General features: G+C 62.8%; 52 protein-coding genes (2 of these 52 only partly in view). 20 read left to right on the forward strand and 32 right to left on the reverse strand.

The window, feature by feature from the left end; all coding sequences use genetic code 11:
- Positions 1–1919 carry the 3' portion of a glucose/quinate/shikimate family membrane-bound PQQ-dependent dehydrogenase gene (locus FX984_RS25425; protein WP_092356264.1) on the forward strand. Its footprint begins 499 nt before the window's first position, so the window shows 1919 of its 2418 coding nt (coding positions 500–2418); its start codon lies off the left edge, out of view; it ends in the stop codon at positions 1917–1919.
- Positions 1920–2015: 96 nt separating this feature from the next.
- Here FX984_RS25425 and FX984_RS25430 read toward each other — a convergent pair whose 3' ends face one another.
- From FX984_RS25430 to FX984_RS25490, 13 genes are all read right to left on the reverse strand, one after another.
- Positions 2016–2435, reverse strand: coding sequence for a group I truncated hemoglobin (locus tag FX984_RS25430; RefSeq protein WP_098480321.1), 420 nt, complete (start codon positions 2433–2435; stop codon positions 2016–2018).
- On the reverse strand, positions 2435–3301 hold the full coding sequence (locus tag FX984_RS25435) for a DUF3034 family protein (protein ID WP_169899452.1): 867 nt from the start codon (positions 3299–3301) through the stop codon (positions 2435–2437). Before FX984_RS25435 ends, FX984_RS25430 begins: the two co-directional genes overlap by 1 nt.
- A complete protein-coding gene (locus FX984_RS25440) occupies positions 3302–5650 on the reverse strand; it encodes a putative bifunctional diguanylate cyclase/phosphodiesterase (RefSeq protein ID WP_098480322.1) in 2349 nt (782 codons plus the stop codon). It lies immediately after the preceding gene.
- On the reverse strand, positions 5634–6311 hold the full coding sequence (locus FX984_RS25445; RefSeq protein ID WP_098480323.1) for a methylamine utilization protein: 678 nt from the start codon (positions 6309–6311) through the stop codon (positions 5634–5636). The genes FX984_RS25440 and FX984_RS25445 overlap by 17 nt, the downstream gene beginning before the upstream one ends.
- A gap of 197 nt (positions 6312–6508) precedes the next feature.
- A complete protein-coding gene (locus FX984_RS25450) occupies positions 6509–8845 on the reverse strand; it encodes a putative bifunctional diguanylate cyclase/phosphodiesterase (protein WP_098480324.1) in 2337 nt (778 codons plus the stop codon).
- Positions 8846–9058: 213 nt separating this feature from the next.
- Positions 9059–10231, reverse strand: a complete 1173-nt coding sequence (locus FX984_RS25455; RefSeq protein ID WP_065926582.1) for an ABC transporter substrate-binding protein — start codon at positions 10229–10231, stop codon at positions 9059–9061.
- Positions 10228–11202: a CobW family GTP-binding protein gene (locus tag FX984_RS25460; protein ID WP_092356258.1), complete on the reverse strand. Its 975-nt coding sequence runs from the start codon at positions 11200–11202 to the stop codon at positions 10228–10230. Before FX984_RS25460 ends, FX984_RS25455 begins: the two co-directional genes overlap by 4 nt.
- Complete coding sequence (locus FX984_RS25465) at positions 11199–11498, reverse strand: hypothetical protein (protein WP_146475977.1); 300 nt, start codon at positions 11496–11498, stop codon at positions 11199–11201. The genes FX984_RS25460 and FX984_RS25465 overlap by 4 nt, the downstream gene beginning before the upstream one ends.
- 13 nt (positions 11499–11511) lie before the next feature.
- Positions 11512–12261, reverse strand: coding sequence for an SDR family NAD(P)-dependent oxidoreductase (locus tag FX984_RS25470; protein ID WP_027604647.1), 750 nt, complete (start codon positions 12259–12261; stop codon positions 11512–11514).
- 77 nt (positions 12262–12338) lie between these two features.
- Positions 12339–13100 (reverse strand): SDR family NAD(P)-dependent oxidoreductase, encoded by a 762-nt coding sequence (locus FX984_RS25475; protein WP_027604648.1) that lies wholly within the window; start codon positions 13098–13100, stop codon positions 12339–12341.
- A 10-nt stretch (positions 13101–13110) separates the two neighbouring features.
- Entirely contained in the window at positions 13111–14451 is a 1341-nt protein-coding gene (locus tag FX984_RS25480) for an MFS transporter (protein WP_027604649.1), read from the reverse strand.
- A gap of 38 nt (positions 14452–14489) precedes the next feature.
- A complete protein-coding gene (locus tag FX984_RS25485) occupies positions 14490–15368 on the reverse strand; it encodes a polysaccharide deacetylase family protein (RefSeq protein ID WP_010212857.1) in 879 nt (292 codons plus the stop codon).
- Between the two features lie 11 nt (positions 15369–15379).
- On the reverse strand, positions 15380–16711 hold the full coding sequence (locus FX984_RS25490) for an amidase (RefSeq protein ID WP_146475978.1): 1332 nt from the start codon (positions 16709–16711) through the stop codon (positions 15380–15382).
- Positions 16712–17048: 337 nt separating this feature from the next.
- On the opposite strand from FX984_RS25490, the gene FX984_RS25495 reads away from it, so the two are divergent.
- The 6 genes from FX984_RS25495 to cmoB all read left to right on the forward strand — a co-directional run bounded on the left by FX984_RS25495 (position 17049) and on the right by cmoB (position 23547).
- Entirely contained in the window at positions 17049–18038 is a 990-nt protein-coding gene (locus tag FX984_RS25495; protein ID WP_027604651.1) for a GntR family transcriptional regulator, read from the forward strand.
- Positions 18039–18157: 119 nt separating this feature from the next.
- Positions 18158–20578, forward strand: a complete 2421-nt coding sequence (lon, locus tag FX984_RS25500; protein ID WP_027604652.1) for an endopeptidase La — start codon at positions 18158–18160, stop codon at positions 20576–20578.
- A 189-nt stretch (positions 20579–20767) separates the two neighbouring features.
- Positions 20768–21157 carry a protease inhibitor I42 family protein gene (locus tag FX984_RS25505; protein ID WP_027604653.1) on the forward strand — a complete coding sequence of 130 codons (390 nt, stop codon included), beginning with the start codon at positions 20768–20770 and terminating at the stop codon, positions 21155–21157.
- A gap of 1 nt (position 21158) precedes the next feature.
- Positions 21159–21815 carry a lysoplasmalogenase gene (locus tag FX984_RS25510; RefSeq protein ID WP_146475980.1) on the forward strand — a complete coding sequence of 219 codons (657 nt, stop codon included), beginning with the start codon at positions 21159–21161 and terminating at the stop codon, positions 21813–21815.
- Between the two features lie 35 nt (positions 21816–21850).
- Positions 21851–22594: a carboxy-S-adenosyl-L-methionine synthase CmoA gene (cmoA, locus tag FX984_RS25515; protein ID WP_027604655.1), complete on the forward strand. Its 744-nt coding sequence runs from the start codon at positions 21851–21853 to the stop codon at positions 22592–22594.
- On the forward strand, positions 22591–23547 hold the full coding sequence (gene cmoB, locus FX984_RS25520; protein WP_146475982.1) for a tRNA 5-methoxyuridine(34)/uridine 5-oxyacetic acid(34) synthase CmoB: 957 nt from the start codon (positions 22591–22593) through the stop codon (positions 23545–23547). The genes cmoA and cmoB overlap by 4 nt, the downstream gene beginning before the upstream one ends.
- 33 nt (positions 23548–23580) lie before the next feature.
- Here cmoB and tadA read toward each other — a convergent pair whose 3' ends face one another.
- The 10 genes from tadA to lptF form a co-directional block, all read right to left on the reverse strand.
- Positions 23581–24078, reverse strand: coding sequence for a tRNA adenosine(34) deaminase TadA (tadA, locus tag FX984_RS25525; RefSeq protein WP_027604657.1), 498 nt, complete (start codon positions 24076–24078; stop codon positions 23581–23583).
- Positions 24078–25460, reverse strand: coding sequence for a multicopper oxidase family protein (locus FX984_RS25530; RefSeq protein WP_027604658.1), 1383 nt, complete (start codon positions 25458–25460; stop codon positions 24078–24080). The genes tadA and FX984_RS25530 overlap by 1 nt, the downstream gene beginning before the upstream one ends.
- Positions 25461–25563: 103 nt before the next feature.
- Positions 25564–26307, reverse strand: coding sequence for a pyridoxine 5'-phosphate synthase (gene pdxJ, locus FX984_RS25535; RefSeq protein ID WP_027604659.1), 744 nt, complete (start codon positions 26305–26307; stop codon positions 25564–25566).
- A 51-nt stretch (positions 26308–26358) separates the two neighbouring features.
- Positions 26359–27048, reverse strand: coding sequence for a DNA repair protein RecO (gene recO, locus FX984_RS25540; RefSeq protein WP_092356244.1), 690 nt, complete (start codon positions 27046–27048; stop codon positions 26359–26361).
- Positions 27049–27190: 142 nt separating this feature from the next.
- Complete coding sequence (gene era / locus FX984_RS25545) at positions 27191–28093, reverse strand: GTPase Era (RefSeq protein WP_027604661.1); 903 nt, start codon at positions 28091–28093, stop codon at positions 27191–27193.
- Positions 28086–28775: a ribonuclease III gene (gene rnc, locus FX984_RS25550; protein WP_027604662.1), complete on the reverse strand. Its 690-nt coding sequence runs from the start codon at positions 28773–28775 to the stop codon at positions 28086–28088. The genes era and rnc overlap by 8 nt, the downstream gene beginning before the upstream one ends.
- 147 nt (positions 28776–28922) lie before the next feature.
- The gene (lepB, locus tag FX984_RS25555) at positions 28923–29777 is read right to left on the reverse strand and encodes a signal peptidase I (protein ID WP_027604663.1); all 855 of its coding nucleotides are present in this window, start codon (positions 29775–29777) and stop codon (positions 28923–28925) included.
- 5 nt (positions 29778–29782) lie between these two features.
- Positions 29783–31582 (reverse strand): translation elongation factor 4, encoded by a 1800-nt coding sequence (lepA, locus tag FX984_RS25560; protein ID WP_027604664.1) that lies wholly within the window; start codon positions 31580–31582, stop codon positions 29783–29785.
- 151 nt (positions 31583–31733) lie between these two features.
- Positions 31734–32813: an LPS export ABC transporter permease LptG gene (gene lptG, locus FX984_RS25565; protein WP_027604665.1), complete on the reverse strand. Its 1080-nt coding sequence runs from the start codon at positions 32811–32813 to the stop codon at positions 31734–31736.
- Positions 32806–33924 carry an LPS export ABC transporter permease LptF gene (lptF, locus tag FX984_RS25570; protein ID WP_027604666.1) on the reverse strand — a complete coding sequence of 373 codons (1119 nt, stop codon included), beginning with the start codon at positions 33922–33924 and terminating at the stop codon, positions 32806–32808. The genes lptG and lptF overlap by 8 nt, the downstream gene beginning before the upstream one ends.
- Positions 33925–34198: 274 nt before the next feature.
- Here lptF and FX984_RS25575 point away from each other — a divergent pair, with 274 nt between their 5' ends.
- From FX984_RS25575 to rlmF, 5 genes are all read left to right on the forward strand, one after another.
- Positions 34199–35689: a leucyl aminopeptidase gene (locus tag FX984_RS25575; RefSeq protein ID WP_027604667.1), complete on the forward strand. Its 1491-nt coding sequence runs from the start codon at positions 34199–34201 to the stop codon at positions 35687–35689.
- Between the two features lie 51 nt (positions 35690–35740).
- A complete protein-coding gene (locus tag FX984_RS25580; protein ID WP_092356241.1) occupies positions 35741–36169 on the forward strand; it encodes a DNA polymerase III subunit chi in 429 nt (142 codons plus the stop codon).
- A 7-nt stretch (positions 36170–36176) separates the two neighbouring features.
- On the forward strand, positions 36177–36569 hold the full coding sequence (locus FX984_RS25585; protein ID WP_065924183.1) for a DNA polymerase III subunit chi: 393 nt from the start codon (positions 36177–36179) through the stop codon (positions 36567–36569).
- A 149-nt stretch (positions 36570–36718) separates the two neighbouring features.
- Positions 36719–39565: a valine--tRNA ligase gene (locus FX984_RS25590; RefSeq protein ID WP_027604670.1), complete on the forward strand. Its 2847-nt coding sequence runs from the start codon at positions 36719–36721 to the stop codon at positions 39563–39565.
- A gap of 238 nt (positions 39566–39803) precedes the next feature.
- Positions 39804–40820, forward strand: coding sequence for a 23S rRNA (adenine(1618)-N(6))-methyltransferase RlmF (gene rlmF / locus FX984_RS25595; protein ID WP_146475984.1), 1017 nt, complete (start codon positions 39804–39806; stop codon positions 40818–40820).
- A gap of 68 nt (positions 40821–40888) precedes the next feature.
- On the opposite strand, the gene FX984_RS25600 is transcribed toward rlmF, so the two are convergent.
- A complete protein-coding gene (locus FX984_RS25600; RefSeq protein WP_003188840.1) occupies positions 40889–41170 on the reverse strand; it encodes an HU family DNA-binding protein in 282 nt (93 codons plus the stop codon).
- A 396-nt stretch (positions 41171–41566) separates the two neighbouring features.
- Between FX984_RS25600 and yejK the strand changes: the two genes are divergently transcribed.
- Both yejK and FX984_RS25610 read left to right on the forward strand, forming a co-directional pair.
- Complete coding sequence (yejK, locus tag FX984_RS25605) at positions 41567–42571, forward strand: nucleoid-associated protein YejK (protein WP_012722392.1); 1005 nt, start codon at positions 41567–41569, stop codon at positions 42569–42571.
- A complete protein-coding gene (locus tag FX984_RS25610) occupies positions 42571–42921 on the forward strand; it encodes a glutaredoxin family protein (RefSeq protein WP_027604672.1) in 351 nt (116 codons plus the stop codon). The genes yejK and FX984_RS25610 overlap by 1 nt, the downstream gene beginning before the upstream one ends.
- On the opposite strand, the gene FX984_RS25615 is transcribed toward FX984_RS25610, so the two are convergent.
- From FX984_RS25615 to FX984_RS25635, 5 genes are read right to left on the reverse strand one after another with little or no spacing between them, the layout of a single operon-like run.
- On the reverse strand, positions 42922–43899 hold the full coding sequence (locus tag FX984_RS25615) for a FecR family protein (protein ID WP_092356238.1): 978 nt from the start codon (positions 43897–43899) through the stop codon (positions 42922–42924).
- On the reverse strand, positions 43896–44474 hold the full coding sequence (locus FX984_RS25620; protein ID WP_027604674.1) for an RNA polymerase sigma factor: 579 nt from the start codon (positions 44472–44474) through the stop codon (positions 43896–43898). The genes FX984_RS25615 and FX984_RS25620 overlap by 4 nt, the downstream gene beginning before the upstream one ends.
- Positions 44475–44483: 9 nt before the next feature.
- On the reverse strand, positions 44484–44810 hold the full coding sequence (locus FX984_RS25625; RefSeq protein WP_146475986.1) for a DUF3325 domain-containing protein: 327 nt from the start codon (positions 44808–44810) through the stop codon (positions 44484–44486).
- Positions 44811–46385: a PepSY-associated TM helix domain-containing protein gene (locus tag FX984_RS25630; protein WP_027604676.1), complete on the reverse strand. Its 1575-nt coding sequence runs from the start codon at positions 46383–46385 to the stop codon at positions 44811–44813.
- Entirely contained in the window at positions 46382–46684 is a 303-nt protein-coding gene (locus FX984_RS25635; RefSeq protein ID WP_027604677.1) for a DUF3649 domain-containing protein, read from the reverse strand. The genes FX984_RS25630 and FX984_RS25635 overlap by 4 nt, the downstream gene beginning before the upstream one ends.
- 184 nt (positions 46685–46868) lie before the next feature.
- Here FX984_RS25635 and FX984_RS25640 point away from each other — a divergent pair, with 184 nt between their 5' ends.
- The 3 genes from FX984_RS25640 (at position 46869) to fecA (ending at position 50725) form a co-directional block, all read left to right on the forward strand.
- Complete coding sequence (locus FX984_RS25640) at positions 46869–47357, forward strand: sigma-70 family RNA polymerase sigma factor (protein WP_098480933.1); 489 nt, start codon at positions 46869–46871, stop codon at positions 47355–47357.
- On the forward strand, positions 47354–48295 hold the full coding sequence (locus FX984_RS25645; protein ID WP_146475988.1) for a FecR domain-containing protein: 942 nt from the start codon (positions 47354–47356) through the stop codon (positions 48293–48295). The genes FX984_RS25640 and FX984_RS25645 overlap by 4 nt, the downstream gene beginning before the upstream one ends.
- A gap of 90 nt (positions 48296–48385) precedes the next feature.
- The gene (gene fecA / locus FX984_RS25650) at positions 48386–50725 is read left to right on the forward strand and encodes a TonB-dependent Fe(3+) dicitrate receptor FecA (protein ID WP_146475990.1); all 2340 of its coding nucleotides are present in this window, start codon (positions 48386–48388) and stop codon (positions 50723–50725) included.
- Here the strand turns inward: fecA and FX984_RS25655 are convergent.
- Positions 50722–51594: a LysR family transcriptional regulator gene (locus FX984_RS25655; RefSeq protein WP_146475992.1), complete on the reverse strand. Its 873-nt coding sequence runs from the start codon at positions 51592–51594 to the stop codon at positions 50722–50724. The genes fecA and FX984_RS25655 overlap by 4 nt on opposite strands.
- A 105-nt stretch (positions 51595–51699) precedes the next feature.
- Between FX984_RS25655 and FX984_RS25660 the strand changes: the two genes are divergently transcribed.
- A complete protein-coding gene (locus FX984_RS25660; protein WP_146475994.1) occupies positions 51700–53211 on the forward strand; it encodes an MFS transporter in 1512 nt (503 codons plus the stop codon).
- A gap of 51 nt (positions 53212–53262) precedes the next feature.
- Here FX984_RS25660 and FX984_RS25665 read toward each other — a convergent pair whose 3' ends face one another.
- Both FX984_RS25665 and FX984_RS25670 read right to left on the reverse strand, forming a co-directional pair.
- The gene (locus tag FX984_RS25665; RefSeq protein ID WP_027604683.1) at positions 53263–53673 is read right to left on the reverse strand and encodes an HPF/RaiA family ribosome-associated protein; all 411 of its coding nucleotides are present in this window, start codon (positions 53671–53673) and stop codon (positions 53263–53265) included.
- Between the two features lie 213 nt (positions 53674–53886).
- Positions 53887–54834 carry a LysR substrate-binding domain-containing protein gene (locus FX984_RS25670; RefSeq protein ID WP_146475996.1) on the reverse strand — a complete coding sequence of 316 codons (948 nt, stop codon included), beginning with the start codon at positions 54832–54834 and terminating at the stop codon, positions 53887–53889.
- Between the two features lie 137 nt (positions 54835–54971).
- Between FX984_RS25670 and FX984_RS25675 the strand changes: the two genes are divergently transcribed.
- Together FX984_RS25675 and FX984_RS25680 are read left to right on the forward strand one after the other, a co-directional pair.
- Positions 54972–56348 (forward strand): L-serine ammonia-lyase, encoded by a 1377-nt coding sequence (locus FX984_RS25675; RefSeq protein ID WP_146475998.1) that lies wholly within the window; start codon positions 54972–54974, stop codon positions 56346–56348.
- Positions 56349–56409: 61 nt separating this feature from the next.
- Positions 56410–57671, forward strand: the 5' portion of a protein-coding gene (locus tag FX984_RS25680) for a serine/threonine transporter (RefSeq protein ID WP_027604686.1). 25 nt of this gene lie beyond the right edge of the window; 1262 of the gene's 1287 nt are visible here — the first part of the coding sequence; the start codon lies at positions 56410–56412; the stop codon falls past the right edge of the window.

Genomic DNA, 57671 nt, shown 5'->3' on the forward strand with positions numbered 1-57671 from the left:
CACCGTCCCAGGCCGATGGCGACTGGAACTCCTACGGCCGCTCGGCCTACGGTGATCGTTACTCGCCGTTGGCGCAGATCACTCCGGAAAACGCGCACAAGCTGGTACCGGCGTGGACCTATCGCACCGGCGACATCCCCGGCCCGAACGATCCAGGCGAAACCACCGCGGAAAACACCCCGCTGAAAGTCAACGGCATGCTCTACGTGTGCACGCCGCACAGCCAGGTGATTGCGCTGGACCCGGACACCGGCAAGGAAATCTGGCGCTTCGATCCGAAGATCAGCAGCCAGGGTGCCGAGAACTTCAAGGGTTGGGCGCACATGACCTGCCGTGGCGTGTCGTATCACGATGACGCCGCCTACGCTTCCGAGCAGAGCCCGACCGGCAGCGCCAGCCCGGCCGCCGCGCCGAATGCCTGCCCGAAACGCATCTTCGTGCCGACCGCCGACACCCGCCTGATCGCCCTGAACGCCGACACCGGCAAGATGTGCGAAGACTTCGGTGACAAAGGCCAGGTCGACCTGCGTGCCAACATCGGCAGCTTCGCCCCAGGCGGTTACTACTCCACTTCGCCACCGGCCGTGACCAAAAACCTGGTGGTGATCGGTGGCCACGTCACCGATAACGTCTCCACCGACGAGCCCAGCGGCGTGATCCGCGCGTTCGACGTGCACACCGGCAAGCTGGTGTGGAACTGGGACAGCGGCAACCCGGACGACACCACCCCGTTGGCCGAAGGCAAGACCTACACCCGCAACTCGCCGAACATGTGGTCCATGTTCGCCGTGGATGAAAAACTCGGCATGCTCTACCTGCCGATGGGCAACCAGATGCCCGACCAGTACGGCGGCGACCGTACCGACGATTCCGAGAAATACGCTGCGGGCCTGACTGCCCTGGACATCGACAGCGGCCACGTGAAGTGGACCTTCCAGTTCACTCACCATGACCTGTGGGACATGGACGTCGGCGGCCAGCCGTCGCTGATCGACATCAAGACCGAAGCCGGCGTGAAGCAGGCGGTGATGGCGTCGACCAAGCAAGGCAGCATCTACGTGCTGGACCGCGCCACCGGCCAGCCGGTGGTGCCGATCCACGAAGTGGCCGTGCCCCAGGGCGCTGTCGCGGGCGACCGTACTTCCCCGACCCAGCCGAAGTCCGAGCTGAACTTCATGCCACCGCCCCTCAAGGAGCGTGACATGTGGGGCGTGACGCCGTTCGACCAGATGCTGTGCCGCATCGATTTCAAATCCATGCGCTACGACGGCCCGTTCACCCCGCCCTCGCTGCAAGGTTCGATCGTTTACCCAGGTAACTTCGGCGTGTTCGACTGGGGCGGCATTTCCGTCGACCCGGTACGCCAGATCGCTTTCGTGAACCCGAGCTACATGGCGTTCAAATCCAAGCTGATCCCGGCGGCCGATATCGCCAAGCAAGGCCCGCGCGTCAGCGAAACCCAGGGCGTGCAGCCGAACAAAGGCGCGCCGTACGGCGTGATCCTCGAAGCACTGCTGTCGCCCCTGGGCCTGCCGTGCCAGGCACCGGCGTGGGGTTACGTGGCCGCGGTCGACCTGACCACCCACCAGACTATCTGGATGCACAAGAACGGTACCGTGCGTGACAGCTCGCCGGTCCCGGTTCCCCTGACCATGGGCGTACCGAGCCTGGGCGGCACCTTCACCACCGCCGGTGGCGTGTCGTTCCTCAGCGGTACCCTCGACCAGTACCTGCGGGCCTACGACGTGAAAAACGGCAAGCAGTTGTGGGAAGGCCGCCTGCCCGCCGGCGCGCAAACCACCCCGATGACCTACACCGGCAAGGACGGCAAGCAGTACGTGCTGGTCATGGCGGGTGGTCATGGTTCCCTGGGGACCAAGCAGGGTGACTACGTGATGGCGTTCAAACTGCCGGATTAAGCTGTATCGGCGGCAAAACCAAGGCGGCTCCCCTCACAGGTAGCCGCCTTTTTCATGGGGGGAGCAGGATTCACTGTGGGAGGGGGCTGGCCGGGATCAGTGTTCGATCACTTCGCCACGCATTGCCGCCAGGCGCGCGATCAAGCGATTCTGCACCGGTACTGCGATCCCTTCGCTGTCCATCGCCTTGATCAAATCCTCCACCAATGCGTTGAAGTCACTGCGGCTGAGGTTCTGGCCCTTGTGGCTCTCGGCCATGCTGTCGCCGGTGTAGGTGCACGGCCCACCCGCTTCCACGCAGAACTGTTCGATCAACTTGTTACGCAGGCGCTGGATATCGATGCGCCGGAAGCGCTCGACAATGCGTTCATCGCGGGCAATGTTGAGCAGCATGCCTTCGACGATGCGGGTAATGCCGGGCATGGCGCCAAGGTCGCGATACAGGCTGTCGTCCCTGGGCGGTTGCTGGGCACAGGCGCTGAGCAACAACGCCAGGCATACGGGTAACAGGCGCATCAGAAACTCCCCTGCACAGACAAGTAGGTGCCGTTCTGGTTATCCAGCGTGGCGATCTCCCCGAGGCGCGCGTAGGCCAACACGAAGGACACGTGCTTGTTGGGGAAGTAGCCAATGAACAGGTCCGCCCAGTCGCTTTCACCGGCAAACGAAAGATTGTCGGGCTTCTCGCGATACTCCACGCCCACCGCCCAGCGCGGGTTGAGCAGCAGCGCCACGGAGCCTTCCTTGAGCAGGCTGCGGCTGTCACGACGATCACCGCCAAAACCGAGCAGGCCGGTTTCATTGGCTCGGCTGTAGCGCAGGCTGGCGTTGACCAGCACGTTGTAGCCAAACGCCGCGCCCATGAACAGGCGGCTGGCAGCCAGGTAGCCTTCGACATCACTGTCACGCCTGGCACCGACCAGGCTGGGAATATCAAAATGGGTCTGGTGCTTGTATTCCAGGCCCAGCGCGACCTGGGGCAAGCGGTCGTAGATCACATCGCCGAACAGCCGCACCTTGAGCCCGAGCACGTCCTGGCCGAGCGTGTCCTCGGGCAGGTTGAGCCTGTGCACCAGCGTGCCGAGGTCGAAGCGCTGGCGGGCGAAAGACAGCTCGACCCGGTTGTCATAGGCCAGCGCCAGCCCCGCCACATCAAGGCGATAGTCCGGCAGGTCGACCGTTGTCGCGAACGCCGTGGCGCCCCATTCGTGCTGCTCGCCATAGCCGGCCAGCACCGCCCACGGCGTGATACCGCCGCCCGCCGTGCCCTCGATACTGCTGGCACCGCCCGTAGCGATCAGGCGACCGTTATCGGCCAGGGTCGTTTGCACGGTCAGGGCGGCCAGGCAGCCGATCAAGAGAGAACGTCGCACGTCAGCCATTCAATGCACCAGGGAAGTCTGCACGCCGAGGGGCAACGCCACCCAGGCTTCGAAAGCGTCGGCACTCAAGGGCCGACTGATCAGGTAACCCTGGGCCGTATCGCACTGCCAGCGCTCCAGCAGGCGCAGGCTGTGGACGTACTCGACGCCCTCGGCGACGACCTTGAGGCCCAGGTTATGGCTCATCTCGATGGTGGAGCGCACGATCACCGCGTCTTCACTGGTTTCATCGAGGTTACGCACGAAGGATTGGTCGATCTTCAACTCCTGTACCGGCAGGCGCTTGAGGTGCGCCAGCGACGAGTAACCCGTGCCGAAGTCATCCACCGACAGGCTGATGCCGCAGTCGCGCAGCAGGTGCAGGACCTTGAGGGCTTTTTCCGGCTCGCGCATCACCGCGCTCTCGGTGATCTCGAACACCAGTTGTTCTGCGGGCAAGCCATAACGCCGCAGCAACGCCGAGACCTGGTGCGCCAGTTCATCGCCAAGCAAGTCGTCCGCCGAGATATTCAGCGACAGCTGCAGATACAGCCCACGCCGGTTCCACTCGCACAACTGGCGAATGCCCTCCTCGATCACCCATTGGGTCAGCAAGCGGATACTGCCGGAGCGCTCGGCCAGGGGAATGAATTCTGCCGGCGAGACCATCCCGAACTGCGGATGCTGCCAGCGCAACAACGCTTCGGCCTGGCGCACATGGCCTTGGCGAATGTCCAGCTTAGGCTGGTAATGCAGCAGCAGTTGGCCTTGGCCGGGCGCGTGGCGCAGGTCGCGGATCAAGGTAATTTGCCGACGGTGCGCCAAGTCGCGACCGTGTTCATAGACATGCAGACGGCCGGGCATTTGCGTGGCGTCTTTCATGGCGATCGCCGCGCGCTCAAGCAAGGTGTGGGCACTGTCGCCATCGGCCGGGAAGGCGGCGATGCCCAGGCGGCAGTCCAGCGCCAGGTCATGGCCGTTGATACGCTGGGGCCGCAGCAACAGTTGTTGCAGCTTGTCGGCCAGGCCTACCGCCTCCTCACTGCCCGCCCCTTCGAGCAGCAGCAGGAATTCATCGGCGATCAGGTGCGCCAGGGTATCGCCGGCGCGCAAGGTGGCTTGCAGGCGATTGCTCACGTTGAGCAGCAATTGGTCCACGGCCTCCGGCCCGGCGGTTTCGCTGGCGGCGCGCAGGTTATCGATGCCCAGGTAGATCAACGCCATCGGTCGTTGCAGGGCAATCGCACTGCCCAGGCGCTCCATGGCCAGCGCACGGTTCGGCAGGCCAGTGAGGCGATCGTGCAGGGCGTTATGTGCCAGCTGTCGCTCGCGCTCGGCGATGCCGCTTTGCATGGCGTTGACCGCGTAAGCCAGACGGCCCAGCTCATCGCTGCGCTTGAGCACCACCGGCGTCTGGTAGTCGCCCTGGCCGATGCGTTCGGCCGCCAGCGCCAGCGCCTGGACCGGCCGCGACACGGTGCGGGCCAGCAGCAAGGCACCGAGCAACGAGGCCATCAGCGCCACCAGCGCAATGCCGAGGATCTTTTCATCCAACGGAATAAAGGCCTGCATCGCCGCATCCAGCGGGCTCTGCAGCAGGGCCAGGACCTTGCCGTTCTCATCGCTGGCCAACACCAGTGATTGGCTGAGGAAACGGCGCTCGACGTGGTCGGTGGTGGACACGCCACGGCGCGGCGAGTCGCCCTGCATCAGTTCGATAACGCTGCCATGCAGTGCTTGGGGCTGGGTGCTGACCAATTCGCCGGGGTGGCCATGATCGATCGCCAGGAACGACACTTCCAGGTTACTCAACGAGCGCAACTCTTCGGCAAATGCGCCGTCCATGCTGAAGCCCGTCACCACCCGCGCAATCGGCAGAGGCGCCAGCACCGAGGCTTCCACCAGCAGGTGCGGCTTGCCTTGCAACGGCACCATCAGCGTGGCCTGGCGATTGCGCCGGGCTTCGCGCAGTGCCTGGTCGTAGCGGAACGTCGAGCCTTCGGGCACTTCGTCGAGGGTGCTGGCCAGGACTTTGCCGTCCATGCCGAGCAGGATCATGTCGCTGGCGTTGATGCGCTTGCCATGGTTCAGCAGCACCGAGCGCATCGTCGCCGAATCGCCACTGGCCACTGCGTCGCGAAAACCGAAATCGGCGGCGAGCAGCTGCACACCATCGGCCAGGCGCCGGCCACGTACATCCAGCAAGCGTTCAAACACCCGCGAACCGACGTCCAACTGGGCCATGGCCTGGCCGCGCACCGCCGAACTGGTCACGGCCTTGACGCTGAAATACACCGCGCCGATGACCACCAGTGACAGCAGGATCAGCACGCAGGCGACCCGCGCCTGGAAGCTATTGCGCAGTTTCACGGGCAGCTCGATTGAAGGCATCGCCAAAGGCGGTAGGCGTCGGCGGAAGGTCTTCCGAAACCGGCTCCAGGCTCAGGACCACACGGTGGCTCAGGCCCGCAGCGGGCACGTGCAGGGTGCCGCCATCCACGGGCTGCATATCCGCCAGTTGCGGATGCCACAGGGTGGCGTGGTAATCACCGGGCGGCAGTTGTTCCAGGCGCACCCGGCCCTGGGCATCGCTGACGCCGAAGCGGGGGTCGTCGGTGACGTAGATGTAGCCGAGCATCCAGTCATGGATATTACAGCCCAGCACTACCACGCCGGGCTTGTCGAACAACAGCGGCTCGGTGGGCGTGCCTTCGTAGAGGCGCAGTTCGAAACGCTTGGCGGCGGAAAAGGAATAGACCTGGTGGCGAATATTGTCGCTGTTGGGAAAGCGCACCTGGGTACCGGTGTGCACCGCCAGCACATGGGGGGCAAAACGCTGGCCGCGCTGGTCCATGTCAGCCCTGGGTACGCCGGTGGGCACCCCGGCCGGACCTTGCAACGTCACCACCGCATCGGCGACCGGGCGGCCATCGGCCAGATGCATCAACACCTCGAGCGTCGCCGCCGAGGCCGGGAAAGCCACCGCCAGCAACAAGGCAACGCGCGGTAACAGGTTAACAAGTGAGGCCATGGGGGATCCGGGAAAAAGCGGCCAGCCTTGGCAAAAAATAAAACCAATGAACAGTATGATGCCGCAAATAAGGCAAAACGCCATCACTGAACACCCGTGCAGGCATCACCGTTGGTCGGTAAAAACTATGCAACCGGTCAAGCTCTGTAGAGGTTATCGACGCCAGCCAAAAAAGCTGTAGTCCGCCGGCGCGTTTTCTAGACCAACTGCCGCTCGCGCCGCATCCACATCTCGAACGCCATGGCATTGAGCGGCCGGCTGATCAGGTAGCCCTGGGCCGTATCGCAGTTCCACTGCTTGAGCAGCTTGAGGCTGGGCTCGAATTCCACGCCTTCGGCCACCACCTTGAGCCCCAGGTTGTGGCTCATTTCGATGGTCGAACGCACGATCACGCCGTCGCCGCTGGTGCTGTCGAGGTTGCGCACGAAGGATTGGTCGATCTTCAACTCCTGCACCGGCAGGCGCTGCAGTTGCGCCAGGGAGGAATAGCCGGTGCCGAAGTCATCCACCGACAGGCTGATGCCGCAGGCGCGCAGTTGCTCCAGCACGCTCAAGGCTTGCTGCGGGTTGTGCATGATCGCGCTTTCGGTGATTTCGAAAATCAGCTGCCGGGCCGCCACGCCGTACTGCATCAGCAAGGTGCTGACGCGGATCGCCAGGTCGTCATCGGCCAGGTCATCCACCGAGATGTTCACCGACAGCTGAATGTGCATGCCGCGCTGCGACCACTCGCCGATCTGGCGGATGGCTTCTTCGATCACCCACAGGGTCAGGCCGCCCATGCTGCCGGTGCGCTCGGCCAGGGGGATGAACTCGGCGGGCGACACCAGCCCCAGGGTGGGATGCTGCCAGCGCAGCAGGGCTTCGGCCTGGCACACCTCGCCATGCTTGAGGTCGAGCTTGGGCTGGTAGCACAGGTACAACTCGCCTTCGACGACGGCCCGGCGCAGGTCGCGGATCAGGGTGATCTGGCGCTGGTGGGCGAGGTCGCGGTCCTGCTGGTAGATCTGCAGATAGCCCGGCAGCGTCGCCGCATCGTGGCGTGCGATGGCGGCGCGACTGATCAACTCTTCCACCTGCTGGCCATCGGCGGGGTAGGCGGCGATGCCGATGCTGACCTCGTGGCGCACTTCATCATTGCCGATGCGCTGGGGCTCGGTAAGCAGCGCGTAGAGGCGGTCGGCACGGGCCACGGCGCGGTCGATCTCGGTGTTTTCCAGCAACAGCAAGAACTCGCTGCCGGTGATGCGCGCCGCCGTGTCGCTGGCCAGCAGGCTCATGGACAGGCAGCGGCTGGCTTCGCGCAGCATTTCATCCACGCCCTCGGGACCGAAGCCCTCGTTGATCACCCGGTAGTTCTCGATGCCCAGGTACAGCAGCACTACCGGCCGCCGGGCACTGATCGCACTGCCCAGGCGTTCCATGGCCAGGGCTCGGTTAGGCAGGCCAGTGAGCGGATCATGCAGGGCGTTATGGGCCAGTTGCCGTTCGCGCACGGCGATGCCGCTTTGCATGGCGTTGAAGGCGCGGGCCAGCAAACCGAACTCATCGTGGCTGCGCACCCGCACCGGCGTGCGGTAATCACCGGCGCCGATGCGCCCCGCCGCCTCCACGAGGGCGTTGAGCGGGCGCGACACCCGCCGCGCCAGGAACAACGCGCCGGCCAACGACACCAGCAGCACCGCCAGGGCAATCCCGAGAAACTGCCGGTCCAGCGGCGCAAAGGATTCCAGCGCATGGTCCAGCGGGCTTTGCAGCAATACACGCACGTCATCGCCGTCGCCGGTATTGGCCAATGGAAGCACGCGGCTGAGCACGCGCTGACCGTGGAACCCATGGATCTGTGCCTCAGGGTTGAGCGGAGCGTCGTGCAGCAGGCTGAGGGCGGTGGCCCGGTACGCGTCGGGCTGGGTGCTGAACAGCGGACCGGGCGTGCCGTCCTGCACACTGAGAAACGACACTTCCAGGTTGCTCATGGAGCGCAGTTCATAGGCGAACAGTTGGTCCATGGCAAAGCCCATCACGATGCGCGCGATGGGCAACGGGTCGCGCACTTCATCCTGCACCAGCAGGTAAGGCCGCCCGTCCAGGGCCACGATCACCATGTGCAGGCCACTGCGCCGCGCATGGCGCAAGGCGGCGTCATAGGGGAACGGCTGGCCGCGGGTGAGGATAGGAAGTGTGCTGACCATGACCTTGCCATCCAGGCCCAGCACAAACACTTCGCTGGAACGGATGCCGGTGCCGTGGCGCCGCAGTGCCGCCAGGATCGGCGCAGGCTTGCCCTCGGCCACGGCCAGCTTGAACGGACCATCGCCGGCGAGCCAGTCGAGCCCGTATTGCAGGCGCCGCCCGCGCAGGTCCAGCAGACGCTCGAATACCTGGGTTCCGGTTTTCAGTTGGACTTGTGCCTGGTTCTCCACGGCACGGCGGGTGGCGCTCTTGACGGCGAAATAGGTGGCGGCGACCACCACCAGCAGCAACAGCGCCAACACCCCGGCAATGCGGGTTTGAAAGGTATGGCGCCATGTCATGGCAGTGCCCTCCGGCAGCGTTCGCCGCTCGCTGCCGCTGCGTCCCTTAGTCATGTGCATTCCTTGCGCTCTGACCCGCCGTCAAAAAAACATCCATTCAGACTGGAAATTTGGTTTTAGCAGATTAGCTGGGACAGAGCAGAAGCGCACCGAATAAAACCGGGGATTTTACTGTCATTTTATTGGCGACAACCGCTTGACCATACCTCCCTGTCAGCTGCGCGCGCGCATGAAGTCCCCCCAACGCCGCACCAGATAGTTGTGCTCATCCATGACCGAGTTCCACACCGCAATATGCCCCATGCGCTGCTCATAGGAGCCGCCATCGCGCACCTCGCCGATATCGATCAACGGCAACCCATCACTGCCGAGCAGCTCCTCCCGTGCAGGCTTGCCGGCGTACCAGTAATCCCACTCGGCACTGCTCAGGTGATCACGGCTGCGCGCCGGGTTGCCGATGTAGTAACCCTGGCGCGCCATCACCGCGCCCGGCCAGCCGGACAACCACCAATTGAGGTACGCGTAGGCCGCGTCCAGCACCGGCCCCTGGGCATGGCGCGACAATGACAAGCCGCCGAACCAGGCGCGATAGCCTTCGCGGGGGACCGCCAGGCGGTATTTCACCCCGGCGCGGTGCAGGCGCATCAGGGTTGGCGACCACAGGCTCTGAATATCGATGCTCGGGCTGAGCATCAGTTGCGCGGCCTCTTCATCGTCGGACCAGAACGCGGCGAAATGCCCTTCCTTCTGCTTGCGCACCAGAATATCGGCGAGCACGTCGATCTCTTCGATGCTCATATTGCCGATGTCGTTGAAGCGCGCCAGCCCCGCGCCCTGCACCGCCAGCGCAGCATCCAGCGCGCCGATGGCAGCATCGCTCTGCAGCGCCGTGCGGGCGCGCCAGGCCGGGTCCAGCAGCCAGCCCCAGCTTTCGTTACCGTGGCAAAAACCCTCGGGCAGGCGCTCGGGGCGGTAGGCGAAGCTGTCGGCATTGTGGGTCAGGGGCAGCATGCTGATGCGCTCGGTGACGGTGCTGCCGAGGCTGCCGTCGTGCTGCACGAACAGGCGCTCGCTGGGCACGCTGCCGCTGCCCAGGCGGTCGTTGGGCGACAGCCGACCACGCTTGGGCAGGTCGTTGATCTCGTGCCACAGCGCGATGCGCCGCGTGTCGATGGGCTGGATCGCCCGGGCCGGCCACACGAAGTCGACGTTGTGAAACCATTGGTCGTACAGGTCATAGCTGTCGGGCTGCATCACTGCGATGCGCTGGGCCTGCTCCACATCGTGCACCTGGTACACCAGGCGAATCCCCAGTTCCTGTTCGGCGCGCACCCGCAGGCATTCGAGCAAAGTGACTGAGGTGCCGAGCACCCGTAAGGTGATCATCCGGCGAACCGCCGTGAGAACACCTCAAAGGAACGCCGCAGCAACGTTGGGTCGAGACCGCGCAGGATAAACACCAGGCGCGATTGCCGCTCGGTGCCTGGCCACGCAGGCAGATGGACCGGGGCATGCAGGCAATGCTGCACGCCATGAATGACGATGGGGGCGTTACTGGCGTTCACGTTGAGCAGTCCTTTGACGCGAAGGATTCGTTCGCCGTGGCATCTTAACAGCATCGACAACCACACCCCGAAGCCGACCCAGTCCAGCGGCCGGTCGAAGGTCATACTGCACACCTGGGCCGTACCGTGGGTGGCACTGGTGGTCTGGTGCAATTGCCAGCGGCTGACTTCCAGGGCGGGTTCGGCACTGCGCAGGCCTTCGCCGAGCAACAGTTGGTCGCCACTGTGGATGGCGTGGGTATCGAGGACCGGCGTACCGGCGTTGAGCGCTTGCAGGTGCGCACGCAGCGGTTCGCAGTCATCCACAAGATCAGTCTTGCTCAGCAGCAAACGGTCTGCCGCCGCGACCTGGGCCAGCCATTCCGGGTGCAGGCGTTCCTGCAACGCGGCGTGGCTGGCGTCGACCAGCGTCACCACCAGGCCGATATGAAAACGCCCGCGCAGTTGCACGTCGTTGTTCAAGGTGGCGAGGATCGGGGCCGGGTCGGCCAGGCCGGTGGTCTCGAGGATCACCCGTTTGAACGCAGGAATTTCGCCACGCTCGCGGCGTTGCAAGAGGCCGAGCAACGCGTCCTTGAGCTCGCCACGGATGGAGCAGCAAATGCAGCCGCTGGGCAGCAGCACAGTGTCCGGCGCGACCTCTTCCACCAGCAGATGGTCGATGCCGATATCGCCGAACTCGTTGATCAGCAACGCGGTATCGCCCAGGCTTTCGCCTTGCAGCAGGCGCTGGAGCAAGGTGGTCTTGCCGCTGCCGAGGAAGCCGGTGATGACATTCAGGGGCATGCTCATGGCGCTGACTCCAAGTGATCGAGCAGACGCGGATCAAGGGGATCCAGCGGCCGGCCGAGCATGGTTTCAGTTGCCTGCCACAGTTGATCCAAGCCGCTCGCCAGTGCCTGTTTACCGGTGGCGCCCACCAGCAGATAAGACGCACCCTGGAAGTCTTCGACCTTGAGCCGGAACACCGCCAGCACTTGGTTGATCGCGGCGATACGGCGCAGGCGTTCGCGGCGCCGGGGCAGTTCATCACCCAAGGGGTCGCTCCAGTGCAGGTCTTCGCCGAGCAATCCGCAGAGTCCGCACATGGCTACACCCCGCTCATGGCATGACATCGCCGGAGTTCGGGCCCAGCGTCTGGCCGACGAACAGGTTGCCGCCCGGTTCACTGGCCAGCAGCACGGCGGTGGGCGCCACCTCGTCCGCCAGGCCGAAGCGTCCCAAGGGCAATTCAGCGGCCTTGGCGCGCTTCCAATCGTCGCTGATACCGCCCACTAACGGCGTCTCGATCGGCCCGGGGGCGATGGCGTTGACCAGCACATTGTCCTTGGCCACTTCCAGGGCCAGGGACTTGGTAAAACCGATGACCCCGGCCTTGGCGGCCGCGTAGTGGGTGAGTTCGGCGCCGCCCTTGATGCCCAGTTGCGACGCCACGTTGATGATCCGCCCCCAACGCTGCGCCAACATATGCGGCAAGGCGCGCTGGCTGGCGACGAACACACTGGTGAGGTCGACGCGCAGCATGTCGTTCCACATCTCGATGGACAGGTCGACGCAACGCGCCTGGGTGAGCATCCCGGCATTGTTGACCAGGATATCGATGCCGCCGAAATGTTCGACGCAACGGTCGACACTGGCCTGGGCGCCTTCGACCGTGCCCACATCGGCCACGCACTCGACCACTTCGGCGCCCAGGTGGCGGCAGGCGGTCGCAGTTTCGGCGAGGCTGGCGGCGTGGCGGTCGGCCAATAGCAGACGCGCGCCTTCAACGGCATAGGCGCGGGCGATGGCGGCACCGATGCCGCTGCCGGCGCCGGTGATCACGGCCCGACGGTTGGTCAGTTGGTTCATGCAAAAACTCCTGAAAAATTTTACTTCCAATGTGGGAGGGGGCTTGCCCCCTCCCACATTTGGATTGAGTACATCAGTCAGTCAGGCCAGCGCACGGTGAGGCCGCCGTCGATGACGATGCTCTGCCCGGTCAAATAACTCGACGCTTCACTGGTCAAGAACTGCACCAGCGACGCCACTTCATCCGCGCGCCCTACCCGCCCCAACGGAATCGCTCGCGCCGCTTTTGCCAGACCTTCCGGCCCCAGCGAGTTCTTCGCATCCAGCGACTGCGGCGTCTCGATCAACCCCGGGATTACCGCATTGCAGCGGATGCCCAGGGGCGCCAGTTCCACCGCCAGCGAACGGCACAACCCCGGCACACCGGCCTTGGCCGCCGCGTAATGGCTGTGGTCCTGCCAGCCATACACGCCGCCGGCAATCGAGGAGATCGCCACCAGCGCGCCGCCTTCGTTCATATGCCGCGTCGCCGCGCGGAAGGTGCGCATCACCCCGGTCAGGTCGACATTGAGCATCTCGTTCCATAACTCGTCGGTCATTTCCAGCAGCGGCGCACGGCGCAGCAAACCGGCGTTGGCCACCGCGTAATCCAGCCGGCCGAAATGCTGTACCGCCTGCTCGGCGAGGGCGTCCACCGAGTCGGTATCGCCCACGTCCAGCGGCAACATCAGGCACTCGCCCCCCGCCTCTTCCACCCACGACACGGTGGTGCCCGGGTCGTGGGGATCGGCCGGGTAATACCCGCCCACCACCGCCACGCCGCTGCGGGCATAGGCCACGGCGAGGGCTTGGCCGATGCCACTGGCGGCACCGGTAATCAGGGCAACTTTACGGCTCATCACATTCTCCTTACTGAACGGTTTCCGGACGCACATGGCGGGCGGCAAACATCAGCGCGCCGGACAAGAAGCATGGCAGCGCGCCGAACCACAGCGCGGCGGTCTGCCAGTCACTGCCGGCGGACAACACCTGGGTCGCACCAAAGCCCGCGACCACGGCACCAATCGGGCCCATGGCATGGATGATCGCGCCGCCGGTGGCGCGGATGCTGGTGGGAAAGCTTTCACTGATAAAGAACAGTGCCGCCGAGTACGGCCCGATCAGGAAGAACAGGCCCAGGCTGTACAACCCGACCACCATCGGCATGTTGCTCGGGCCAAACAGCATGCCGGCAAACGCCAGGCCGCCAAGCATCCAACCCAGGCCGATCACATTGCGGCGGCCGATCTTGTCGCCCATCCAGCCGTGGCTGAGGTAGCCGCAGTAACCCACCAGGTTGGACAGCACGAGGATGATCAGCGAGTTCTCGAACGAGATGTGGTGCACGCTGACGATCACCGAGGTGCCGAGCACACTGAACACCTGGATCGCTGCCCAGTTGAGCAGCAGCGCAGCGCCGATCACCAGGGTGGCTCGACGGGCCGGGCCACGGAAGGCCGCCTTGAGGCCGGCCTTGCTGTGTTCGTCGTAGTCCACGCCGTAGGTCACGGCAACGTTTTGTGCTTCTTTCACCGCGCCGCTTTTACGCAGTTGGCTGATGCGCTGGTGGATCTGGAACTGCGGGCTCTCCTTGAGCTTGCGCGCCATGATCGCGATGACAATGGCCGGGATCGCGGCGAAGATAAAGCAACCCTGCCAGCCGATGATCGGCAGCAACAGCGCGGTCAAGCCGGCGGCAATCAACGCGCCGACCGGCCAGCCGCCCTGCACCAGACTGTAGATGAAGCCGCGACGCTTGGTCAGGCGCGGGTCTTCCGAGGCGCCATACAGCTCGGTCAAATAGGTGGCGTTAACGGTTTCTTCGGCATACCCCAGGCCGCCCAGCGAACGGATCAGAATCAGCGGCGACTTGCCCCACGCGCCGCCAATGGCGGTCAGCGCCGAGCACAGGGCGGAACCGGCCACGGTGAAAATAATCCCTTTGCGCCGCCCCAGCTTGTCGACGATCGGCCCGATGGCCAAGGCGACCACGGCGGTACCCACCGCCACCCAGGTCGCGATTTCAGCCTGCTCCACTTCACCCCAGCCGAAGTGTCGGCCGATCTCCGGCAGCAAGGTGCCGAACAGGATGAAGTCGTACACCGCAAACACCCAGGCGAAAAACGCGATCCAGGTGGCGAAGCGCACTTCCTGGGACGTCAGTTGCCGGGGTTTCCAGCCAGTCAGGTCAAGCTTGTTGTAGATGGACATAATCGCGCCTCGGGAGGTGGGGGCTGCTTGGGTTGGGATCAGGTACGCGGTTGGCGGCGGATAAAGTCGTCGGCGATTTCGTCGAAGGTGACAAAACGCACGCCGGCATGGCTCTGGATGTGTTCGATCAAGCGCTCGAGCATCAGCAGCACTTGCGGGCGGCCGGACACGTCGGGGTGGATTGTCATGGTGAACACCGCGTGTTCGTGCTCGCGGTAGACCCAGTCGAACTGGTCGCGCCACATCTCCTCGAGGTGGCGCGGGTTGACGAAGCCGTGGCTGTTGGGGGCTTTCTTGATGAACATCATCGGCGGCAGGTCGTCGAGGTACCAGTTGGCCGGGATCTCCACCAGATCGGTTTCTTCGCCGCGCACCAGGGGTTTCATCCAGGTGTCGGGGTGCTGGCTGTAGTCGATCTTGGTCCAGCTGTCGCCCTTGCGTACGTAGTAGGGGTGGAAGTCGTTGTGCATCAGGCTGTGGTCGTACTTGATGCCTTTTTTCAGCAACAGCTCGTTGGTGACCTTGCTGAATTCCCACCACGGCGCGACGTAGCCGGTGGGGCGTTTGCCGGTGACTTGGGTGATCAACTCGATGGATTTATCGAGGACGATTTCTTCCTGCTCGGCGGTCATCGCAATCGGGTTTTCGTGGCTGTAGCCATGCACGCCGATTTCGTGGCCGGCGTCGGCCACGGCCTTCATCTGCTCGGGGAAGGTTTCCATCGAGTGGCCGGGGATAAACCAGGTGGTGCGCAGGCCGTAGCGTTCGAACAGTTTGAGCAGGCGCGGCGCGCCGACTTCACCGGCGAACAGGCCGCGGGAGATGTCGTCGGGCGAGTCTTCGCCGCCGTAGGAACCGAGCCAGCCGGCGACGGCGTCGACGTCGACGCCAAATGCACAGAGGATGTCTTTAGCCATGGTGTTTCTCCTTAAAGGTTGAGGACGGATTCGACGGACAAGGCCGCGCGCAACAGCCGCGCATCTTCTCCGCTCGGGGCGCTGAGCAGCAGCCCGGTGGGCAGGCCCTGGGCATCGCGGCCGCTGGGTAAGCTGATGCCCGGCATGTCGAGAAAACTGCCGGGCATGGTCAGGCGCAGGGTGGCGAGGTTGGTTTTCACGAACAGTTCGTCGTCGGCTTCAAGCGGTGCCAATGCCGGGGCGACATGGGCGACGGTGGGGGTGATCAGGATCGCGCCGTCGAGGTCATCGAGCAGTTGCTGTTGCAGGCGGCGGCGTGCGTCGGTCAGGTGGATCAACTGGCTGGCCGGCAATGTGCGCGCGGCTTCAAGGCGGCGGCGCACGCGGGGGTCGAGGTGCTCGGCGTCAGCACTGTCGAGCAGGGCCTGGTGCAGGGCGAAGGCTTCGAACGCGCCGAGCCAGCCTTGGTGCTTGATCAGCTCCAGGGTGGCCTGGAACGGGGTGCTGTCACGCTCTTCAATCAGCGCACCTTCGGCCTTCAGTCGCTCAACGGCACGCAGCAGGTTGTTGCGCACCGCAGGCTCCACGTCGGCCAGCACCCCCTGTTCCAACACAAAACGCTGCCCTTTCAGGCGGCGGGCAGTGTGCTGCCGGGCACGGCCATGGAGCAGGTCGTCGATGGCCAAGGCATCGCGCACGCTGCGGGTCAACGGGCCAAGGCTGTCGAGGGAACGGGCCAGGGGAAACACACCGTCGCGGCTGTAGCGTCGGCTGCTGCTGCGGTACCCCACCAGGCCGTTGAGCGCTGCCGGAATGCGGATGGAGCCTGCGGTGTCGGTGCCCATGGCGATCGGCACGATACCGGCCGCGACCGCCACCGCCGAACCGGACGACGAGCCGCCGGGAATACGCGCCTGGTCGGTGCCATGGGGATTGTGCGGCGTGCCGAAATGCGGGTTCAGGCCCAAACCGGAATAGGCGAGTTCGCTGAGGTTGGTCTTGCCGACACTGACCATCCCGGCACGGCACAACAGGCCCACGCTGGGGGCGTCCAGCAACGCGGCGGGCGCAGTGCGGCGGTAGGCGGCACCAGCGGTGGTGATGCTGCCGGCCACATCGAACAGGTCTTTCCAGGCCAGGGGCACGCCATCGAACAGGCTCAAGGGCTGGCCGGCACGCCACCGGGCGGCGGACGCTTCGGCTTCACGGCGGGCGCGTTCGGCGGTCAGGGCAATAAATACGCTGGTCGAGCGGCTCGCTTGATCGAGTGCCTGCTCAAGGGCTTGCACCGGGTCGCTGCGACCGCTGGCGAAATCCTCGGCCAGTGAAGTGGCGTCTGACATCAGGGGAAACCTCATAAAACGTACATATTAATAAAATGTACATTTTACAAAGGCAGCTTTCGTGCCAGTCTCTGCGTAGCGCTCTTGGCGCGATTACGCATTCTTACCCATAGCTACGGGATAGATGGTGTTGATCGATGGAAAAAAATCGTGCGCCACGCTTGCGAAGCGCCTTCAATGAAATAATGTATCTTTTATTAATAAGTACATTTTGGTGCAGAAAAGTAACATTCCTACGTTCAAGGCCCCAAAAAAGTGCCACCGACGTGGCGCAGAGTGACAGGCGCAACTTATGAGAGAATCCCCGGCCATCGTCCTACATGCCTTTGAGAAATCGATGAAAGCAGTGTCCGCCTCGGCCTCCCGTTACGCGATGATTCACCAGGTGTTGCGCGACGCGATCGTCAATGGCACCGCGCGCCATGGCCTGGTATTGCTCGAAGCGCCCCTGGCCGAGCTGTTCGGCACCAGCCGCGTGCCGGTGCGCAAGGCGCTGGACCTGCTGCACGCTGAGGGCTTGATCTGCCGCTTCAACGGCCGGGGTTACCTGATCAACCCAGAAGGCCTGGCCATGGAGCCGCTGCGCCTGCCCCTGAGCCATGCGCACCTGGGCCTCAATGGCGAGGCCGAACTGGTGGACACCCGGCCGTTGGGCGAGCGCATCGTCGAGGAAATCGGCGCGGCGCTGTCCACCTGTATCGCCTTCGGCCATTACCGCCTGGATGAGCAGGCCGCCGCCGACCACTACGGCGTCAGCCGCGCGGTGGTGCGTGAAGCGCTGATGCGCCTGCGCGACCGTGGCCTGGTGGAAAAAGAGCCCTATTCCCAATGGCTGGCGGGGCCCCTTACCGCGCGGGAAGTCACCGAAGATTACGAACTGCGCGCCTGCCTGGAACCCGAAGCCCTGCGCCAGAGTGCCCCGAACCTCGACCGCGACATGCTGGAAGCCATGCTGCAGCGCGTGCTGGATGCCCAGGACAGCCCCCAGTGCAGCCTGGAAGCCATCGAGCAGATCGAAGAGGATTTGCACCAGCGCTGCCTGGCCGGCCTGCAGAACCGCAAGATTGCCGCGCTGATTCGCCAGGGCCAGAGCCCGATGATCATCAGCCGGATTTTTTACCGATTGCTGGGGATCGGTGCCGATCCGGCGATGCTTGCCGAACATCGCTTGATTCTGGAGCTGCTGCTGCATGGCGCATTCGATGCGGCGGCGTTGAACCTGCGCGAGCACTTGCAACGGGCGCGGCAGCGGATGTTGCAGCGCTTGAAAGTCCTGTCGGTGCTGCCAGAGCAGCCACTCCCCGCCTACCTTCACAAAATCAGCTGATCCCATGCGGGAGGGTCGCCGCAGTAATTTCCTGCAATATGTTGCTATCTCACCCCCACCATTGAAACCACTGCTGCCCCGCCCCATCTAAGCTGCATACTTCCTTATGCAGGTGCCCCATGAGCGACCAGCAAGAATTCCCTGATTACGACCTCAACGATTACGCCGACCCCGAAAACGCTGAAACCCCTTCGTCCAATACCGGCCTGGCCCTGCCTGGGCAAAACCTGCCGGACAAGGTCTACATCATCCCGATCCACAATCGGCCGTTCTTCCCGGCGCAAGTGCTGCCGGTGATCGTCAACGAAGAGCCGTGGGCCGAGACCCTGGAGCTGGTGAGCAAATCCGACCATCACTCCCTGGCCTTGTTCTTCATGGACACGCCGCCCGAAGACCCGCGCCATTTCGACACCTCGAGCCTGCCGCTGTACGGCACCCTGGTGAAGGTGCACCACGCCAGCCGCGAGAACGGCAAGCTGCAATTCGTCGCCCAGGGCCTGACCCGCGTGCGCATCAAGACCTGGCTCAAGCACCACCGCCCACCGTACCTGGTCGAAGTGGAATACCCGCACCAGCCGAGCGAGCCGACCGACGAGGTCAAGGCCTACGGCATGGCGCTGATCAATGCGATCAAGGAACTGCTGCCGCTCAACCCGCTGTACAGCGAAGAGCTGAAGAACTACCTCAACCGCTTCAGCCCCAACGACCCGTCGCCCCTCACCGACTTCGCCGCCGCGCTGACCTCGGCCACCGGGAACGAGCTGCAGGAAGTGCTGGACTGCGTGCCGATGCTCAAGCGCATGGAAAAAGTCCTGCCGATGCTGCGCAAGGAGGTGGAAGTCGCGCGCCTGCAAAAAGAACTCTCCGCCGAGGTGAACCGCAAGATCGGCGAGCACCAGCGCGAGTTCTTCCTCAAGGAACAGCTCAAGGTCATCCAGCAGGAACTGGGCTTGACCAAGGACGACCGTAGCGCCGACGTCGAGCAGTTCGAGCAACGCCTGGAAGGCAAGGTGCTGCCGGCCCAGGCGAAAAAACGTATCGATGAAGAACTGAACAAACTGTCGATCCTCGAAACCGGCTCGCCGGAATACGCCGTCACGCGCAATTACCTGGACTGGGCCACCTCGGTGCCATGGGGCGTGTATGGCGAGGACAAACTCGACCTCAAGCACGCACGCAAGGTGCTGGACAAGCACCATGCCGGCCTGGATGACATCAAGAGCCGCATCCTCGAGTTCCTCGCGGTGGGCGCCTATAAAGGCGAGGTCGCCGGCTCCATCGTGCTGCTGGTGGGCCCGCCGGGCGTGGGCAAGACCAGCGTGGGCAAGTCCATCGCCGAGTCCCTCGGGCGGCCGTTCTATCGCTTCAGCGTCGGCGGCATGCGCGACGAGGCCGAGATCAAGGGCCATCGCCGCACCTACATCGGCGCCCTGCCGGGCAAGCTGGTGCAGGCGCTCAAGGATGTGGAAGTGATGAACCCGGTGATCATGCTCGACGAGATCGACAAGATGGGCCAGAGCTTCCAGGGCGACCCGGCTTCGGCACTCCTGGAAACCCTCGACCCGGAGCAGAACGTCGAATTCCTCGACCACTACCTGGACCTGCGCCTGGACCTGTCCAAGGTGCTGTTCGTGTGCACCGCCAACACTCTGGACTCGATCCCCGGCCCGCTGCTGGACCGCATGGAAGTGATTCGCCTGTCGGGCTATATCACCGAAGAAAAAGTCGCCATCGCCAAACGCCACCTGTGGCCAAAGCAGCTGGAAAAAGCCGGCGTGTCGAAAAACAGCCTGAGCATCAGTGACGGCGCCCTGCGTGCACTGATCGACGGGTACGCCCGTGAAGCCGGGGTGCGCCAGCTGGAGAAACAGCTGGGCAAACTGGTGCGCAAGGCGGTGGTCAAGCTGCTGGATGAGCCGAACTCGGTGATCAAGATCGGCAACAAGGACCTGGAAAGCTCCCTCGGCATGCCGGTATTCCGCAACGAGCAGGTACTGTCGGGTACCGGCGTGATCACCGGCCTGGCCTGGACCAGCATGGGTGGCGCGACCCTGCCGATCGAGGCGACCCGTATCCACACCCTCAATCGCGGCTTCAAGCTCACCGGGCAGTTGGGTGAGGTGATGAAAGAGTCCGCCGAAATCGCCTACAGCTACATCAGCTCCAACCTGAAGTCGTTTGGCGGCGACCCGAAGTTCTTCGACGAAGCCTTCGTGCACTTGCACGTACCGGAAGGCGCCACGCCGAAGGACGGCCCGAGCGCCGGGGTGACCATGGCCAGCGCGCTGCTGTCCCTGGCGCGCAACCAGGCGCCGAAAAAAGGCGTGGCCATGACCGGCGAACTGACGTTGACCGGGCATGTGCTGCCAATTGGCGGCGTGCGCGAGAAGGTGATTGCGGCGCGGCGCCAGAAGATCCACGAGCTGATTCTGCCGGAGCCGAACCGTGGCAGTTTTGAAGAGTTGCCGGAGTACCTGAAGGAAGGCATGACGGTGCACTTTGCCAAGCGCTTTGCGGATGTGGCGAAGGTGTTGTTCTGATAGAACGCTAGCGCCTGAACTGGCCTCATCGGGGCCCCCCCCCTCCCACACTTGAATGTGTTCACACATCAATATGTGGGAGGGGGCTTGCCCCCGATGGCGTGAGTGGCCGCAACCTGTATCCTGCTTGTAACACCCTGTCTTATCTTCGGTTATGCTCGGTCTTCGTCGCCAAACAACGGAGCCCCCATGACCGCTGCCCGCCTGCTTCTCCCCCTGAGCCTTTGCCTGCTCGCCGCCTGTGCCAGTGCGCCGAAGCAAAACGTCACCGTGGACAACCAGAGCGCCTGCCCGCTGCAGCTCAAGACCGGGCAAAACCTGATCCTCGCCCTGCCGAGCAACCCCACCACCGGCTACCGCTGGGCCATCCAGGATTCCGCCGGCGGCGTATTGCGGGCCCTGGGCCCCGAGGTGTATAGCAGCTCGGAATCCGGTGTGATCGGCGGCGGCGGCCAGTCCACCTGGCGCTTCCAGGCATTCGCGGCCGGCCAGGGGCGGTTGCGCCTGACCTCCCAGCAACCCTGGGAACCGGAAGCCGAGCCCGCCGAGACCTTCGACTGCGCCATTACGGTGAACTGATATGCCATGGCTGATTCTTGCGTTGATGGGCGCCGGCACCTTTATCTATGGCCTGAGCACCCATGCCACGTTGCTGTGCCTGCTGGTCAAGCCGCTGCCGGTCCTGGCGCTGCTGGGCTGGCTGCATGATGCGCCGCCGACCGAGTATCGACGCTGGATCAGCCTCGGGCTGATTTTCTCCCTGGTCGGCGATGTATTGCTGGCCTGGCCGGGCGACCTGTTTATCTTCGGCCTTGGCGCCTTTCTGTTTGCCCACCTGGCCTACCTCAAAGCCTATTGCAGCGACTGCCGCCGTCTGGCGCTGCTGCCGTTGGCGTTGGCGCTGGGCGTGGGCGCGATCCTGCTGGGCATCCTGATTTCCCACGGCCTTGGTGAATTGCTGATACCGGTGGTGGTTTACGCACTGGTGATCAGCGCCATGCTCTGGCGCGCGCTGGCACGCGTGGGCAGCGATGTGCCGAAACGCTCGGCGCTGCTGGCGGCGGCGGGCGCGGTGTCGTTTGTGTTTTCCGACACGCTGATCGGTATCAATCGGTTTGTGCTGTCGTTCGACGCCGCGCCGTATTTGTTGATCGTCACCTACTGGCTCGGACAGTGGGGCATCACCGCCTCGGCTTTCCATCAGACAACCCGCGCACACGAGGGCCAACTTGGCTAAAATGCCGGCCTTTCCCCCTCGTCGCCGGAACAACCGTGAGCAAAGAACCCGATCGCCTATTCGCCCAGCCCCTGCCCCAGGTGCCGGACTTCGCCTTTAACGAGGACGTGGTGCGGGTGTTCCCGGACATGATCAAGCGTTCGGTGCCCGGTTACCCGACGATTGTCGAAAACCTCGGCGTGCTTGCGGCGCAGTTTGCCCAACCGCACAGCGTGCTCTACGACCTGGGCTCGTCCCTGGGTGCGGTGACCCAGGCCTTGCGCCGTCATGTGCGCACCGACGGTTGCCGCGTGATCGCGGTGGATAACTCGGCGGCCATGGTCGAGCGCTGCCGCGAATACCTCAATGGCCAGGACTCGATGTTCCAGGAGCTGCTGCCGGTGGAGGTGATCGAGGGCGACATCCTCGCGCTGCAGTTCCAGCCGGCCTCGGTGGTGGCGTTGAACTTCACCCTGCAATTCATCGCCCCGGATGAGCGCCTGGCGTTGCTCGGGCGTATCCGCCAGTCGTTATTGCCCGGCGGCGCACTGATCCTTTCGGAAAAGCTGCGCTTCAATGACCTGGAAGAGCATGCGCTGCTCACCGACCTGCATATCGCGTTCAAACGCGCCAACGGCTACAGCGAACTGGAAATCGCCCAGAAGCGCAGCGCCATCGAAAACGTCATGAAGCCCGACAGCCTCGAAGAACACCGCGAACGCCTGCTGGCGGCCGGGTTCTCGAAAGTCGTGCCGTGGTTCCAGTGTCTTAACTTTGCCTCGTTGATTGCCTTGCCATGATTGATCTGTCCCCCCTCGCCCGCCATCTGGTCGGCACCCCGCTGGCCGTATGGGCCCAAGGCCTGCAAGCGCAGCTCGATAGCAAGATGGAAAAGGGTCATGGCGACCTGGAGCGTTGGCAGAGTGCCCTGGACGCGCTGCCAAGGATCCAGCCCAGCAAAGTCGACTTGCTCAATGGCCTGGTGCTGGACACCGATTGCGACGACGCCACCCGCGCGCAGATGCACACCGCGCTGATGGGCTTGAGCCCGTGGCGCAAGGGCCCGTTCCACCTGTTCGGCGTGCATGTGGACACCGAATGGCGCTCGGACTGGAAATGGTCGCGTGTGGCCCCGCACCTGGACCTGAAGGGCAAGCGTATTCTCGATGTCGGTTGCGGCAACGGTTACTACATGTGGCGCATGCTCGGCGCCGGGGCCGACAGCGTGATTGGCGTCGACCCGAACTGGCTGTTCTTCTGCCAGTTCCAGGCCGTACAGCGTTACCTGTCCGAACCCAAGGCCTGGCACCTGCCGTTCCCGTTTGAAGACCTGCCGGCGAACCTGGAAGGCTTCGACACGGTGTTTTCCATGGGGGTGTTCTATCACCGCCGCTCGCCGATCGAGCATCTGCTGGCGCTGAAGGACACCCTGGTCAGGGGCGGCGAACTGGTCCTGGAAACCCTGGTGGTGGAAGGCGACCAGCAACAGGTGCTGGTGCCGGAAGACCGTTATGCGCAGATGCGCAACGTGTGGTTCCTGCCGTCGGTGCCGGCACTGATGCTGTGGCTGCGGCGTGCCGGGTTCAGTGATGTGAGGTGCGTGGATGTGAGCGTGACCACGGTGGAGGAACAGCGCGGAACGGAGTGGATGAAGTATCAATCCCTCAGCGACTTCCTCGATCCGCAGGATCACAGCAAGACGATTGAAGGGCTGCCGGCGCCGATGCGGGCGGTCATCATCGCTAAAAAGTAAGCCCCCAAGCTCCCTGAAAAAATGAAGCGTTCTTTAGAGCGGGGGCTTGGCTCGGCGGGCCTTGAAGAATTCGCTCAACACCGTGCCGCACTCCTCGGCCAGCACACCGCCTTCAAACAACACCCGATGGTTCAGAAAGCCCTGGGTAAAGAACTGCCCCTGGCTTTGCACAATCCCCGCCTTCGGCTCCAACGCGCCATACACCACCCGCGCGATGCGTGAATGCACGATCAGCCCGGCGCACATGCTGCACGGTTCCAGGGTCACGTACAGCGTACTGCCCGGCAGGCGGTAGTTGCTGACAGCCTGCGCGGCGGCGCGGATGGCGACCATTTCGGCGTGGGCACTGGGGTCATTGCCACTGATCGGGCAGTTGAAGCCGCGACCGATGATGTCACCGTCCTGCACCAGCACCGCGCCCACCGGCACTTCGCCCAGCGCCGCGCCTTGGGCGGCAAGGGCCAGGGCTTCGCGCATGAAATCCTGGTCGCGGCTGCGGTCGATGATCGCCGTGGGGCGGAACTGGCGCATCACGCCACCTCGATGGCGGCCATCAGGCCGGTTTCCATATGGTCGATCACGTGGCAGTGGAACATCCACACCCCGGGGTTATCCGCCACCAAGGCCACGCGGGCGCGTTCGTTCTTGCCCAGCAGGTAAGTGTCGGTGAAATACGGGATCACCTTGTGGCGGTTCGAGGCGATCACCTTGAAGCTCATGCCGTGCAAGTGGATCGGGTGCTGGTACTGGGTCATGTTCTTCAATTCGAAAATGTAGCTCTTGCCTTTTTCCAGCTTGGCAATCGGGCGGTCGGCGCAGGTCTTGTCGGTGATGTCCCAGGCCTGGCCGTTGATCTGCCAGAGGCTCGGCGGCTTGCCATTATCGACATTCACCGACACTGAACCGACCCACTCGAAATTGAAGTTGAGTTTCTCCGCATTGGCCAGGTCCGGCTCGGCAATCGGGTTGGCGGGCAATGCCGGTGGCCATTCGGTCGGTGCATCGGTGTTGGCGACTGAGCGGAAAGTGCCCAGGCGCACCGGGCCGTTGCGGATCGACAGTTCTTCACCCGCCGGCGGCGCCTTGATCGCGAGGCAGATACGCATGCCCGGACCCAGCCAGTATTCCTTGCCCAGCGGGCGCGGTTCGACGGGGTTGCCGTCCAGGGCGTAGATCTGCGCTTCGACGTCGGGGATGTTGATGCGATAGGTCAGGGTGTTGTCGAGGTTGAGCAGGCGCACACGGGTGATCTGCCCGGCAGGCAGGTCGATCACCGCCTGGGAGACGCCATTGATGGTCGACAACCGCCCGGCCGTGCCCCCTCGCGCGGCCTCACGGGGAATGCTGAAGGCGACAAAGGCGCCCTCTTCGTCCACATGCCAGCTCTTCAGGCTCAGGGTGCGCTCGTGCTTGAACCCGGTGGGTTCGCGTTCTTCGATGATCAGCGGGCCGACCAGGCCGCGGCCGAGTTCTTCGCTGCTGTTCACATGGGGGTGATACCAGTAGCTGCCGGCGTCGGGCACGCGGAATGTGTAGTCGAAGTATTCGCCGGGCAGCACCGGCAATTGCGAGACGTAGGGCACGCCGTCCATTTCCAGCGGCAGGCGAATGCCGTGCCAGTGGATCGTGGTAGCGACCGGCAGGTGGTTGATAAAGCGCACCCGCAGCCACTCACCCTGGCGCACGCGCAACTCGGTGCCCGGTGCCGAAGGGCCGAAGGCCCAGGCCTGGGTCTTGTGCCCCGGCACCAGTTCTACGTCGAGCGGCGCGGCGATCAGTTCGTAATCATGCCCCGCTTCGGCTTCGGCGACTTTCCCCAGCCAGTAGCGGTAGGCGCCACCGGCGCCGACGCCCACTACGGCCAGGCCTGCAAGACCACCCAGGATTTGTCGACGGGAAAAGGATCGGGACACAACAACCTCACGTATCTGCCGCAGGCACAGGGCCTGCAAAGGGCAGATACGATACACCTGCATTGGCTAAACAGTAAGGCTTCGCATTGCCGCGGATCTGCGATCAGCGCTTGGCGGCCGCCAGGATCAGGGCTTTCATCTCGGCCACCGCGCCTTTGAAACCGACGAACAGCGCGTGGGCCACCAGCGCGTGGCCGATGTTCAGCTCGTTGATGCCCTTGATCGCAGCCACCGCTTCGACGTTGTGGTAGTGCAGGCCGTGGCCGGCATTGACGATCAGGCCTTCATTAAGGCCGCAGTTCACACCGTCAATGATGCGCTGCAGTTCATCCGCCACTTCGGTCGGTGTGGTGGCGTCGGCGTAACGGCCGGTGTGCAGTTCGATGGCCGGCGCGCCGACACGGCGGGACGCTTCGATCTGGCGTTCGTCGGCGTCGATGAACAGCGAGACTTCGCTGCCGATCTTCGACAGGCGCTCCACGGCGGCCTTGATCCGCGCTTCCTGGCCGGCCACGTCGAGGCCGCCTTCGGTGGTCAGTTCCTGGCGGGTTTCGGGTACCAGGCAGATGTGCGCCGGACGGATGCGCTCGGCGAAGGCCATCATTTCTTCGGTGACGCCCATCTCGAAGTTCATGCGGGTTTGCAGCACGTCCTTGAGCAGCAGCACATCGCGCTCCTGGATGTGGCGGCGGTCTTCGCGCAGGTGCACGGTGATGCCGTCGGCACCCGCTTCTTCGGCGTCCAGCGCGGCCTTGACCGGGTCAGGGTAACGGGTGCCCCGGGCCTGGCGCAGGGTAGCGACGTGGTCGATGTTGACGCCAAGAAGAATGCGATTGCTGGTGGTCACGGAAGCGCTCCTGAAAAGGGGAAGAAACGCTGCACAGCATACACGGGGATGTCAGGGCTTTCGAAACAACTCGCGACTGACCAGCGGCCGTCCACCCAGGTGCACGGCCAGGGCCTGGCGCATCAAGCGCTTGGCGGCGGACAAGGCGCCCGGTGCAGTCCAGTCGGCTTCACTCATGGCCAGCAGCTCGGTGCCCTGGAACAGTCCCGGTTGCAGCAGGTACACACGCTCCAGGCCCGCATCCACCTGCAGGCGGTACATGCCGTCGGCGGCGATGGGGTCGCCGTGCAGGTCGTTGTGCAGTTCGAAGCCGTAGCCCAGGTCGTCGAGCAGGCGCCATTCGAAGGCGCGCAACAGCGGCTCCAGGGGGCGGCCCTCGGCCAGGGCCAGCAAGGTGGCGGCGTAGTGATCGAAGACCGCCGGGTGCGGGTCTTCGGCGGGCAACAGGCGGATCAGCAGTTCATTGAGGTAGAGGCCGCTGAACAGTGCATCGCCATTGAGCCAGGCGGACGTGCCGACGCTTTCCAGGCGGCCGACGTTTTTCAGCTCGCCCTTGCCGCGAAACTCCACGTCCAACGCCACGAAAGGTCGCGCCAATGTCCCCGCCTTGCCCCGCGCGCTACGCAACACCGCGCGCAGGCGGCCTTGGGGCGTGAGGAAATCCACCAGCGCGCTGGTCTCGCGGTAGGCGCGGCTGTGCAGCACGTAGGCGAGTTGGCTGGTGGGTGGGGATTGGGACATGGGTTCTCTATCTTGAAAACAACACAAACCTAATGTGGGAGGGGGCTTGCCCCCGATGGCGGTGGCTCAGTCACTTACTTATTAACTGACCCACCGCTATCGGGGGCAAGCCCCCTCCCACATTTTTTGCCCTGTGGTGTCCTTACAGGTCGCCGTAGCCGAGGGAGCGCAGTGCGCGCTCATCATCGGACCAGCCGCCTTTAACCTTCACCCACAGGTTAAGCATGATCTTGGAATCGAACAGCAATTCCATGTCCTTGCGCGCTTCGGTGCCGATGCGCTTGATGCGCTCGCCCTTGTCGCCGATGATGATTTTCTTCTGACCGTCACGTTCGACGAGGATCAGCGCATGGATATGCAGGGTCTTGCCCTGCTGCTTGAACTCTTCGATTTCGACGGTGATCTGGTACGGCAGCTCGGCGCCCATCTGGCGCATGATTTTCTCACGCACCAGTTCGGCGGCGAGGAAACGGCTGCTGCGGTCGGTGATCTGGTCTTCCGGGAAGAAGTGCTCGTTCTCCGGCAGGTAACCGGCGATCACGCGCTCCAGGGCTTCGAGGTTGTGCCCGTGCTGGGCCGAGATCGGCATGATCTGGGCGTTCGGCAGTTGCTCCTGCAGCCAGCTCAGGTGCGGCATCAGCTCGGCTTTGTCTTCGATGCGGTCGGTCTTGTTCAACGCGACGATCAAAGGGCCAGTGACGTACTGCACGCGCTCGAGGACCATCTGGTCTTCGTCGGTCCACTTGGTGCGGTCGACCACGAAGATCACCACGTCCACGTCTTTCAACGCCGCCGAGGCCGTCTTGTTCATGTAGCGGTTAAGGGCTTTCTCGCCGCCCTTGTGCATGCCCGGGGTGTCGACGTAGACCGCTTGCACGCTGCCTTCGGTCTTGATGCCCAGCATGTTGTGGCGGGTGGTCTGCGGCTTGCGCGAGGTGATTGCAAGCTTCTGGCCGAGGATATGGTTCAGCAGCGTGGACTTGCCCACGTTCGGGCGGCCGACGATGGCAACATAGCCACAGCGTGTTGCGGTTGAATCAGTCATGGCCATTCTCCACGCCCAGGGCAATCAGTGCTGCAGCGGCCGCTACCTGTTCGGCAATACGACGGCTCACACCCTGACCTCGGCTTTTTTCATTCAGTAAGGTGATTTCACATTCCACGAAGAACACGCGGCAATGGGGTTCACCCTGGATATCCACCACTTCGTAGCGTGGCAGGTCGCAACCGCGCGATTGCAGGAACTCCTGCAAGCGGGTCTTTGGATCCTTGTTGGTGTCGACCAGCGTGAGGCTTTCGATCTCGGAGGTCAGCCACGCGGTGACGCGCTCCTTGGCCGCTTCCATGCCGGCATCGAGGTAGATCGCGCCGATCAACGCCTCAAGCGCATCGGCCAGGATCGACTCACGGCGGAACCCGCCGCTCTTCAACTCGCCGGAACCCAGGCGCAGGTACTCACCCAGGCCAAAACCACGGGCCAGTACGGCCAGGGTCTCGCCCTTTACCAGGCGTGCGCGTAAACGCGACAGCTGACCTTCACGGGCTTGGGGGAAGCGCTCGAACAGTGCTTCACCGGCGACGAAATTGAGGATGGCATCACCGAGGAATTCCAGGCGTTCGTTATTACGCCCTGCAAAGCTGCGGTGTGTGAGGGCAAGGACCATCAATTCCTGATCCTTGAAGGTGTAGCCGAGCTGGCGCTCGAGACGACTTAGAGAAACGGTCACGGTTTACCCATATCTGTGTGGTGGCACCGGCGGCCATCGACGATTGACGCAGTGTTCAAATTCAAATCCTGGTTGGTATTGCACGGGGACGGAAAATGTCCAAGCCCCAGAAAAGCATTCGGCGCTGTGTGCACAGCGCCGCTTGTATTACTTGATCAGCCCGACCCGCGAGAAGTTCGGCAGGTGGCTGAGCTTGGGTTCCGGCCAGCTCATCCAGACCGCAAAGGCCTTGCCGACGATATTCTGGTCGGGAACCATGCCCAGCAGGTCCTTGGGAATGCTGGGGTCATCCCAGTAACGGCTGTCATTGGAGTTGTCGCGGTTGTCGCCCATCATGAAGTAGTGCCCGGCCGGCACTTTCCACTCGCCGTCAGGCATGGCACGGTAGCGGCTCATTTCCTTGCGGATTTCATGCTCTACCGCACCGAGTTTTTCCTGGTACAGCTCGGCACTGCCCAGGCTGTTCGGTTCGGAACCGATCAGCTTCTCGGCCACCGACTCGCCGTTGATGAACAGGCGCTTGTCGCTGGTGTAGCGAATCACGTCGCCCGGCAGGCCTACCACACGCTTGATGTAGTTGACGTTCGGGTCGCTCGGGTAGCGGAACACCATCACATCGCCGCGCTGCGGATCACCGACTTCGATGACCTTCTTGTCGATCACCGGCAGGCGAATCCCGTAGGAGAACTTGTTCACCAGGATGAAATCGCCCACGTCCAGGGTAGGTTTCATCGACCCCGACGGGATCTGAAACGGTTCCACCAGGAACGAGCGCAGCACCAGCACGATGAACAACACCGGGAAGAACGACTTGCCGTATTCAACCAGCAAAGGCTCTTTGTTCAGCTTCTCGATCACCATGCCATCGGGCTGGCTGACGCTGCCCTGATAGGACGCGATAGCCGCCCGCCGACGCGGGGCGAAGAACACCAGATCGAGCAACGCCAGGAGACCGCAAACGGCAACGGCGATGACCAGCAACAGCGGGAAATTTAGCGACATAGGACCTAACTATCCAACCTGAGCACCGCAAGGAAGGCTTCTTGTGGAATTTCCACGTTGCCCACTTGCTTCATGCGTTTTTTACCGGCCTTTTGCTTCTCAAGCAGCTTGCGCTTACGGCTTACGTCACCGCCGTAGCATTTGGCCAGTACGTTCTTTCTGAGTGCCTTGACGGAGGTTCGCGCAATGATCTGCCCGCCAATGGCGGCCTGGATCGCGACGTCGAACATCTGGCGCGGAATCAGTTCTTTCATCTTCTCGGTCAACTGGCGACCTTTGTAGTGCGCATTGTCCTTGTGCACGATCAGTGCCAGGGCATCGACCTTGTCGCCGTTGATCAGCACATCCAGTTTCACCAGATTAGCCGATTGGTAACGGTCGAAATGGTAATCCAGCGAAGCATAGCCGCGACTGGTGGATTTGAGACGGTCAAAGAAGTCCAGGACCACTTCGTTCATCGGCAAATCGTAGGTCACTTGCACCTGGGTACCGAGGAACAGCATGTCGTGCTGCACGCCACGCTTTTCGATACACAGGGTAATGACGTTGCCCAGGTGTTCCTGCGGCACAAGGATATTGGCCCGCACGATCGGTTCGCGCATGTCTTCGATGGAAGACAGGTCTGGAAGCTTGGACGGGTTGTCGACGTAAATCGTTTCACCGTTTTTGAGCAGCAGCTCGAAAATAACCGTCGGCGCCGTGGTGATCAGGTCCAGGTCGTATTCGCGCTCAAGGCGCTCCTGGATGATTTCCATGTGCAGCATGCCGAGGAAGCCGCAGCGGAAGCCGAAGCCCAGGGCGTCGGAGCTTTCCGGGGTGTACTGCAACGACGAGTCGTTGAGGGTCAGCTTTTGCAGGGCTTCGCGGAAGTCTTCGAAGTCGTCGGAGCTGACCGGGAACAGGCCGGCGTAGACCTGCGGCTGGATGCGTTTGAAGCCCGGCAGCACGTCGACGTCAGGGGTGGAGCTCAAGGTCAGGGTGTCACCCACCGGCGCACCGTGGATGTCCTTGATACCGGCGATGATGAAGCCTACTTCACCGGCTTTCAGATCAGTGGTCGCGGTGTGCTTGGGGTTGAATACACCGACGCTGTCCACCAGGTGGATCTTGCCGGTGGACTTGACCAGGATCTTGTCGCCCTTCTTCACACGGCCGTGGCGCACGCGTACCAGGGAGACAACCCCCAGGTAGTTGTCGAACCAGGAGTCGATGATCAACGCCTGCAGCGGATCTTCGTAGTTGCCGGTGGGGGCTGGAATGGTCTTGACCAGGCGCTCGAGCACTTCGTCGACGCCCAGGCCGGTCTTGGCGCTGCACTCGACGGCGTCGGTGGCGTCAATGCCGATGATTTTTTCGATTTCTTCTTTTACGCGGTCCGGATCGGCCTGCGGCAGGTCGATCTTGTTCAGCACCGGCATGACTTCCAGGCCTTGCTCGATGGCGGTGTAGCAGTTGGCCACGGACTGGGCTTCAACGCCCTGGCCCGCGTCCACCACCAGCAACGCACCTTCGCAGGCCGCCAGGGAGCGGCTGACTTCATAGGTGAAGTCCACGTGGCCGGGGGTGTCAATGAAGTTCAACTGGTACTTGATACCGTCTTTGGCGGTGTAGTACAGGGTAACGCTGTGGGCCTTGATGGTGATCCCGCGCTCGCGTTCGAGGTCCATGGAGTCCAGCACCTGGGCTTCCATTTCACGCTCGGCAAGGCCGCCGCACATCTGGATGAATCGATCGGCCAGCGTCGACTTACCATGGTCAATGTGGGCGATGATGGAGAAATTGCGGATATGACTCAAATCACTCACGGATCAACACTCAAAAAGGCTGCAGGCAGATTGCCCGCTGAAAAATAGCCGGGAATTGTACCTGATGCTCAGGCCGGGCGTCATCTTTGCTGACCAGAACAAAAATGCCCCGCTCATCCGAGCGGGGCATTTTTTATCCAACGGCGCGGTATCAGCCGGCCCGGCGCAGCAGCCAGAACCCGGCCAGGGCGCAGATGGCCGTCGGCACCAGCACTGCAAACAGTGGCGAGAACCCGAACACCAGGCTCGACGGGCCGAGCAGGTCCTGGGCGATGCGGAAGGTGAAACCGACCAGCACGCCCGTGAATACCCGCTGACCGAGGGTCACGGAGCGCAACGGACCGAAGATGAACGAGATCGCCATCAACACCAGTGCGGCGGTCACCACCGGCTGCAACACCTTGACCCAAAATGCCAGCCAGTAACGACCGTTATTCAAGCCTTGATCCTTCAGGTAGTGGATATAGCCCCACAACCCGGAGATCGGCAGGCTTTCGGGGATCATCACCACCGTATTGAGCAGTTCCGGCTTGAGGGCGATATCCCACTCTTCACTCGGAACATTGATCACTTCGGTGCTGGCCTTGGTGCCTTGGCCGACATTGCGGAAGTAAGTCGTGGTGACGTCGGTCAGTTGCCACTTTTCGTCGCCGTACTGCGCGCGTTTGGCGAAACTGGACGACAGCATGTGACGTTCCTTGTCGAACGTGTAGCGCGTCACACCGATCAACAGCCCGCCCGGTTGCACGGCGTTGATGTGGATGAACTCATCACCCTGGCGGTGCCACAGGCCATGCTTGGCGCTTTGTGCATCGCCCGAGCCCTGGGCCAGGGCGCGATTGGCCTGGGCGGTGGTTTCGGCCGGCGGCGCGACGTACTCACCGATCAGCACGCTGCACAGCATCAGCAGCAACATTGGCTTCATGACCGCCCAGACGATACGCCCCACGGACACCCCGGCGGCGCGCATGATGGTCAGTTCGCTGTTGCTGGCCAGGCTGCCCAGGCCGATCAGGCAACCGATCAGCGCGGCCATCGGCATCATGTCGTAGAGACGACGCGGCGCGGTCAGTGCCACGTAGCCGAGCACGTCCCATACGGTATAGGTGTCGCTGACGTTGCCGACTTCATCGATGAAGGCGAACAACGAGGCCAGGCCCAGGATAATGCCCAGTACCGCCAGGATGGCGATCAGGACGCTGCTACCAATGTAGCGATCGAGCTTAGCCACGAGCCAACTCCTTCTGGCCACGACGGCTCATCATTTTCAAACGAATAGGCTCCCAATACAGCAGCCCCAGGCCGATCACCAGGAACATGCCGTGCACCCACCACAGGCCCAGGACCGGCGACAGCTTGCCTTTCTCCAGGGAGCCACGGGCGGAAATCAGGATGGTGAGGTAAGCCATGTACAGCAGGATCGCCGGCAACAGCTTGAGGAAACGGCCCTGGCGCGGGTTGACGCGCGACAGCGGCACGGCCATCAGGGTCACGATAAACACCAGCAGCGGCAGGGAAATCCGCCATTGCAGCTCGGCGATGGAACGCAGTTCCTTGCTGCCGAGCAGGTCCGCCGTGGGGATGGCGTCGCGGTCGGTGACTTCGTCGCTGATATCCGGGCGGGCCAGCATCACGCCATAGGTGTCGTACTTGATCGCGCGATAGTCGGCCATGCCTGGACTGCCATCGTAGCGATAGCCATTTTCCAGGATCAGGTAGCGGCTGCCGTCAGGACGCACTTCCTGGCGGCCCGAATCGGCCACCAGCACGGAAATGCCCCGGTCTTTCTTGTCCTGGCCAAACCGTTTCTCGGAGATGAACACACCGCCCAGGTTGGCGCGGTCGTCGGTCAGGGTTTCCGTGTAGGTCACCCGCGAGCCGTCATTGAGTGCCTGGAAACGGCCCGGCTCGAGGGTATCGAACTCGGTCATCGCATCCTGTTTGTTCAGCACCAGCTGGAACTGCATGGCGCCCTGGGGAGCCAGGCTCAGGCTCAGCCAGGCCACGATCAGCGCAACACCGGCCGCCGGAATCATGGTCATGCCCAGCAGGCGCTGCTGGCTCATGCCGGTGGCCGAGAGCACGGTCATTTCACTTTCAAGGTACAAGCGGCCGTAGGCCAGCAGGATGCCGAGGAACAGGCCCAGCGGCAGGATCAGTTGCAAGAATCCCGGCAGGCGAAAGCCCATGATCAGGAACAGCGAGCCTGGGTCCAGGGCGCCGGAGGCAGCCTGGGCCAGGTATTTGACGAAACGACCACTCATGATGATGACCAGCAGGACCGCACTCACGGCACTCAGGGTCAACAGGACTTCGCGGGACAGATAACGGAAGACGATCAAACCAGACACTCCAGGGTTGTCAGGCTAAGGCGGCCAAACAAGCAAGCATACCGAGTCAGCCCGTTTGCACCGGGCCGGCTAAAAAGATGGCGCATTATCCTGTGATTGACCGCGCCTGTCACTGCGCAACCTCATGCGCAGGCACAAAGGGTTGTCAGGCTCCGTCGGCGAGGTTCAAACTGCGGCCTTTGTCGCTGGTGGTTTACACAGCCGCCACGCTTTAAAGCCTGCGTACAGACGCCAGGCTCTCAGACCTTATATAAGGGACCCGAAAATGGAATTGGTTGTAAAAAGCGTTAGCCCCGAAACGTTGAAAACCGCCACCCTCGTGGTCGCCATCGGCGAAGGCCGCAAGCTCGGCGTAGCCGCCAGGCAGCTCGACGAACTCAGCGGCGGCGCGATCAGCGCGGTCCTCAAGCGCGGCGACCTGGCCGGCAAAGTCGGCCAGAGCCTGCTGCTGCAAAGCCTGCCCAACCTGAAAGCCGACCGCGTATTGCTGGTGGGCGTGGGCAAGGACGCTGAACTGGGCGACCGTCCGTTCCGCAAGATCATCAGCGGCATCCTCAACACCCTGAAGGGCCTGGGCGGCAGCGATGCCGCACTGGCACTCGATGAAATCGTGGTCAAGGGCCGTGACAGCTACGGCAAGACCCGCCTGCTGGCCGAAACCCTGGTGGACGGCGGCTACATTTTCGATCAGTTCAAGAGCCAGAAAGCCGAACCCCGCGCCCTGAAGAAAATCACCCTGCTGACCATCAAGGCCGCCCAGGCTGAAGTCGAGCGCGCCGTGACCCACGCCCAGGCCATCGCCAATGGCATGTCGTTCACCCGCGACCTGGGCAACCTGCCGCCGAACATCTGCCACCCGACCTACCTGGGCGAACAGGCCAAGGCGTTGGGTAAAGAGTTCAAGGGCCTGAAAGTCGAAGTCCTGGACGAGAAGAAGATCAAGGAACTGGGCATGGGCTCGTTCTATGCCGTGGGCCAGGGCAGCGACCAGCCGCCACGCCTGATCGTGATGCAATACAACGGCGGCAAGAAGTCCGAGAAGCCTTACGCCCTGGTCGGCAAAGGCATCACCTTCGACACCGGCGGCATCAGCCTCAAGCCGGGCCTGGGCATGGACGAGATGAAGTACGACATGGGCGGCGCCGCCAGCGTATTCGGCACCCTGCGCGCCGTGCTGGAACTGAAGCTGCCGATCAACCTGGTGTGCATCCTGGCCTGCGCCGAGAACATGCCCAGCGGCGGCGCGGCCCGTCCGGGCGACATCGTCACCACCCTCAGCGGCCAGACCGTGGAAATCCTCAACACCGACGCCGAAGGCCGCCTGGTGCTGTGCGATGCCCTGACCTACGCCGAGCGCTTCAAGCCACAGGCCGTGATCGACATCGCCACCCTGACCGGCGCCTGCATCGTGGCACTGGGCTCCCACACCTCGGGCCTGCTGGGCAATAACGATGAGCTGATCGAACAACTGCTCAGCGCCGGCAAGGCCGCCGACGACCGCGCCTGGCAACTGCCGCTGTTCGATGAGTACCAGGAGCAGCTGGACAGCCCGTTCGCCGACATCGCCAACATCGGCGGCCCGAAAGCCGGCACCATCACGGCTGCGTGCTTCCTGTCGCGCTTCGCCAAGAACTTCAACTGGGCGCACCTGGACATCGCCGGCACGGCCTGGACCAGCGGCGGGAAGGACAAGGGCGCCACCGGCCGTCCGGTGCCATTGCTGACCCAATACCTGCTGGACCGCGCCAAAGCCTGACACTGAAGATGCCGGGGCGGTGATCTCGCCGCCCCGGCCTCAGGAACCGCAATGACCCAAGTCGACTTCTATATATTGCCCAGCGCCGATCCGCTCGCGCGCCTGGACTTCGCCTGCAAGCTCACCGAGAAAGCCTGGCGCATGGGCCACCGCATCTACCTGCATTGCAGCGATGCCGCCCAACGCGACGAGCTCGACGCCCGCCTGTGGCGCTTCAAGGGCGAAAGCTTCGTGCCCCATGGCCCCGCAGAATCAGAACCCGAAGGCCAGGTTGCCCTGGGTTTGGGAGACAGTTGCGGCAATCACCAGGACCTGCTGGTCAACCTGGACCTGAAAGTACCGCCTTTTGCCAAGGCCTTCGCCCGTGTGGCGGAAGTGGTGGTGGAAGATCCGGCTATTCGTCAGGCCGCGCGGGAGAGTTTCCGTTTCTACCGCGAACAGGGCTATCCTTTGCAAGATCACCGGCTACAACGACTTTGAGTACATGATGGACACTCCCAACCCGACAAAAAAAGATGACCACCTGCTGGACGACCTCGAGTCGATTCGTCAGTTGCTGGGTGATGATGACTTGCAACCGCCACTATTGACCGAACAGGCCGATGGCGAGGTTCAGATTCCGCTGTTGTTCGACATGGTCGGCGGCAAGCAGGTCGCTCCGGAACCGGTTGTCGAAGCCCCCGTTGTGGTGGACGCTGCCCCTGCTGCGGCTGAAAAGGGTCCCGACGCCCTGCTGCTGCACCTGGACAACGAACTGCGTGCCGCTGCGCAATTGATCATGCAAGATGTGATCGACGACTTTGCCCCCCATATCGAAACCGAGATCAAGCGCCGGATGGATGCACGGATGGAGCGGCTGCTCAGCCAGTACCAGTCTTGAACCGTCCATAGATCCCCTGTGGGAGGTGGCAAACTCCTCCCACATTTGATTGCCTGCACCTTAAGCCCGCCTTCGCCTCGCCCTGCGCCCTATCCCCCGTTATACTTGCCGGCTTTCCTGAATATATGCCAACTAGGGTCCCGCCGCGCATGGATAAGACCTACCAGCCGCACGCTATTGAAACTTCCTGGTACAACACCTGGGAGTCCGAGAACTATTTCGCTCCGCAAGGCGCGGGCGAGTCCTACACCATCATGATTCCGCCACCGAACGTCACTGGCAGCCTGCACATGGGCCATGGCTTCAACAATGCGATCATGGATGCGTTGATCCGTTTCCGCCGCATGCAGGGCCGCAACACCCTGTGGCAACCGGGTACCGACCACGCCGGTATCGCCACCCAGATGCTGGTGGAGCGCCAACTCGAAGCCACCGGCCAGAACCGTCACGACCTGGGCCGCGAGAAATTCCTGGAAAAAATCTGGGAATGGAAAGACCAGTCCGGCGGCAACATCAGCCGTCAGATCCGTCGCCTCGGTTCGTCCGTCGATTGGAGTCGCGAGCGCTTCACCATGGATGACGGCCTGTCGGAATCGGTGAAAGAAGCCTTCGTGCGCCTGCATGAAGACGGCCTGATCTACCGCGGCAAGCGCCTGGTCAACTGGGACACCAAGTTGCACACGGCAATTTCCGACCTTGAAGTGGAGAACCACGACGAGAAAGGTTTCCTGTGGAACCTCAAGTACCCACTGGCGGACGGTGCCAGGACCGCTGAGGGCAACGACTACCTGATCGTCGCCACCACCCGTCCGGAAACCATGCTTGGCGACGCCGCCGTCGCGGTCAACCCGAACGACGAGCGCTACCAGGCACTGATCGGCAAGTTCGTCGAGTTGCCGCTGGTAGGCCGCCGCATCCCGATCATCGCCGACGATTACTGCGACCCTGAATTCGGCACCGGCTGTGTGAAAATCACCCCGGCCCACGATTTCAACGACTACGAAGTCGGCAAGCGCCACAACCTGCCGCTGTTGAATATCTTCGACAAGAATGCCGCCGTGCTGCCGGCCTGCCAGGTGTTCAACCTGGACGGTACGCTGAACGAGAGCATCGACGGCAAGATCCCGGCCGAATACGCCGGCCTTGACCGTTTCGAAGCGCGCAAGCAGATCGTTGCTGCCTTCGACGCTGCCGGCCTGCTGGTCAGCGTCGACGACCACGGCCTGAAAGTGCCGAAGGGCGACCGCTCCGGCACCGTGATCGAGCCGTGGCTGACCGACCAATGGTACGTGTCCACCAAGCCCCTGGCCGAGCCGGCGATTGCTGCCGTGGAAGACGGGCGTATCCAGTTCGTGCCCAAGCAGTACGAAAACATGTACTTCTCGTGGATGCGCGATATCCAGGATTGGTGCATCAGCCGCCAGCTGTGGTGGGGCCATCGCATTCCGGCCTGGTACGACGAGTCGGGCAAGGTCTACGTGGGCCGCGACGAAGCCGAAGTACGCGCCAAGCACAACCTCGGTCCGGATGTGGCACTGCAACAGGACAACGACGTACTGGACACATGGTTCAGCTCGGGCCTGTGGACCTTCTCCACCCTGGGCTGGCCGCAGCAGACCGAATTCCTGAAGAAATTCCACTCCACCGACGTGCTGGTCACCGGCTTCGACATCATTTTCTTCTGGGTTGCCCGGATGATCATGCTCACCATGCACTTGGTGAAGAACGAGGACGGCACCCCGCAGGTACCGTTCAAGACCGTGTACGTGCACGGCCTGGTGCGGGATGGCCAGGGCCAGAAGATGTCCAAGTCCAAGGGCAACGTCCTCGACCCGCTGGACATCATCGACGGCATCGACCTGGAAACCCTGGTACAGAAACGCACCTCGGGCCTGATGCAGCCGAAACTGGCGAAGAAGATCGAGAAGCAGACCCGCGACGAATTCGCCGACGGCATTGCCAGCTACGGCACCGATGCGCTGCGCTTCACCTTCTGCTCGCTGGCGTCCACCGGTCGCGACATCAAGTTCGACATGGGCCGCGTCGAAGGCTATCGCAACTTCTGCAACAAGATCTGGAACGCCGCGCGCTACGTGCTGGACAAGGGCGAAGACTGCGGCCAGAACGGCGAGGCCATCGAGCTGTCCCTGGCGGATCGCTGGATCATCTCGCAATTGCAGCGCACCGAAGCCGAAGTGACCCGTCAACTCGACCAGTTCCGTTTCGACCTGGCCGCACAGGCCTTGTACGAGTTCATCTGGAACCAGTATTGCGACTGGTACCTGGAACTGTCCAAGCCCGTATTGTGGGACGAAAACGCGCCGATCGAACGTCAGCGCGGCACCCGTCACACCCTGGTACGCGTGCTCGAAGTCGCCTTGCGCCTGGCGCATCCGTTCATGCCGTTCATCACCGAAGAAATCTGGCAGCGCCTCGCGCCGCTGGCCGGCAAAGACGGCAAGACCATCATGCTGCAACCTTGGCCGGTGGCCAACGAAGCACGTATCGATGAGGCGGCCGAAAGCGACATCGAATGGCTCAAGACCCTGATGCTCGGCACGCGCAACATCCGCGCCGAAATGAACATCGGCCCGGGCAAGCCCCTGGCGGTATTCGTGAAGAACGCCAGCGCCGAAGACCAGCGTCGTCTCACCGAGAACGATGCGCTGCTCAAGAAGCTGGCGAAGCTGGAATCGATCACCGTATTGGCGGATGGCGCCGAAGCGCCACTGTCAGCGACCGCGCTGGTCGGCGAGATGGAAGTGCTGGTGCCGATGGCCGGCCTGATCGACAAGGGCGCGGAACTGGCCCGTCTCGACAAGGAAATCCTGCGCCTGCAAGGCGAAGTGGCGCGGGTGGGCGGCAAGCTGTCCAACGCGGCATTCGTCGACAAGGCACCGGCTGAAGTGATCGATAAGGAACGCGCCAAGCTGGCCGAGGCCGAACAGGCTTTGGGCAAGCTGGCGGAGCAACATGCGCGGATTTCCAGCCTGTAAGGGGCAATCCGTGTGAAAAAAGAGACCTTCGGGTCTCTTTTTTTGCCTGGTGTTTCCCAATCCCTTGCTGGCAATACAGTCAATGTGGGAGGGGGCTTGCCCCCGATGGCGATCTGTCAGCCAGGCTAGTCTTGACTGATCCACCGCTATCGGGAGCAAGCCTCCTCCCACATTTGACCGAGTTATCCTCGGGAATGTGTGACAATGGCCGCCACTTTGAGCCAACACCAGAATCATCATGACCGCCCCCACTACGCCCAAACCTCCACGCAAGAAGCCTAAGACCGCAGCCACGGCCAAACCCGTCGCGCCGCGCAAAGAGGCTACCCTGCACCCACGCAACCGCCACACAGGTCGTTACGACTTCCAGGCGTTGATCAAGACCACGCCGGAACTGGCGCAATACGTGATCATCAACCCCTATGGCAAAGAGAGCATCGACTTCGCCAGCCCGGACGCGGTGCGGGTGTTCAACCGGGCGTTGCTCAAGGCCTTCTATGGCATCCAGCATTGGGACATCCCGGCCGATTACCTGTGCCCGCCGGTACCGGGACGTGCCGACTACGTGCACTTTCTCGCCGACCTGCTGGCCAGTGTCAACGAAGGCAAGATCCCGCGCGGTTCAATCGTCAAGGTGCTGGACATCGGCATGGGCGCCAACTGCGTCTACCCACTGATTGGCTATATGGAGTACCGCTGGAACTTCCTCGGCTCGGAGGTCGACCCCATCGCCGTGGCCGCCGCCAAGGCCATCGTGCAGTCCAACGACCTGAGCAAGGTCATCCAGTTGCGCCAGCAGGAAAACCCCAAGCACATCCTGCTGGGCCTGCTGGAGCCGGGTGAGCGTTTTGACCTGACCATGTGCAACCCACCGTTCCATGCGTCCATGGACGAAGCCACCAAGGGCAGCGAGCGCAAGTGGCGCGCCCTGGGCCGGGCCGATCCCAAGCGCAAATTGCCGGTGCTCAACTTCGGCGGCCAATCGGCCGAGTTGTGGTGTGAAGGCGGTGAAGCGCGCTTCGTGACGCAGTTGATCGCCGAGAGTGCGCACTTTGCCCACAAGGTGTTGTGGTTCAGCACCCTGGTGTCAAAAGCGTCAAACTTGCCCGCGATCGAGACCGCCCTGAAAAAAGCCGGCGTGCTGGAAAGCCAGGTGGTGGAAATGTCCCAGGGCCAGAAGCAGAGCCGTTTCGTGGCCTGGACCTTCCAGACCAAGAACGAACAGCAGATCTGGCGCCAGCGCTGGGTGCGATAGAGACAAATCCCAGGCAACAAAAAACCGTGCCCGGATCGCTCCGGAGCACGGTTTTTTTTTGCTGCGTCTTACTTGTTAACAGCGTCGGTCAGGCCTTTGGCCACAACCAGCTTGATAACTTTCTTGGCAGCGATTTCGATGGCAGCGCCAGTCGAAGGGTTACGGCCAGTACGGGCAGGACGCTCGGTCACTTTCAGTTTGCCAACGCCTGGCAGAGTGATTTCGCCGCCGTTTTCCAGCTGGTCAGCAACAACTTGGCTCAGTTGGTCCAGCAGAGCGCGCACGGTGGTTTTCGGTGCGTCTACTGCTTCAGCCAGGTCAGCGATCAGTTGGTCTTTAGTAATAGCCATTGTGGTGTTCCTTCCCTATCAAATTCATATGGATTGCAGAGTGCAGTGTCAGCCGTCGAGCCCGACCGTCATGGCCTGGCACCCCCGGCTATAACCACGGAGATCGGGGTTATAGATGCTTGAAACGGGGATTGGTTCGACCTGACAGATGCTGAATGCACGCTTATCGCCGAGACTTGGCGTAAGACGGGGCAAAACTAGCACAGAGACGGGGAAATATCCGCTTCTACCTACCCATTTGGTCAGCTTTATCGCTCTAAACCGTGAAAAAAAGGCATATGCCTCGTCCGAGAGCATCCAAAATGCCCTTCGACGCGTGTCTTGACCAATGGGTGCGGTACACTGGGCGACTTTTCGGGGAGGCCGACCGCTCCCCTTCAACCAGCCGAGAAGCCCATGCCGATCCGTCATTGCATCGTCCACCTGATCGACAAAAAACCCGACGGCACACCTGCAGTTCTCCACGCCCGCGACTCCGAGCTCGCCGAGTCGGCCGCCATCGAGAACATGCTTGCCGACCTCAACGAGAGCTACAACGCCAAACAAGGCAAGGCCTGGGGTTTCTTCCATGCCGAATCCGGCGCGCACCCGTTCAGCGGCTGGTTGAAGGAATATTTCGAGGGTGGCCAGGATTTCACCACGTTCAGCCGCACCGCCGTCGAACATCTGCAAAAACTGATGGAAGAGTCCAACCTCTCCACCGGCGGCCACGTGCTGTTTGCCCACTACCAGCAAGGCATGACCGACTACCTGGCCATCGCCCTGCTGCACCACAGCGAAGGCGTGGCGGTGACCGACGAGCTGGACGTGACCCCGTCGCGCCACCTGGACCTGGGCCAACTGCACCTGGCAGCGCGTATCAACGTGTCCGAGTGGCAGAACAACAAGCAGTCCAAGCAGTACATCTCGTTTATCAAAGGCAAGAACGGCAAGAAGGTCTCGGAATACTTCCGCGACTTCATCGGCTGCCAGGAAGGCGTCGACGGCCCGGGCGAGACGCGCACCCTGCTCAAGGCCTTCAGCGACTTCGTCGAAAGCGAAGACCTGCCGGACGAATCCGCCCGCGAAAAAACCAAGACCCTGGTCGATTACGCCAGCAGCCAGGCCAAGCTCGGCGAGCCCATGGGCCTTGAAGAGCTGTCGGGCTTGATCGATGAAGATCGGCCCAAGGCGTTCTACGACCATATCCGCAACAAGGACTACGGCCTGTCGCCGGAAATCCCGGCGGATAAACGCACCCTCAACCAGTTCCGCCGCTTCACCGGGCGCGCCGAGGGCTTGTCCATCAGTTTTGAAGCACACTTGCTGGGCGACAAGATCGAGTACGACGAAGCCGCCGGCACCCTGATCATCAAGGGCCTGCCGACCCAACTGACCGACCAGCTCAAGCGCCGTAACTGATGCTCGGCGGGGTCCTCAAGAAAGTCCTGCTGGTGTTGCTGGTGGTGGTGGTTATCCAGAACTGGGGCAAGGTCGAGCGGCTGCTCAACCCTTCCCAGGTGGTGCCGGAGCAGACGCGGGCCTCGGCGCGGGTGGTGCTGTATGCCACCGAGTGGTGCGGCTACTGCAAGCAGATCCGCCGCTTCCTCGACCAGAAGGGCATTCCGTACCAGGCCGTCGATATCGAGAAGGACGCCCAGGCGCGCAAGGCGTATGAAGCACTGGGCGGTGGCGGGATTCCGTTTGTGGACGTCAACGGGACGCTGATTCGCGACTACAACCCTGACGCGATCATGGCCGCGCTGAAGTAATCAGCGGACCACGATCACCCGCCCCAACAGGCTGTGCTGCTCGAACCCCAGCACCGCTTGCAAGGCGTTGAGTACCGCCTGCGGGTCCTTGCTCGGGAAGCTGCCGCTGACGCGCCTGGCACCCATCTCTTCGCTGAGCAGCAGGATGCGGCCAGGGTAGTAACGCCCCAGGTCCTTGACCACATCGGCCAGCGGTGCCTTGTAGTAGTTGAGCCAGCCATCCCGCCAGGCCAGGCGGGATTCGCTGTCGACCGCGTGCAAGGGATCGGCGCTGCCATCGGCGTAGGCCACTTGCTGGCCCGCCGTCAGAATTTGCTGTGGGCCCTGTTTCGACGCGGTCACGCCGACCCGCCCCGACAACACCGTCACCTCGGCCCCTGCCGGTTGCAGGCGCACTTCGAACTGCGTCCCCAGCACCCGCGCTTCGCCGCCGCCCGCCTCGACCACAAAGGACTCGCCGGTGTGGGTGACGCTGAAAAAACCTGCACCGCGACGTAATTGGATATGCCGCTCACCGTGGCTGAAGTCCACGGCAATGGCGCTGTCCGCATCCAGCGTGACCTGGGATTGATCAGCCAGGGTGACGGTCTTCACTTCTCCCGGTGCGCTCACGTAATCGGCGCCGAAATCATCGATCCACCGCGAAGGCTGCCAACCGGCGCCCATGGACACCATCAACACCAGGCACGCCGCCATGGCCAGTGCGCCGGACCAGCGCACCACCCGCGAGCGCCCAGGGGTGTTCATCGCATTAAGGTAGCCCTGCAATGCCAGCGCATCCTCATCCGCCAGTTGCCGTGCCGGCACTTCGCTCAACTCCCAAAGCACCTGGGCCTGGGCATAGGCTTCGACGTGCGCAGGATCGGCCCGTAGCCAGCGGCTGAACGTGGCCTGGTCGCCACTGCTGGGCTGGTCGTGCAACAGGCTCAGCCAGGCCAGTGCGGCTTGTTCCTGGTCTGGCGTGGGGGTCGGATTCACGGTGCTTTCCCTGGCGTGCGCGATGGCGATGGTTCGCGAAGGCTGGCTTTGCAGGCTTCGAGGGCACGCATCATATGTTTTTCCACGGCGCTTTGGGACAGGCCCATGGCCTTGGCGATTTGCGCGTACTTGCGCCCGTGAATGCGGTTGAGCAGGAAGATCTGCCGGGTGCGCTCCGGCAGGCTGCGCAGGGCGGCTTCGACATGCCGCAGGTCGTTGCCCGCCTCGAGCGCCGCCTGGGGCTCTGAGCCCTGGTTATCCTGCTGCTCCGGCAGCCAGCCTTCACTGCTGCGCACCCGCGCGCCTTCGCTGCGCAGGTGGTCGATGGCGATATTGCCGGCGCAGCGCAACAGGTAGGTGCTGAGTTCTTCGACCTGCACCAATGGCCGACGCCAAAACCGCAGGAACAGGTCCTGCACCAGGTCGGCCGCCGTGGCGCGGCACCCGACACGTCGGCTCACCAACGCTTCCATCTGCGAACGCTGGGACAGGAACACCTGCAGGAAATGCGCACGCCCACCCGCCGCGTCAGCCTGCGGGCTGTCCTGGGAATCGGGTGGGGTGCTGATCATCATGGCGGCGGCTCAGAACGTTGCGAAGGCGGCAACAGGGCTGGCCAGCAGGCCGACGCCTGCCAGGAGCAAGGCCAGCCTTGGCCGATACGGCAACAACAGCACCAGCAACAGGGCGCTGAGCATCAACACCGCGCACCACTCCACCAGGCCCAGGCCCCAACCGGCGACAGCCACGGCGGGCCAGATCGACACGGTCAGCAGCAGCCAACCGATGACGCGCAAAGCAATACGCCGCCGAGGCGATGGCTTGCTGTGCAGCAGTTCGCCGTGGTGACGGTCGGTGGACAGGCACAAGACGGTAAACCCGGCATAACACATCAGCAGCGCGAGGAGCATTCAGTTCGCCTCCTGCTTGAGCTGCAGCGGCCGCGCCCGTTCGGTCTTGGGCTGCGGGGCCTTGCGGTGCTGCATCTTCCAGGCTGCCCAGGCGAGGAACACGCCGCTGGCCAGGCAGGTCAGGTCGAAGCCGGCCATGGCCCAGTCGCCCGTCGCCAGTGAAGCGCCCAAGTGCTGCGATGTGGTCAGGGCATTGAGCAACGGGATTGCAGCAAACAGCAGTGCTGCGAAGCTCAATTGCTCAACCCAACCCTGGCGGCCCCGGCGCAGGATCCCGTGCAACAGGCTCAGGCCCCAGGCGATAAAGAAGGCCTGCACTTCCCAATCGGAGCGCTCGGCAAAGCCCACCGGCAATAAACGGTTGGCCCAGAAGAAGGCTGCAATGGCGATCAACAGCCCGGACATGCTGGCGATGTTCAGCACTTCCACCAACCGCAGTTCAAACGGCATCACGCCGCTTTTTGCATGTTTGAGTTGCCGCTTGCCGAGCCAGATCACCAGCCCCGTGCCGATCATCGCCGTGCCCGCCAGGCCGCAGATAAAGTACAACCAGCGCAGCACCGGACCGGCGAAATGGCCCATGTGCAGGCCATAGAAGCTGCCGCCGATCGCCGCCGGCAGCGATTGTTCAGCGCTGACCCGCAACAACTCGCCGGTGTTGCCGTTGAACGACACGGTACTGCCGAAGTCATGCACCACGCGGTCGGAGCTGGCACGGAACAGGTTCACCGAAGCGTTTACATCACTCGGGTTGTTCACCGCCAACCGCCCGACATGCCCACCAGCCCACTGCGCCCTCGCCTGCTCGTACATCGGCAGCAATGACAGCAATTGGCCGGGCTGGCCCAGCGCCGGCGCGTTGTTGGTGGCGGGGAACACGTCATTGAAGAAGGCCCGGGTGTCGTTGCCATAGGAGGCCACGATCGGCGCCGGCATCACCATGCTCATGAAAATCACCAGGCTGCTGTAGGTGATCATCAGGTGGAACGGCAGCACCAGCACACCCACCGCGTTATGCCCGTCGAGCCAGGAACGCTGGCCTTTGCGGGGGCGGAAGGTGAAGAAGTCCTTGAAGATTTTCTTGTGGGTGATGATGCCCGTGATCAACGCCACGAACATCACCATCGCTGCAATGGTCGACAGCCAGCGGCCCCACGGGTAAGGCATTTGCAGCTGGAAGTGGAAGCGGTAGAAGAAATCCCCGCCCATGCTTTCCCGGGCCTCTACGGCTTGACCGCTCACGGGGTCGAGGGTTTTCTGAATGAAATTGCCGCGTTTGCCGGGGTCGACCTTGTCTTGCCACATCACCGACAGGCCAGGGTCGCGGCTATCCGGCAAAGTGATGAACCAGCGTGCGGCCGTGGGTGCGACCTTCTGCAGGTAGTCCTGGGCGACACTCAGGCTGCGCGCGTCATCCAGGGGATGGGCCTGTACTTCGGGTTGCATCCAGTGGGTGATCTCATCCTTGAAATAGGCCAGGGTGCCCGTCAGGAAAATCGCAAACAGCAGCCAGCCAAAGATCAGCCCGGCCCAGGTGTGCAACCAGGCCATGGCCTGGCGAAAGCCCTCTTTCATGTGCGTGCCATCCACAAGCCCACGCCCGCCAGGGTGGCAAACGCCGCACTCGGCAGCATCACGCCGCACCACGCGCGCCATGCCGTACGGCAGGCGAAGCACCACAGCACTGCCAACAGGTAGAACACGAACGAACTCATCATCCCGGTAATCACCGCATCGGCGCGGGACGTTGGCATCCACAGCGCCAGGCAGATGCTGGCCAGGGACGCCATCAGGTAACCGCCGACGACAGCAGCCAGCACGCGCGACGTAACGGCGAGACGATAGGAAGCAGGCAGTGAGGTTTTGCTTTTCATGCGGGAGGCGCCAGGTTCATCAGCGCGCAATATTAATGATAAATATTCTCATAAGCAAAACAGAACGGATGAAACACCTGCCTTCGCACATTGCCGAACGGTTGGCGGCCCCCTACAATGCGAACAATTCTTGTTCTCTAAAGCATGCCGAGATTTTGCCGGCATGCACAAAAGGGAGATCGCGTTGCAGCCGTCCAACACTGTCGAAGTGCTCTATAACGACCATCACCACTGGCTCACCGGCTGGTTGCGACGCAAGCTCGGCTGCCCGGAAAGTGCGGCAGACCTGGCGCAGGACACCTTCATCCGAATCCTGACCGCACGGGAGGCGCCGACGCTGGTCGAGCCCCGCGCGTTCCTCACCACGGTCGCCAAGCGCGTGTTGTTCAACTTCTACCGCCGCCAGGACCTGGAACGCGCCTACCTCGACGCCTTGGCGCAGATGCCTGAACAGGTAGCGCCATCCGAAGAAGAGCGTGCGATCATCCTGCAAACCCTGCTGGAGCTGGACCAGTTGCTCGACGGCTTACCCACGCTGGTCAAGCGCGCGTTCCTGCTGGCCCAACTCGACGGCCTGACGTATGCGCAGATCGGTGCCGAACTGGGCATCTCCATCGCCACCGTCAAACGCCACCTGAATAAAGCCGCCATGCGCTGCTATTTCGCCCTATGAATGTCTCGACCCAGGTTGCCGAACAGGCCGTGCACTGGCTGATGGAAATGCAGCAAGGCGCGCTCAACCCACGCCAGCAGGCGGCCTGGCAACACTGGCTGAATGCCCATAGCGAACATCAGCGCGCCTGGGACCATATCCAGCGCGTCAACCAGCGCCTGCGCGGCATGCCCTCGCCCCTGGCCCATGCGGCCTTGAACGCACCTAAGTCCAGCAGCCGGCGCCAGGCGCTGAAGTTGTTGCTGATCCTCGGCGCTGGTTCGGCCGCGGCCTGGAGCCTGCGCCAGCAGCATATCCTGCCGCCGCTGAGCGCCGACTACCGCAGCCCCGTCGGCCAACGGCGCAAGGTGCAACTGGCCGACGGCAGCCAGTTGCAACTCAATACCGGCAGCGCCGTGGATGTGCACTTTGACGGTCGGCAACGGCTGATCCGCCTGCTCGAAGGCGAGATCCTGCTCACCGCCAATGCCGGCAGCACGCCGCTGCTGGTGTTGACCGGCCAGGGCCTGCTCAGCAGCCAGGCGGCGCGCCTGAATGTGCGCCAGTTCAACGACCACACCCAACTGGCGGTGTTCGACGGCCGCGTCGAGGTGATGCCCAATACCTACAGCGGCCTGCCCCTGACGGTCGACGCGGTACGCCAGGTCAATTTCACCCGCAAGGGCTGGGACACCCCGCGAGCTACCGATGCCAACAGCGGCGCCTGGGCCGACGGCATGCTGGTGGCCGCGCATATGCGCCTGGAGGACTTTCTCGCCGAACTGGGCCGCTACCGCCGTGGCCAGCTCCATTGCGATGCGCAGGTCGCCAACCTGCTGCTGTCCGGCAGCTACCCGCTGGACGACAGCGAACGCATCCTCGACCTGCTGGAGGTCAGCCTGCCGGTCAAGGTGCGGCGTTTTACCCGCTATTGGGTGAGCGTCCAGGCCCGTGCGTAAATTATTTTCAGCCACCGTGAGCCGTTTTCCGCACCTCGCGTGACAGAGAAGGAAAGCCACCTTGATCCTTCCTTCTCAGGACCGCCCTTCATGCCCCAGCACCCCACCCTTCTCGCCCGCACCTTGCGCCAACTGCTGCTGGGCGCCAGCCTCAGCCTGACCGTACTGCCTTGCGTGATGGCGGCCGATGCCAAGCCATATCACATCGCGCCCAGCTCGCTGGAAGCAGCCCTGAACCAGTTTGGCCGTGAAGCCGGCGTGTTGATTTCCTTCGGTTCCGAAGTCACGGCGGGCATGCAAAGCCGTGGTTTGTCCGGCAGCTACAGCGCCGCCGAAGGCCTGCAGAAGCTGCTGGAAGGTACTGGCCTGCAAGCCCGTGCCGAAGGCGACAACGCCTACAGCCTGCAACCGGCAACGGCGCCGGCGGCTGTCGAGTTGGCGACCTCCAGCGTGGTCGGCGACTGGCTCGGCGATGCGGCGCAAACCAATGTCTTCGAACACCCCGGCGCCCGTGACGTGATCCGCCGCGAAGCGTTCGAACGCCAGGGCGCCACCCAGGCCAAGGACGTGCTCAACCGCATCCCCGGCGTCAACGCCCCGGACAATAACGGCACCGGCAGCCACGATATGGCGCTGAACTTCGGCATTCGCGGTCTCAACCCGCGCCTGGCCTCGCGCTCAACAGTGCTGATGGACGGTATCCCGGTGCCGTTCGCGCCGTACGGCCAGCCGCAGCTGTCGTTCGCACCGATCAGCATGGGCAACATGGACGCCGTGGACGTGGTGCGTGGCGGCGGCGCAGTGCGCTACGGCCCGCAGAACGTCGGCGGCGTGGTCAACTTCGTGACCCGCGCGATCCCGGATGCACCCACCGTCAAAGGTGGCTTGCAGACCGAGACCAGCCCGTCTTCCAGCCATGACGGCTTCAAGACCACCGGCAACCTGCTGGCCGGCGGCACTGCCGAGAATGGCCTGGGCGGCGCGATTTTGTATTCCGGCACCCGTGGCGGCGACTGGCGCGAAAACAGCAACACGCGCATCGACGACCTGATCCTCAAAGGCAAATACCAGCTCGACGACGCCAACAGCTTCAACGCCATGGCGCAGTACTACGAAGGCCAGGCCGATATGCCTGGGGGCTTGAACGTCGCGGACTACAAGGCCGATCCGTATCAGTCCACCCGCCCCTACGACAAATTCTGGGGCCGCCGTACGATGTTCAACGTCGGCTATCGATACGAGCAGGACCGCCGCGAATTCACCGTCAACAGCTTCTTCACCAAGACCCTGCGCAGCGGCTACCTGGACCAGGGCACGTTCCTGTCGCTGTCCCCGCGTGAGTATTGGGTGCGCGGCGTGGAAACCCGTTTCGCCCAGGGCTTTGACCTCGGCCCGACCAGCCATGAAGTGGGCGTCGGCTACCGCTACATCAACGAAGCCGGCCACGAGTTGCGCTACCGCACGCCGATTTCCGCCAACAACCAGCAAATCCCCAGCACCGACAGCCGCAACGACCGCGACACCCGTGGCGGCACCGAAGCCAATGCGTTCTTCGTCGATGACCGGATTGATATCGGCAAATGGACCATCACCCCGGGCATCCGCTACGAGATGATCGAGTCCCAGCAGAGCAACAACCTGACCAACGTCAAATACAAAGGCGACTACAACACCGCGCTGCCGGCGTTGAACGTGCTCTATCACCTGACCGACGACTGGAACCTGTACGCCAACACCGAAGGTTCATTCGGCAGCGTGCAGTACAGCCAGATGCCCAACCGTGTGACCAGCGGTGAAGTGAAACCGGAAAAAGCCCGCACCTGGGAACTGGGTACCCGCTATGACGACGGCACCTTGCGCGCAGAGATCGGCGCGTTCCTGATCAACTTCGACAACCAGTATGAAAGCAACCAGACCAACGACTCGGTGATCGCCCGCGGCGAAACGCGCCACCAGGGTATTGAAACCAGCGTCAACTACGCCCTCGATGGCTTGAGCCCGGCGCTGGCCGGTTTCGATGTGTACGCTACCTACGCCTACGTCGACGCCACCATCCGCGAAGACGGCCCGAACAAAGGCAACCGCGTGCCCTTCTCGTCCAAGCACAAGGGCACCCTCGGCGTGGGTTACACCGAAGGGCGCTGGAAACTCAATGTGGACAGCAGCTATCAGAGCAGCCAGTTCGCCGACAACGCCAACACCCAGGCAGAAAGTGCTGACGGCGCCAACGGTCGAATCCCCGGCTACATGCTGTTCAGCAGCCGCGCAGCCTATGACTTCGGCCCGCAACTGTCGGATCTGAATGTGGCGGTCGGCGTGAAGAACATCTTCAACACGCAGTACTTCACCCGCTCGTTCGACGACAACAACAAGGGCAAATACGTGGGTGAGCCGCGTACGCTGTACGTGCAGACCTCCATCGCGTTCTAACTGCCCGCCAGGCAACTGGGGGTGGCGGCGACCAGTGCGTCGATTGCACAACGGGTCTTGGCCGGCATATGCACGGCTGTCGGCCAGATCACATGGATCGGCGCGGGTTGCTCGCGATAGCCGGGCAACACCGCGACCAGTTGCCCACGCAGCACATAGTGCGCAATCAACCAACTCGGCAACCAGGCCAGGCCGACGCCCGCGATGGCGGCATCGGCCACGGCCTGGAGGTCGTCCATCATCAACGGCGAGGCCACGGGATTGCGCTGCGAGGTCGTGCTGCGATAGGCGATGCCGCGATGGCCGGCAAGGTCTTCGATGCATTCAATCGGCCCGACGCGCTGCAAGTACGCCGGTGACGCCGCCAGCCCAACGGCCTGTTCGCCCAGGCGACGTGCACTGAGGCGGTCGGTGTCGGGCAGGGGGCCGATCCGCACGGCAACGTCGAAGCCTTCCTTTGCCAGGTCCACCAGCCGATCGGCGAAGCTGATCTCGATCTCCAATTCCGGATAGCGCGCCATCAACCCCCACAATGCCGGGGCCGCGTAGTGATGCCCGAAGGCCAGTGGCAAGCTGGCCCGCAAACGGCCGCGTGGCTGTTGCCGGCCGCTTTCCAGCACCGATTCGGCCGCCTCGAGTTCCGCCAACGCGCGCAGGCAATGCTCGTAGTACGCCTGGCCGTCCTCGGTCAGCCGCTGGCGGCGGGTGGAGCGCTGCAACAGGCACGTGCCCAGGCGTGCTTCCAATCGCGCCAGGCCCTTGCCGACCGCGGAGCGGGTAAGGTTCAACCGTTCGGCGGCCTCGGTCAGGTTGCCGCTTTCGACGATGTGCAGAAACAGCTCAACGCCATCAAAACGCGGTGTCGTCATGGCTCGATTGTCGCCCTTGATTCCCCTATCAGTGGAAAAGTTATCACGAATAACGAAACAGATTCCCCTGAAAATAACGCGACACTTTATCCACAGGAGAATCCCATGCCACCCGCCGCCACGCTAACCACCGCCAGCCCCCCGCGTACCGCCAGGAATGGGCTGGCCCTCACGGGCGTGTGCCTTGTCGCCCTGATGTTCGGCCTGGAGATTTCCAGCGTGCCGGTGATCCTGCCGACGCTCGAGCGAGAGTTGGGCACGGGCTTCCAAGACGCCCAGTGGATCATGAACGCCTACACCCTGGCCTGCACGAGCGTGCTGATGGCGGCGGGCACGTTGGCGGATCGCTTTGGTCGCCGCCGCATGCTGGTGTTGTGCCTGTGGGTGTTTGGCCTGGCTTCACTGGCCTGCGGGCTGGCCGGGGATGCCTCGCTGCTGATCACAGCGCGGTTTGTCCAGGGCATCGGCGCCGGGGCGATGATGATTTGCCAGTTCGCCATCCTGTCGCACCTGTTTCGCGAACCGGCAGCGCGGGCGCGGGCGTTTGCAATATGGGGCGTGATTGCCGGCGTGGGCCTGGGCTTCGGTCCGATGATCGGCGCATTGATCCTGGCGGTGGCGGATTGGCGTTGGGTGTTCCTCGTGCATGTGCCGCTCACCCTGTTCACCCTGGCGCTGCTGCGCATCAGCGTGCAGGAATCCCGCGATCCGGCCGCCCATCGCCTGGACATCGCCGGCATGCTCACCTTGACCCTGTCGGTGTTTGCCCTGGTGTACTTCATCACCCAAGGCAGCGAGCACGGTTTCGGCACACCGGCCATGCTCGGTTGGGCGGCGTTGTCGGGGCTCGGCCTGCTGCTGTTCATCACGGTCGAGCTCCGCAGTGCGCACCCGATGTTCGACTTCTCGGTGTTCCGCATCCCGCGTTTCAACGGTGCGTTGATGGGTTCGATCGGCATGAACTTCAGCTTCTGGCCGTTCATGATCTACCTGCCGTTGTACTTTCAGGCGGGCCTGGGTTACGACACCTTGACCACCGGCGCCGCGCTGCTCGCCTATACCCTGCCGACCTTGCTGGTACCGCCGCTGGCCGAGCGCCTGGCCCTGCGCTATGGCGCCGAACGCATCATCCCCCTCGGCCTGGGCCTGATGGGCGCGGGCTTTCTGGCCATGGCGGCCGTCAACGGCGCCGCGCACCCACGTATCGGGCTGGTGCTGCTCAGTTGCGTGATCGCCGGCGCAGGCCTGGCGCTGACCAACTCGCCCACCACCAATACCACCACCGGCTCGGTATCGGCCGACCGCGCGGGCATGGCCTCCGGCATCGACCTCAGTGCGCGGCTGATCACCCTGGCGCTCAACATTGCCCTGATGGGGCTGGTGCTGTTGCTGGGGATCAGCCATCAGCTGGCCGAGATGCTGCCCGCCACCACGTCAATGGAGTGGCCGGCCATCAGCCAGAACATTGCCGCAGGAAAGTTGGAGTCGATGGGGCTGGCAGCCAACGATGCTAAGGCGGCACTGCGCCATGGCGCCGGTTGGGCGATGCTGTTTGCCGGGTTGGGCGCTGGGGGGCTGGCGCTGTTGAGCCGGTATTTTTTCCGACGCGGCGCCTGAACGAAAACGGGCCTGCAGATGCAGGCCCGTTTGCAGGGGGTGAAAAGAACGTCAGCCGTTGATGACCGCGTTTTCGTTTTCCAGGAATTCCTGTTCCAGCGCGTCTTCATTCACTTTGTTAATGGGCTGGTTTTTCGCGGCAGCGCGGGGCTTGCCTTGCAGTCGACCAAACAGATGTTCCAATGCGTGATCCAGCTTGGTGGCCGCGCTGTCAATCGCTTGTTCCAGGGTATCGCCCTTGGCGGACACCGACAGCGGTTGATGGCCTTTTGGCCGCGCTTCCAGGCGGCAACTTAAATCGTGGGGACCGGGCTTGTCGCCGTTCTCATCCCGCAGGTAGACCTCCACTCGGGTCAGGTCTTCTTCATAACGTTCGAGCGTGCTCTCAATGGTAGTACGTACCCACTCCTCCAGTCGGATGCTGCTTTCAATATGGTTATCGCTATTGACTTGGATTTGCATAGTTCTTCCCTTATTTCAGCTAGCTCGCGAGAGGTCACAAACTGCAACACCGGGGTGGTGAAACCATGACCTCTTGATTACACAATTGAGCAGTCAGAGAAACATTTCAACCCCTTTGCAAAGATAAATCCCACATTACAAATTAACCCTGACGACAAGCAGAAACACTGTTAGGGTGGGGAGTTAGTTACATCTTCTTACGCTCCGCGCCCCTCACAATTGCCCCTCTCCCAGGGGGTGCAAGGCGCGAAAAATCCCTGCTTCCTCCACCAGCCAGTCATGCACCGCGCGCACGCCCGGATGGCTCAGGGCGCCCGGCGCATACAGCAACACATAACGTTTGTGGTTGGGCACCGCGAGGCCGAACGGCACGATCAAGGTGCCACGTTCCAGCTCATCATTGAGCAAGGTGCGTCGCGCAATCGCCACGCCCATGCCGGCGATGGCGGCTTCGATGGTCAGGTGGTTGCGATTGAAGGTGTGGCCACGGCGTACATCGGCGACGTGATAGCCGATGGCATTCAGGTAGAACTCCCACTCCGCATACTCATAACTCCCACGCCAGGCGGTAATGTCGTGCAGCAGCGGGAAATGCGCGAGATCGGCCGGACCGTGCAAGGGCGGTCGACCCCGCAACAGGCTGGGGGCGCAGACCGGGAAAATCTGCTCATCCAGCAGGGCTGTGGATAACAGGCCAGGGTAGCTGCCGTCATTGAGGTCGATGGCCAGGTCAAAGTCGCCTTCGTGCAGGGCGATGCTGCTGTCCTCGGCGACCATGCGCAGTTGGATATCCGGGAAGCGCTGCTGCAAGCGCGGTAGGCGTGGGGTCAGCCACTTGCCGAGAAATGATGGAATCGAGCGCAGGCGAAGCGTGCCGCTGATCATTCCCGCATCCAACCGCTGCAACTCGGCGTCGATGCTGCCGTAGGCTTCCCCCACCGTTGCCGCCAGGCGCTGGCCCTCGGCACTCAGCTCCACCCCCCGTGCCCGTCGATGAAACAGCCGAAACCCGAGGCGCTCCTCCAACTGGCGGATTTGCTGGCTCACCGCCCCCGGCGTGATGTGCAGTTCTTCGGCGCAGCGGGTGAACGACAGATGCCGGGCAGCGCAGGAAAACACGTGCAACCAGACGTAAGTCTGGCCATGGAGAGGGCGAGCCATAGGGTTTAGTCCTGCTAAAGGGTGTCTTAGGATAATTCGTTGGTCAGTGCCGATCCAGAGGCTCAGTATCGCGCCAATTGCGCTCGTCCTACAAAACATGGCAGCGATTCCTACTCCATTGCTTGTAAGGCTTTAGCATGGCTATCAGCGTTTTCGACCTATTCAAAGTGGGCATCGGCCCGTCCAGCTCCCATACCGTCGGCCCCATGCGCGCGGCGGCGACCTTCGCCCAGGCCTTGAACGACCAGCACTTGCTGAGTGAAACGCGCCGGGTCGAAGTGCGCCTGTATGGCTCGCTGTCCGCCACTGGTGTCGGCCACGCCACCGACCGCGCCTGCGTCATGGGCTTGATGGGCGAATGGCCGGATCAGGTCGATCCCACTTCGATCAACACGCGAATCCAACAGCTGCGCGAGTCCGGACAGTTGTTGCTGGCCGGTCAACAGGAAATTGCCTTCAACTGGCAAAGAGACCTCCTGCTGCTGGACGAAAGCCTGCCCTACCACCCCAACGCCATGTCCCTGCACGCCTACGGCGACAACGGCCTGCTCAGCGAGCAGACCTATTATTCGGTGGGTGGCGGTTTCATCATCGAAGCCGCTGAAGCGGCTTCGGGCATCGCGCCGGCCAACGATGTGCAATTGCCCTACGACTTCTCCAGCGCCGTCGAGCTGCTGGCCCTGTGCAACCAGCACGGCCTGCGGGTTTCGGAATTGATGATGGCCAACGAACGCGCCTGGCGCAGCGAAGAACAGATCCGCAGCGGCCTGCTGCATATCTGGTCGGTGATGCGCGAATGTGTGGAACAAGGCTTGCGCGATGAAGGCATCCTGCCCGGTGGCCTGGACGTGCCACGGCGTGCGGCGAAATTGCACCGCAGCCTGTTGGAAATCGGCAAACCCAATGTGATCACCTCGACCTTGTCGGCCATGGAATGGGTCAACCTGTTCGCCCTCGCCGTCAACGAAGAAAATGCCGCAGGCGGGCGCATGGTCACGGCGCCGACCAATGGCGCAGCGGGGATCATCCCGGCGGTACTGCATTACTACATGAAGTTCAATGCCGACGCGTCTGACGACGACGTGGTCAATTTCTTCCTGGCCGCCGCAGCCGTCGGCATTCTGTGTAAGAAAAACGCCTCGATCTCAGGTGCCGAAGTCGGCTGCCAGGGCGAAGTCGGTTCAGCCTGCGCCATGGCCGCCGCCGGCTTGGCCGACATCCTCGGCGCCACCCCCGAGCAACTGGAAAACGCCGCCGAAATCGGCCTGGAACACAACCTCGGCCTGACCTGCGACCCTGTCGGCGGCCTGGTGCAGGTGCCGTGCATCGAGCGCAATGCCATCGCCGCGGTCAAGGCCATCAACGCCACGCAAATGGCCCTGCGCGGTGACGGCAAGCACTTCATTTCCCTCGACCGGGTGATCCGCACCATGCGCGATACCGGCGCCGACATGCACGACAAATACAAAGAAACTTCACGGGGCGGCCTGGCGGTCAGCTGGGTGGAGTGCTGATCGGAGCACTTCGTCCCGCCCCAACGTGAGCCCGCGCAAAAATAATAACGAGGCAATAACGATGACCGATGTACGTACACCTGCGGCTGAAAATCCTGCTTTAGACACTACCGTTACCACTGGCTGGACCCAACACGACACCACGTGGATGCTCGGCCTCTACGGCACCGCCATCGGCGCCGGCACCTTGTTCCTGCCGATCAATGCCGGCGTCGGCGGCTTCTGGCCGTTGATCGTGCTGGCGCTGCTGGCCTTCCCGATGACCTTCTTTGCCCACCGTGGGCTGACGCGCTTTGTGTTGTCAGGCAAATCCGGCGACATCACCGAAGTCGTCGAAGAACACTTCGGCGTCGGTGCGGGCAAGCTGATCACCCTGCTGTATTTTTTTGCGATCTTCCCGATCCTGCTGGTGTACAGCGTGGCACTGACCAACACCCTGGGCAGCTTTATGGAGCACCAACTGCACCTGGCGCCGCCGCCCCGGGCGATCCTGTCGCTGGTACTGATCCTCGGCCTGATGGCCATTGTGCGCTGCGGCCAGGGTGTGATCGTCAAGGCCATGAGCGTGCTGGTCTATCCGTTCGTCGCCGCCTTGCTGTTGCTGGCGCTCAGCCTGATCCCCAACTGGAACGGCGCCTTCTTCGCCTCCGCCAGCGAAGGCATGCCCCTGCCAGTGTTTTTCAACACGCTATGGCTGGCGATCCCGGTGATGGTGTTCTCATTCAACCACTCGCCGATCATCTCCGCCTTCGCCGTCGACCAGAAGCGCGTGTACGGCCCGCTGGCCGAACGCAAAAGCAGCGGCATCCTCGCCACGGCCCACGGCATGATGGTGCTGACGGTGATGTTCTTCTGCTTCAGCTGCGTGCTGGCCCTGTCGCCGGCTGACCTGGCGGCGGCCAAGGCGCAGAACATTTCGATCCTGTCGTACCTGGCCAACCATTTCCAGACGCCGGTGATCGCTTACGCCGCGCCATTGATCGCGCTGGTGGCGATTACCAAGTCCTTCCTCGGCCACTACATCGGCGCCAGCGAAGGCTTCCAGGGGCTGATCGTCAAATCCCTGCGCGGGCGTGACCGTTCGATGTCATCCAAATGGCTGGAACGCTGCACCGCGCTGTTCATGGTGCTGACCTGCTGGGCCGTGGCCACCTTCAACCCGAGTATCCTGGGCATGATCGAAACCCTGGGCGGGCCGATCATCGCCTGCCTGCTGTTCCTGATGCCGATGTACGCCATCCATCGCGTGCCAGCTTTACGCCAGTATTCGGGCCAGGTGTCGAATGTGTTTGTGGTGCTGATCGGGCTGATTGCGCTGTCTGC

The sequence above is a fragment of the Pseudomonas marginalis genome (assembly GCF_008692035.1).
In the GTDB taxonomy this organism is placed as follows: domain Bacteria; phylum Pseudomonadota; class Gammaproteobacteria; order Pseudomonadales; family Pseudomonadaceae; genus Aquipseudomonas; species Aquipseudomonas marginalis.

Coding starts and splice junctions, on each gene's coding strand:
- FX984_RS25675 (WP_146475998.1), top strand. CDS start 54,972: ATGGCTATCAGCGTTTTCGACCTATTCAAAGTGGGCATCGGCCCGTCC.
- FX984_RS25490 (WP_146475978.1), bottom strand. CDS start 16,711: ATGTCAGACGCCACTTCACTGGCCGAGGATTTCGCCAGCGGTCGCAGC.
- FX984_RS25435 (WP_169899452.1), bottom strand. CDS start 3,301: ATGGCTGACGTGCGACGTTCTCTCTTGATCGGCTGCCTGGCCGCCCTG.
- rlmF (WP_146475984.1), top strand. CDS start 39,804: ATGACCGCCCCCACTACGCCCAAACCTCCACGCAAGAAGCCTAAGACC.
- FX984_RS25590 (WP_027604670.1), top strand. CDS start 36,719: ATGGATAAGACCTACCAGCCGCACGCTATTGAAACTTCCTGGTACAAC.
- FX984_RS25645 (WP_146475988.1), top strand. CDS start 47,354: ATGAATGTCTCGACCCAGGTTGCCGAACAGGCCGTGCACTGGCTGATG.
- FX984_RS25475 (WP_027604648.1), bottom strand. CDS start 13,100: ATGAGCCGTAAAGTTGCCCTGATTACCGGTGCCGCCAGTGGCATCGGC.
- FX984_RS25495 (WP_027604651.1), top strand. CDS start 17,049: ATGAAAGCAGTGTCCGCCTCGGCCTCCCGTTACGCGATGATTCACCAG.
- FX984_RS25445 (WP_098480323.1), bottom strand. CDS start 6,311: ATGGCCTCACTTGTTAACCTGTTACCGCGCGTTGCCTTGTTGCTGGCG.
- FX984_RS25620 (WP_027604674.1), bottom strand. CDS start 44,474: ATGATGATCAGCACCCCACCCGATTCCCAGGACAGCCCGCAGGCTGAC.
- cmoB (WP_146475982.1), top strand. CDS start 22,591: ATGATTGATCTGTCCCCCCTCGCCCGCCATCTGGTCGGCACCCCGCTG.
- FX984_RS25580 (WP_092356241.1), top strand. CDS start 35,741: ATGACCCAAGTCGACTTCTATATATTGCCCAGCGCCGATCCGCTCGCG.
- recO (WP_092356244.1), bottom strand. CDS start 27,048: ATGTCCCAATCCCCACCCACCAGCCAACTCGCCTACGTGCTGCACAGC.
- FX984_RS25655 (WP_146475992.1), bottom strand. CDS start 51,594: ATGACGACACCGCGTTTTGATGGCGTTGAGCTGTTTCTGCACATCGTC.
- FX984_RS25465 (WP_146475977.1), bottom strand. CDS start 11,498: ATGTGCGGACTCTGCGGATTGCTCGGCGAAGACCTGCACTGGAGCGAC.
- FX984_RS25485 (WP_010212857.1), bottom strand. CDS start 15,368: ATGGCTAAAGACATCCTCTGTGCATTTGGCGTCGACGTCGACGCCGTC.
- FX984_RS25480 (WP_027604649.1), bottom strand. CDS start 14,451: ATGTCCATCTACAACAAGCTTGACCTGACTGGCTGGAAACCCCGGCAA.
- FX984_RS25450 (WP_098480324.1), bottom strand. CDS start 8,845: ATGACATGGCGCCATACCTTTCAAACCCGCATTGCCGGGGTGTTGGCG.
- FX984_RS25600 (WP_003188840.1), bottom strand. CDS start 41,170: ATGGCTATTACTAAAGACCAACTGATCGCTGACCTGGCTGAAGCAGTA.
- FX984_RS25625 (WP_146475986.1), bottom strand. CDS start 44,810: ATGCTCCTCGCGCTGCTGATGTGTTATGCCGGGTTTACCGTCTTGTGC.
- yejK (WP_012722392.1), top strand. CDS start 41,567: ATGCCGATCCGTCATTGCATCGTCCACCTGATCGACAAAAAACCCGAC.
- FX984_RS25585 (WP_065924183.1), top strand. CDS start 36,177: ATGGACACTCCCAACCCGACAAAAAAAGATGACCACCTGCTGGACGAC.
- FX984_RS25505 (WP_027604653.1), top strand. CDS start 20,768: ATGACCGCTGCCCGCCTGCTTCTCCCCCTGAGCCTTTGCCTGCTCGCC.
- FX984_RS25635 (WP_027604677.1), bottom strand. CDS start 46,684: ATGAAAAGCAAAACCTCACTGCCTGCTTCCTATCGTCTCGCCGTTACG.
- FX984_RS25665 (WP_027604683.1), bottom strand. CDS start 53,673: ATGCAAATCCAAGTCAATAGCGATAACCATATTGAAAGCAGCATCCGA.
- tadA (WP_027604657.1), bottom strand. CDS start 24,078: ATGCGCCAGTTCCGCCCCACGGCGATCATCGACCGCAGCCGCGACCAG.
- fecA (WP_146475990.1), top strand. CDS start 48,386: ATGCCCCAGCACCCCACCCTTCTCGCCCGCACCTTGCGCCAACTGCTG.
- FX984_RS25470 (WP_027604647.1), bottom strand. CDS start 12,261: ATGAACCAACTGACCAACCGTCGGGCCGTGATCACCGGCGCCGGCAGC.
- FX984_RS25510 (WP_146475980.1), top strand. CDS start 21,159: ATGCCATGGCTGATTCTTGCGTTGATGGGCGCCGGCACCTTTATCTAT.
- FX984_RS25670 (WP_146475996.1), bottom strand. CDS start 54,834: ATGGCTCGCCCTCTCCATGGCCAGACTTACGTCTGGTTGCACGTGTTT.
- lon (WP_027604652.1), top strand. CDS start 18,158: ATGAGCGACCAGCAAGAATTCCCTGATTACGACCTCAACGATTACGCC.
- FX984_RS25430 (WP_098480321.1), bottom strand. CDS start 2,435: ATGCGCCTGTTACCCGTATGCCTGGCGTTGTTGCTCAGCGCCTGTGCC.
- FX984_RS25455 (WP_065926582.1), bottom strand. CDS start 10,231: ATGATCACCTTACGGGTGCTCGGCACCTCAGTCACTTTGCTCGAATGC.
- FX984_RS25630 (WP_027604676.1), bottom strand. CDS start 46,385: ATGAAAGAGGGCTTTCGCCAGGCCATGGCCTGGTTGCACACCTGGGCC.
- era (WP_027604661.1), bottom strand. CDS start 28,093: ATGACTGATTCAACCGCAACACGCTGTGGCTATGTTGCCATCGTCGGC.
- FX984_RS25575 (WP_027604667.1), top strand. CDS start 34,199: ATGGAATTGGTTGTAAAAAGCGTTAGCCCCGAAACGTTGAAAACCGCC.
- FX984_RS25610 (WP_027604672.1), top strand. CDS start 42,571: ATGCTCGGCGGGGTCCTCAAGAAAGTCCTGCTGGTGTTGCTGGTGGTG.
- lepB (WP_027604663.1), bottom strand. CDS start 29,777: ATGTCGCTAAATTTCCCGCTGTTGCTGGTCATCGCCGTTGCCGTTTGC.
- FX984_RS25460 (WP_092356258.1), bottom strand. CDS start 11,202: ATGAGCATGCCCCTGAATGTCATCACCGGCTTCCTCGGCAGCGGCAAG.
- FX984_RS25660 (WP_146475994.1), top strand. CDS start 51,700: ATGCCACCCGCCGCCACGCTAACCACCGCCAGCCCCCCGCGTACCGCC.